56 protein-coding genes (2 of these 56 only partly in view) are annotated in these 55,459 nt (G+C 66.6%); 41 read left to right on the top strand and 15 right to left on the bottom strand.

The annotated features are described in order from the left end of the window. Window positions 1–538, top strand: the end of a protein-coding gene (locus H3H37_RS17335) for an ABC transporter permease (protein ID WP_182164754.1). It extends 599 nt beyond the left edge of the window; 538 of the gene's 1,137 nt are visible here — the last part of the coding sequence; its start codon lies off the left edge, out of view; the stop codon is at window positions 536–538. Between the two features lie 4 nt (window positions 539–542). After that, entirely contained in the window at window positions 543–1,676 is a 1,134-nt protein-coding gene (locus H3H37_RS17330; RefSeq protein ID WP_182164752.1) for an ABC transporter permease, read from the top strand. Window positions 1,677–1,683: 7 nt separating this feature from the next. Here the strand turns inward: H3H37_RS17330 and H3H37_RS17325 are convergent, their stop codons facing one another. Genes H3H37_RS17325 through H3H37_RS17310 form a run of 4 tightly spaced genes read right to left on the bottom strand, consistent with a single transcriptional unit; the run spans window position 1,684 to window position 4,168 of the window. Continuing rightward, a complete protein-coding gene (locus tag H3H37_RS17325) occupies window positions 1,684–2,121 on the bottom strand; it encodes a universal stress protein (protein WP_182164750.1) in 438 nt (145 codons plus the stop codon). Between the two features lie 45 nt (window positions 2,122–2,166). Next, window positions 2,167–2,667 carry a TPM domain-containing protein gene (locus H3H37_RS17320; RefSeq protein ID WP_182164748.1) on the bottom strand — a complete coding sequence of 167 codons (501 nt, stop codon included), beginning with the start codon at window positions 2,665–2,667 and terminating at the stop codon, window positions 2,167–2,169. A 2-nt stretch (window positions 2,668–2,669) separates the two neighbouring features. Next, window positions 2,670–3,545, bottom strand: a complete 876-nt coding sequence (locus tag H3H37_RS17315; protein ID WP_182164746.1) for a TPM domain-containing protein — start codon at window positions 3,543–3,545, stop codon at window positions 2,670–2,672. Next, on the bottom strand, window positions 3,542–4,168 hold the full coding sequence (locus tag H3H37_RS17310; protein ID WP_182164744.1) for a LemA family protein: 627 nt from the start codon (window positions 4,166–4,168) through the stop codon (window positions 3,542–3,544). The genes H3H37_RS17315 and H3H37_RS17310 overlap by 4 nt, the downstream gene beginning before the upstream one ends. Before the next feature lie 271 nt (window positions 4,169–4,439). Here H3H37_RS17310 and H3H37_RS17305 point away from each other — a divergent pair, with 271 nt between their 5' ends. From H3H37_RS17305 to H3H37_RS17295, 3 genes are read left to right on the top strand one after another with little or no spacing between them, the layout of a single operon-like run. Next, window positions 4,440–4,865, top strand: a complete 426-nt coding sequence (locus H3H37_RS17305) for a hypothetical protein (protein ID WP_182164742.1) — start codon at window positions 4,440–4,442, stop codon at window positions 4,863–4,865. A 43-nt stretch (window positions 4,866–4,908) separates the two neighbouring features. Further along, window positions 4,909–5,529: a SagB/ThcOx family dehydrogenase gene (locus H3H37_RS17300; RefSeq protein WP_182164740.1), complete on the top strand. Its 621-nt coding sequence runs from the start codon at window positions 4,909–4,911 to the stop codon at window positions 5,527–5,529. Window positions 5,530–5,574: 45 nt separating this feature from the next. After that, window positions 5,575–7,152, top strand: coding sequence for a bifunctional aminoglycoside phosphotransferase/ATP-binding protein (locus tag H3H37_RS17295; RefSeq protein ID WP_182164738.1), 1,578 nt, complete (start codon window positions 5,575–5,577; stop codon window positions 7,150–7,152). A gap of 96 nt (window positions 7,153–7,248) precedes the next feature. Here the strand turns inward: H3H37_RS17295 and H3H37_RS17290 are convergent, their stop codons facing one another. Beyond that, complete coding sequence (locus H3H37_RS17290; RefSeq protein ID WP_182164736.1) at window positions 7,249–8,070, bottom strand: helix-turn-helix domain-containing protein; 822 nt, start codon at window positions 8,068–8,070, stop codon at window positions 7,249–7,251. Between the two features lie 2 nt (window positions 8,071–8,072). Next, window positions 8,073–8,864: a helix-turn-helix domain-containing protein gene (locus tag H3H37_RS17285; RefSeq protein ID WP_182164734.1), complete on the bottom strand. Its 792-nt coding sequence runs from the start codon at window positions 8,862–8,864 to the stop codon at window positions 8,073–8,075. Window positions 8,865–9,242: 378 nt separating this feature from the next. Between H3H37_RS17285 and H3H37_RS17280 the strand changes: the two genes are divergently transcribed. The 5 genes from H3H37_RS17280 (at window position 9,243) to H3H37_RS17260 (ending at window position 11,897) form a co-directional block, all read left to right on the top strand. Then, window positions 9,243–9,623, top strand: coding sequence for a translational machinery protein (locus H3H37_RS17280; protein WP_182164733.1), 381 nt, complete (start codon window positions 9,243–9,245; stop codon window positions 9,621–9,623). A gap of 79 nt (window positions 9,624–9,702) precedes the next feature. Continuing rightward, complete coding sequence (locus tag H3H37_RS17275) at window positions 9,703–10,344, top strand: Clp protease ClpP (RefSeq protein ID WP_182164731.1); 642 nt, start codon at window positions 9,703–9,705, stop codon at window positions 10,342–10,344. A 454-nt stretch (window positions 10,345–10,798) separates the two neighbouring features. Beyond that, window positions 10,799–10,990 carry a YgaP family membrane protein gene (locus H3H37_RS17270; protein ID WP_375540011.1) on the top strand — a complete coding sequence of 64 codons (192 nt, stop codon included), beginning with the start codon at window positions 10,799–10,801 and terminating at the stop codon, window positions 10,988–10,990. A gap of 26 nt (window positions 10,991–11,016) precedes the next feature. Beyond that, a complete protein-coding gene (locus tag H3H37_RS17265) occupies window positions 11,017–11,439 on the top strand; it encodes a bacteriohemerythrin (protein ID WP_182164729.1) in 423 nt (140 codons plus the stop codon). Window positions 11,440–11,459: 20 nt separating this feature from the next. Next, window positions 11,460–11,897: a universal stress protein gene (locus H3H37_RS17260; RefSeq protein WP_182164727.1), complete on the top strand. Its 438-nt coding sequence runs from the start codon at window positions 11,460–11,462 to the stop codon at window positions 11,895–11,897. A gap of 52 nt (window positions 11,898–11,949) precedes the next feature. Here H3H37_RS17260 and H3H37_RS17255 read toward each other — a convergent pair whose 3' ends face one another. Then, complete coding sequence (locus H3H37_RS17255; protein WP_182164725.1) at window positions 11,950–12,342, bottom strand: TraR/DksA family transcriptional regulator; 393 nt, start codon at window positions 12,340–12,342, stop codon at window positions 11,950–11,952. Between the two features lie 296 nt (window positions 12,343–12,638). Between H3H37_RS17255 and H3H37_RS17250 the strand changes: the two genes are divergently transcribed. From H3H37_RS17250 to H3H37_RS17190, 13 genes are all read left to right on the top strand, one after another. Continuing rightward, on the top strand, window positions 12,639–14,153 hold the full coding sequence (locus H3H37_RS17250) for a sensor histidine kinase (protein ID WP_182164723.1): 1,515 nt from the start codon (window positions 12,639–12,641) through the stop codon (window positions 14,151–14,153). After that, a complete protein-coding gene (locus H3H37_RS17245) occupies window positions 14,150–14,563 on the top strand; it encodes a response regulator (protein WP_182164721.1) in 414 nt (137 codons plus the stop codon). The genes H3H37_RS17250 and H3H37_RS17245 overlap by 4 nt, the downstream gene beginning before the upstream one ends. Window positions 14,564–14,578: 15 nt before the next feature. Continuing rightward, window positions 14,579–16,063 (top strand): hybrid sensor histidine kinase/response regulator, encoded by a 1,485-nt coding sequence (locus tag H3H37_RS17240; protein ID WP_182164719.1) that lies wholly within the window; start codon window positions 14,579–14,581, stop codon window positions 16,061–16,063. Continuing rightward, window positions 16,053–16,694: a response regulator transcription factor gene (locus H3H37_RS17235; RefSeq protein WP_182164717.1), complete on the top strand. Its 642-nt coding sequence runs from the start codon at window positions 16,053–16,055 to the stop codon at window positions 16,692–16,694. Before H3H37_RS17240 ends, H3H37_RS17235 begins: the two co-directional genes overlap by 11 nt. Before the next feature lie 198 nt (window positions 16,695–16,892). Then, window positions 16,893–17,720, top strand: a complete 828-nt coding sequence (gene fnr / locus H3H37_RS17230) for a fumarate/nitrate reduction transcriptional regulator Fnr (protein WP_182164715.1) — start codon at window positions 16,893–16,895, stop codon at window positions 17,718–17,720. A gap of 155 nt (window positions 17,721–17,875) precedes the next feature. Continuing rightward, window positions 17,876–18,325, top strand: coding sequence for an Hsp20/alpha crystallin family protein (locus H3H37_RS17225; protein ID WP_182164713.1), 450 nt, complete (start codon window positions 17,876–17,878; stop codon window positions 18,323–18,325). Between the two features lie 143 nt (window positions 18,326–18,468). After that, window positions 18,469–18,906, top strand: a complete 438-nt coding sequence (locus H3H37_RS17220; protein WP_182164711.1) for a universal stress protein — start codon at window positions 18,469–18,471, stop codon at window positions 18,904–18,906. A 34-nt stretch (window positions 18,907–18,940) separates the two neighbouring features. Beyond that, window positions 18,941–19,924 (top strand): zinc-dependent alcohol dehydrogenase family protein, encoded by a 984-nt coding sequence (locus H3H37_RS17215; RefSeq protein WP_182164829.1) that lies wholly within the window; start codon window positions 18,941–18,943, stop codon window positions 19,922–19,924. Then, complete coding sequence (locus H3H37_RS17210) at window positions 19,921–20,523, top strand: hypothetical protein (RefSeq protein ID WP_182164709.1); 603 nt, start codon at window positions 19,921–19,923, stop codon at window positions 20,521–20,523. Before H3H37_RS17215 ends, H3H37_RS17210 begins: the two co-directional genes overlap by 4 nt. Next, entirely contained in the window at window positions 20,520–22,220 is a 1,701-nt protein-coding gene (locus H3H37_RS17205) for an efflux transporter outer membrane subunit (protein WP_182164707.1), read from the top strand. Before H3H37_RS17210 ends, H3H37_RS17205 begins: the two co-directional genes overlap by 4 nt. Beyond that, entirely contained in the window at window positions 22,217–23,599 is a 1,383-nt protein-coding gene (locus H3H37_RS17200) for an efflux RND transporter periplasmic adaptor subunit (RefSeq protein ID WP_182164706.1), read from the top strand. Before H3H37_RS17205 ends, H3H37_RS17200 begins: the two co-directional genes overlap by 4 nt. Continuing rightward, window positions 23,596–24,351 (top strand): ABC transporter ATP-binding protein, encoded by a 756-nt coding sequence (locus H3H37_RS17195; protein WP_182164704.1) that lies wholly within the window; start codon window positions 23,596–23,598, stop codon window positions 24,349–24,351. The genes H3H37_RS17200 and H3H37_RS17195 overlap by 4 nt, the downstream gene beginning before the upstream one ends. Next, complete coding sequence (locus H3H37_RS17190; RefSeq protein WP_182164702.1) at window positions 24,351–25,559, top strand: ABC transporter permease; 1,209 nt, start codon at window positions 24,351–24,353, stop codon at window positions 25,557–25,559. Before H3H37_RS17195 ends, H3H37_RS17190 begins: the two co-directional genes overlap by 1 nt. A 24-nt stretch (window positions 25,560–25,583) precedes the next feature. On the opposite strand, the gene H3H37_RS17185 is transcribed toward H3H37_RS17190, so the two are convergent. After that, entirely contained in the window at window positions 25,584–26,825 is a 1,242-nt protein-coding gene (locus H3H37_RS17185) for an MgtC/SapB family protein (protein WP_182164700.1), read from the bottom strand. Window positions 26,826–27,090: 265 nt separating this feature from the next. On the opposite strand from H3H37_RS17185, the gene H3H37_RS17180 reads away from it, so the two are divergent. From H3H37_RS17180 to H3H37_RS17170, 3 genes are read left to right on the top strand one after another with little or no spacing between them, the layout of a single operon-like run. Next, window positions 27,091–28,452, top strand: a complete 1,362-nt coding sequence (locus tag H3H37_RS17180) for an MBL fold metallo-hydrolase RNA specificity domain-containing protein (RefSeq protein WP_182164698.1) — start codon at window positions 27,091–27,093, stop codon at window positions 28,450–28,452. Next, window positions 28,449–29,960 (top strand): thymidine phosphorylase family protein, encoded by a 1,512-nt coding sequence (locus tag H3H37_RS17175; protein WP_182164696.1) that lies wholly within the window; start codon window positions 28,449–28,451, stop codon window positions 29,958–29,960. Before H3H37_RS17180 ends, H3H37_RS17175 begins: the two co-directional genes overlap by 4 nt. Beyond that, window positions 29,957–30,853, top strand: a complete 897-nt coding sequence (locus H3H37_RS17170; protein ID WP_182164694.1) for a ribose-phosphate diphosphokinase — start codon at window positions 29,957–29,959, stop codon at window positions 30,851–30,853. Before H3H37_RS17175 ends, H3H37_RS17170 begins: the two co-directional genes overlap by 4 nt. Before the next feature lie 85 nt (window positions 30,854–30,938). On the opposite strand, the gene H3H37_RS17165 is transcribed toward H3H37_RS17170, so the two are convergent. The 3 genes from H3H37_RS17165 to mgtA form a co-directional block, all read right to left on the bottom strand. After that, window positions 30,939–31,778 carry a universal stress protein gene (locus H3H37_RS17165; RefSeq protein WP_182164692.1) on the bottom strand — a complete coding sequence of 280 codons (840 nt, stop codon included), beginning with the start codon at window positions 31,776–31,778 and terminating at the stop codon, window positions 30,939–30,941. Between the two features lie 39 nt (window positions 31,779–31,817). Next, entirely contained in the window at window positions 31,818–32,336 is a 519-nt protein-coding gene (locus tag H3H37_RS17160; protein ID WP_182164690.1) for a hypothetical protein, read from the bottom strand. A gap of 129 nt (window positions 32,337–32,465) precedes the next feature. Further along, a complete protein-coding gene (gene mgtA / locus H3H37_RS17155; RefSeq protein ID WP_182164827.1) occupies window positions 32,466–35,069 on the bottom strand; it encodes a magnesium-translocating P-type ATPase in 2,604 nt (867 codons plus the stop codon). 282 nt (window positions 35,070–35,351) lie between these two features. Between mgtA and H3H37_RS17150 the strand changes: the two genes are divergently transcribed. The 7 genes from H3H37_RS17150 (at window position 35,352) to H3H37_RS17120 (ending at window position 43,503) form a co-directional block, all read left to right on the top strand. After that, the gene (locus tag H3H37_RS17150) at window positions 35,352–38,189 is read left to right on the top strand and encodes a patatin-like phospholipase family protein (RefSeq protein ID WP_182164688.1); all 2,838 of its coding nucleotides are present in this window, start codon (window positions 35,352–35,354) and stop codon (window positions 38,187–38,189) included. A gap of 120 nt (window positions 38,190–38,309) precedes the next feature. Beyond that, on the top strand, window positions 38,310–38,810 hold the full coding sequence (locus H3H37_RS17145; RefSeq protein WP_182164686.1) for a hypothetical protein: 501 nt from the start codon (window positions 38,310–38,312) through the stop codon (window positions 38,808–38,810). Between the two features lie 94 nt (window positions 38,811–38,904). Beyond that, complete coding sequence (locus H3H37_RS17140; protein WP_182164684.1) at window positions 38,905–40,044, top strand: cytochrome c oxidase subunit II; 1,140 nt, start codon at window positions 38,905–38,907, stop codon at window positions 40,042–40,044. Window positions 40,045–40,071: 27 nt separating this feature from the next. After that, window positions 40,072–41,838 carry a cytochrome c oxidase subunit I gene (locus tag H3H37_RS17135; RefSeq protein ID WP_182164682.1) on the top strand — a complete coding sequence of 589 codons (1,767 nt, stop codon included), beginning with the start codon at window positions 40,072–40,074 and terminating at the stop codon, window positions 41,836–41,838. Beyond that, window positions 41,835–42,470, top strand: coding sequence for a cytochrome c oxidase subunit 3 (locus H3H37_RS17130; protein WP_229218891.1), 636 nt, complete (start codon window positions 41,835–41,837; stop codon window positions 42,468–42,470). The genes H3H37_RS17135 and H3H37_RS17130 overlap by 4 nt, the downstream gene beginning before the upstream one ends. Before the next feature lie 54 nt (window positions 42,471–42,524). Then, window positions 42,525–43,181, top strand: a complete 657-nt coding sequence (locus H3H37_RS17125; protein ID WP_182164824.1) for a heme-copper oxidase subunit III family protein — start codon at window positions 42,525–42,527, stop codon at window positions 43,179–43,181. A gap of 7 nt (window positions 43,182–43,188) precedes the next feature. Beyond that, window positions 43,189–43,503 carry a cytochrome C oxidase subunit IV family protein gene (locus H3H37_RS17120; RefSeq protein WP_182164680.1) on the top strand — a complete coding sequence of 105 codons (315 nt, stop codon included), beginning with the start codon at window positions 43,189–43,191 and terminating at the stop codon, window positions 43,501–43,503. Here H3H37_RS17120 and H3H37_RS17115 read toward each other — a convergent pair. Further along, window positions 43,500–45,641, bottom strand: a complete 2,142-nt coding sequence (locus tag H3H37_RS17115) for an ATP-dependent helicase (protein ID WP_311197527.1) — start codon at window positions 45,639–45,641, stop codon at window positions 43,500–43,502. The genes H3H37_RS17120 and H3H37_RS17115 overlap by 4 nt on opposite strands. 250 nt (window positions 45,642–45,891) lie before the next feature. Here H3H37_RS17115 and H3H37_RS17110 point away from each other — a divergent pair, with 250 nt between their 5' ends. Continuing rightward, on the top strand, window positions 45,892–46,398 hold the full coding sequence (locus tag H3H37_RS17110; protein ID WP_182164678.1) for an FxDxF family PEP-CTERM protein: 507 nt from the start codon (window positions 45,892–45,894) through the stop codon (window positions 46,396–46,398). 46 nt (window positions 46,399–46,444) lie between these two features. Here the strand turns inward: H3H37_RS17110 and H3H37_RS17105 are convergent, their stop codons facing one another. Beyond that, window positions 46,445–47,530 carry a LacI family DNA-binding transcriptional regulator gene (locus tag H3H37_RS17105; RefSeq protein WP_182164676.1) on the bottom strand — a complete coding sequence of 362 codons (1,086 nt, stop codon included), beginning with the start codon at window positions 47,528–47,530 and terminating at the stop codon, window positions 46,445–46,447. Window positions 47,531–47,679: 149 nt separating this feature from the next. Beyond that, window positions 47,680–47,829, bottom strand: coding sequence for a hypothetical protein (locus tag H3H37_RS17100; RefSeq protein ID WP_182164674.1), 150 nt, complete (start codon window positions 47,827–47,829; stop codon window positions 47,680–47,682). Window positions 47,830–48,044: 215 nt separating this feature from the next. Here H3H37_RS17100 and H3H37_RS17095 point away from each other — a divergent pair, with 215 nt between their 5' ends. From H3H37_RS17095 to H3H37_RS17065, 7 genes are all read left to right on the top strand, one after another. After that, a complete protein-coding gene (locus H3H37_RS17095; protein WP_182164672.1) occupies window positions 48,045–49,295 on the top strand; it encodes an Hsp70 family protein in 1,251 nt (416 codons plus the stop codon). Window positions 49,296–49,319: 24 nt separating this feature from the next. Next, complete coding sequence (locus tag H3H37_RS17090) at window positions 49,320–49,949, top strand: 3'-5' exonuclease (protein ID WP_182164670.1); 630 nt, start codon at window positions 49,320–49,322, stop codon at window positions 49,947–49,949. 120 nt (window positions 49,950–50,069) lie between these two features. Continuing rightward, a complete protein-coding gene (locus H3H37_RS17085) occupies window positions 50,070–50,387 on the top strand; it encodes a hypothetical protein (RefSeq protein WP_220456482.1) in 318 nt (105 codons plus the stop codon). A gap of 75 nt (window positions 50,388–50,462) precedes the next feature. Next, window positions 50,463–51,962, top strand: a complete 1,500-nt coding sequence (locus tag H3H37_RS17080) for a putative porin (protein WP_182164666.1) — start codon at window positions 50,463–50,465, stop codon at window positions 51,960–51,962. 9 nt (window positions 51,963–51,971) lie between these two features. After that, window positions 51,972–52,889, top strand: a complete 918-nt coding sequence (locus H3H37_RS17075) for a metal ABC transporter substrate-binding protein (protein ID WP_182164664.1) — start codon at window positions 51,972–51,974, stop codon at window positions 52,887–52,889. Then, window positions 52,886–53,668, top strand: coding sequence for a metal ABC transporter permease (locus H3H37_RS17070; RefSeq protein WP_182164662.1), 783 nt, complete (start codon window positions 52,886–52,888; stop codon window positions 53,666–53,668). The genes H3H37_RS17075 and H3H37_RS17070 overlap by 4 nt, the downstream gene beginning before the upstream one ends. 255 nt (window positions 53,669–53,923) lie before the next feature. Next, window positions 53,924–55,294: a tetratricopeptide repeat protein gene (locus tag H3H37_RS17065; RefSeq protein WP_182164660.1), complete on the top strand. Its 1,371-nt coding sequence runs from the start codon at window positions 53,924–53,926 to the stop codon at window positions 55,292–55,294. A gap of 60 nt (window positions 55,295–55,354) precedes the next feature. On the opposite strand, the gene H3H37_RS17060 is transcribed toward H3H37_RS17065, so the two are convergent. Continuing rightward, window positions 55,355–55,459, bottom strand: the end of a protein-coding gene (locus H3H37_RS17060) for a GGDEF domain-containing protein (protein ID WP_229218895.1). 1,656 nt of this gene lie beyond the right edge of the window; 105 of the gene's 1,761 nt are visible here — the last part of the coding sequence; its start codon lies off the right edge, out of view; it ends in the stop codon at window positions 55,355–55,357.

Genomic DNA, 55,459 nt, shown 5'->3' with positions numbered 1-55,459 from the left:
GACCTCGCTCACCATCGCCCGCGAGTGGGAACGGGGCACGATGGAACTGCTGGTGTCCACCCCGGTCAAGCCGATGGAACTCATGATCGGCAAGCTGGCGCCGTATTTCGTGCTGGGCATGCTGGACGCCGCCATCTGCCTGGCGCTGGCGGTGGGCTGGTTCGAGGTGCCGTTCCGGGGCACCATCGTCACCCTGATGCTGACCACGGCGCTGTTCCTGACGGTGGTGCTGTGCATCGGTTATTGCGTGTCCGTCGCGCTGCGCAGCCAGGTGGGGGCCAGCCAGGTGGCGCTGGTGCTGACCATGCTGCCCACCACGCTGCTGTCGGGCTTTTCCTTCCCCATCGACCAGATGCCGGCCGTGGTGCGCGACGTCACCTACCTGGTCAGCGCGCGCTACTACGTCACCATCCTCAAGGCCGTGTTCCTCAAGGGTTCCACGCTGGCCGAACTGGCCGTGCCGGTGGCCTGCCTGGCGGTCTACGCCATCGCGCTGGTGGTGCTGGCCGCGCGCGCCTTCCGCAAGACTTTGGATTGAGCCCATGCTGAGACGGATCGCCCAACTGCTGATCAAGGAGTTCCTGCAACTGAAGCGGGACAAGTCGGCCCGTTTCCGCTTGCTGATTCCCCCCATGATACAGATGCTGTTGTTCGGCTACGCGGCCACGTTCGAAGTGTTCAACGTGTCCACCGCCATGCTGGACCAGGACCACACGCCGGAAAGCCGCGCGCTGGTGGCCGCCTTCGTCCACAGCAGCCGCTTCGAACTGACCACCGTGGCCACCACGCGGGCCGAAGCCGAGCAGGCCGTGGCCAGCAGTTCGGCCCAGGTGGCCATCGTGCTGCCACCCGGCTTCGCGGAGCTGCTGCGCAAGGGCCAGAGCGCGCCGCTGCAAGTGCTGCTCGATGGGACCAACTCCAACACGGCGCTGATCGCGCTGGGCTATGTGAACGACATCGCCACCACGTTCGGACAAAGCATGGCGCTGGAGCTGGCCCAGCGCACCGGCCACGCGCTGGCGCGGCCGCTGGTGCACGTGGATGTGGCCCAGCGCTATTGGTACAACCCCAACCTGAACAGCCGCTGGTTCTTCGTGCCCGGCGTGATCGGCACGCTGACCCTGATCACCATCGTCAACCTGACGGCGTTCGCCATCGTGCGCGAGCGCGAGGTGGGCACGTTGGAGCAGCTACTGGTGACGCCGATCCGTCCCGCCGAATTCATTCTCGGGAAGACGCTGCCGTTCTTCCTGATCGGCCTGGTGGAGGTGGCGCTGGTGGCGGGTGTGGGCATGTTCTGGTTCCACATCCCGTTCGTCGGCAATCCGCTGCTGCTGTTCGCCGCCACCTGTCTGTTCCTGATCAGCATCCTGTCGATCGGGCTGTTCATCTCCACCATCTGCACCACGCAGCAGCAGGCGTTCGCGTCCAATTTCTTTGTGCTCAACCCGATGTTCATCTTGTCGGGCTTCAGCTTCCCGATCGCCAGCATGCCCCATTTCCTGCAGTGGCTCACGCTGCTCGACCCGCTGCGCTACTACCTGGTGATCATCCGCGGCACCTTCCTCAAGGGCGTGGGGCTGGACGTGCTGTGGCCCCAGATGGCGGCGCTGGCCGCCATCGGCGTAGTGCTGCTGACCATCTCCGTGCTGCGTTTCCGCAAGGCGCTCGACTGAGCAGGGACTAGCGGTAGACCAGCACCGGCACCGGGCTGTGGGTGGTCACGAGGCGGGTCTGGCTGCCCAGCAGCAGCTGGCCCACGCCGCGCCGGCCGTGGGTGGCCATGCAGATCAGGTCGCAGTGGTACAGTTCGGCGGCCTTGAGGATCTCCTCGTAGGGACTGAACGAATCGACCACGTGGACGGTGCAGGGCACGCCCGCTTCGGCCGCGTCGTCGGCCACGCGCTGGGCCGCCTGCTGCGCTTCTGCCAGCATCTGCTTGCCGTAGGCTTCCACGTCCAGCACCGCACCGAATTCCGCATACGGCGAATAAGGATAGGACTGCCAGACGGCCAGCACCTCCACTTTGGCGCCGCAATCGCGGGCGAATTCGATGGCGGCGTGGGCGGCGCGCTCCGACAATTCGGAACCGTCGGTGGGAACAAGGATGGTGGTGAACATGATGGTCTTCGCTTTGCTTGTGGTTGAAAAAGGAGATGGCCGCCGTTACAGCACGACCACCTTGTCGGGTAATTCGTTGGGCCGCCCGGGAACGGGCGGGTAGTGGCGGGCCAGCATGCGCGTGACCATGCGCAGCGCGCTCACGGCGCCGCGCTGGTAGCTGCCGTGGCCGAACGCGCGCTGCATGCGGCGGCACACGCGGTCCCAGTGCGGGGCGCCGGCCAGCGCGTGCACGCCGCGGTCGGCCACGATCTCCACGGCGTGGTCGGCCAGCAGCAGGTAAATCAGGACGCCATTACGCTCGCTGGTGTCCCACATGCGCAGTGAGGCAAACAAGTCGATCGCGCGGTCGCGGGCAGTCGTGCCTTGCCATAGCGCGGGCAGGGGCAGGGCGGCTTCCACGGCGAAGCGCACTTCCCCGCCATGCAGCCGCTCGCTGGCGCGGATTTCCCGCTCGATGGCGTGCAGCGTGGCCGCCGAAAAGGCGCGCCGCAAGGTCCAGCGGGGCGTGCACAGATGGCGCAGCATGCGCTTCAGGGTGGCCATCGCTACCACCTGCCGGAGGCGCCGCCGCCGCCAAAGCCGCCGCCACCGCCGCCGAAGCCGCCACCACCGCCACCACCACCACCACCGAAACCGCCGCCACCGCCAAAGCCGCCGAACGGCCCGCCGTAGCGCCGGCCGGGCAGGCCGCGCATGCCGCCCAGCAGGGTCGAGATCAAGGCCGCCAGGCCGACCAGCAGCGCGGCCGGCAGCGTGGCCAGCACAGCCCAGGCCAGCCAGCCGCTGACGCCGGCGGCCACCAGCGCGCCGGGGAAGCGGCCCAGCAGTGCACGCAGCGTGGCGCCGATGGCCAGCGCGGCCACCAGCAGGGCTGGCAGGGACAGCGAGGCGTCAGCCAGCTCGCCGTCGCGCGCGGGCGGCGGCGCGGGCAGCGGTTCGCCATCCACCACGGCCATCATGGCGTTGGTGCCGGCCACCAGCCCGCCATAGAAGTCACCCTGGCGGAAGTAGGGGGTGATGATGTCGCTCACGATGCGCTTGCTCACGGCATCGTTAAGCGCCCCTTCCAGCCCGTAGCCGACTTCGATGCGCAGCGCCCGGTCGTCCTTGGCCACCAGCAGCAGCGCCCCATCATCGACCTTCTTGCGTCCGAGCTTGGCCTGTTCGGCGGCCTTGAGCGCGTATTGTTCGATGCTGTCGGGCGCGGTGCTGTTGACCATCAGGACCGCGATCTGGCTGCCTTTGCGCGTTTCGAAGTCGCGCAAGGTCGCCTCCAGCGTGGCCGTCTGCTGGGCGCTGAGCGTGCCGGTGAGGTCGGTCACGCGGGCCGTCAGCGCAGGCGCGGCCAGCGCACTGGCGCTACCGAGTGCCAGCCCGGCCAGCCAGGCCAACCAGCACAGCAGGCGCGCCATCCACCTCATTTTGAGGCCTCGGGCGTGGCGGGCGCGCTGGAAGGCTGGTCGAACTGCACGCGCGGCGGGACGGCGATGGCGTTCGGGTTCTCCACCGAAAAGCTGGGTTTGACGTCGAACGAAAACATGCGGGCCGTGAGATTGGACGGGAAGGTGCGCACCGTCGTGTTGTATTGCTGGACCGCCGCGATGTAGCGGTTGCGCGCGACCGTGATGCGGTTCTCCGTGCCCTCAAGTTGCGCTTGCAGGTCGCGGAAATTGGCGTCCGCCTTCAATTGCGGGTAGTTCTCGGAGACGGCCAGCAGGCGCGTCAGTGCGCCGTGCAGGTCGTTCTGGGCGCGCTGGAAATTGGCCAGCGCGGCCGGATCGCTCAGTGTTGCCGGGCTCACCTGCAGCGCGCCGACCTGCGCGCGGGCCTGGGTGACGGCCGTCAGCACGTCCTTCTCGTGGCTGGCGTAGCCGCGCACCGTGTTGACCAGGTTGGGGATCAGGTCGGCCCGACGCTGGTACTGGTTCAGCACTTCGGACCACGATGCCTTGATCTGCTCATCCTCTGTTTGCAGCGTGTTGTAGCCGCAGCCGCCCAGCAAGGACAGCAGCGACAGCATTCCCAGCAATTTCAATAGCTTCATACCCGGCTTCATACCCTGCCTCCCGTGGATGGATGGGCTGGCGCCCTTAGCTTGCACTATGGTCGTTTGGGCAATCAAAATCTTTGATTTGTATCAAAACCGTAGCACAAGCTTGTGCTGCTGGTCGCCGCCTTCGTGCTGCCGGCCCCGGCCGTTATTTGATCGGGAGTATTGACTTCGATCAAACAACGGACGTGATAAAAAATAACATGCGCGCTACTGTGGGCGGGTCGGCGCGAATGCGCGCGGACTCACCATGAAGGAGCGTACCATGCTAGTCAACATGCGCAGCTTGACCCTGTCGTTGCTGGTGGCCTTGTCGGCCACCGTTGGCGCCGTGCCGGCCATGGCGGCGGATGGGGAGAACGTGCCGTTCCTGAACGGCGGCGTGGGCGAGGACCAGCAGCAGGAAATGTTGGCCGTCCGCAAGGACTACAATCTGCTGCTCACGTTCGCCTCGCGCGGCAGCGGCGAATTCGTGGCCGACGTGCACCTGACCGTCACCGACCATGCGGGCAAGACCATCCTGCAATTGAAGGGCGCCGGCCCCCTGGTGTACGCGCGCGTGGCGCCCGGCAATTACAAGGTGGAAGCAATGGCGCGCGGCGTCACGCAAACCCAGGCTGCGACGGTCGGCAAGCAAGGCCCGCGCGACCTGTATTTCTACTGGGCGCCGGAAGCGCCGGCCGCGCAATGACCAGTAAGCGCAGTCAGCACCGCACCACGCCACGGAGGATGCCATGAATAAGCCCCATGAAACCCAGGCCCCGCTGCAGTTGATCGCCCCGTCGTCACTGGAGCTCGATGCCGACATCACGCCGCTGAGCATGTCGCTGATGGAAGTGCTGCGCCAGCGCAAGTCCAGCCGCGAATTCAGCACGCGCCCGCTGTCGATCTACAAACTGTCGCGGCTGCTCTGGTGCGCGTTCGGCATTAACCGCGAGGAGGGCAGCCACCGTACGGCGCCGTCGGCCAAGGATGCGCAGGAAATCGACATCTACGTGGCCCTGGCCAGCGGCCTGTATCGTTTTGATCCGCACCAGCTGGTGCTGGCGCCCGTGCTGGCCGACGATATCCGGGCCGACACCGGCTGGCAGGATTTTGTCGGCGGCGCGCCCGTCAACCTGATCTACGTGGCCAACCTGGAGCGCATGAGCGCCGCCTCGCGCGTGGAACAGAAGTTCTATGCCGCGCTGGACACCGGCTTCATCAGCCAGAACGTCTACCTGTTCTGCGCCGCCGAAGGGCTGGCCACGGTGACGCGCGGCTGGGTGGACCGGCCCGCGCTGGCCAAACGCATGGGGCTGGGCCCTGGGCAGCGCATCGTGCTGGCCCAGACGGTCGGCTATCCGCGCGAATGAGGCTGGCGCCGTGCCGGCCGCCGTCGGAAAACATGAGGAAGTGCAATGAATGACCGTTCCGACCTGGCCCAGCAAGCTTCGCTGGTGCAGCGGCTGGCCAGCGTCCTGGGGGCGCAGGGACAGCCATGCCAGTTGTTCGAGACCCACATCTCATGGGTGCTCGTCACGCCAGACTATGCGTACAAGATCAAGAAGGCCGTCAAGTTCGACGTGCTCGATTACAGCACGCTGTATGCGCGCCACCGGCTGTGCGAGGAGGAACTGCGGCTGAACCGGCGCCTGGCGCCTGGCATCTACCTGGACCTCGTGCCGATTACGGGCAGTTTCGCGCAGCCGGTGATCGGTGGCGACGGCGCGCGCATCGAATATGCGGTGCGCATGCATGCATTCCCCCAAGAGGCGCTGTGGACCTGGCGGCTGGAGCACGGCCAGTTGGGCGCGGCCGAGGTCGAGTCGCTGGCCGACAAGCTGGCTGCGAGCCACGCCGGCGCGGCAGTGGCGCCGGCCGGCACGCCCTGGGGCGGCGCCCGCTTCGTCGACAGGGCCGCGCGCCAGGATCTGGCGACCGTGGAAACGCTGGCGGGCACGGGTGAAATGCGTACCCAGGCCCATTTGCTGACGGTGTGGCAATCGACCCAGGACCGGGTGCTGGACCTGATCGCGCAGCGCAAGGCCCAGGGCTTTGTGCGTGAATGCCATGGCGACCTGCATTGCGGCAACATCCTCACCCTGGACGGCAAGGTCGAGGTGTTCGACTGCATCGAATTCAACGATGACCTGCGCTGGACCGACGTGATCGACGACCTGGCCTTCGCCGTCATGGACTTGCGCTTCCACGGCCAGTCCGGGCTGGCGGCCGTTCTGCTGGAGCGGTATCTGGAAGCGAGCGGTGACTACTCGGGCCTGGCCGTGCTGGGCTACTACCTGACCATGCGGGCCGTGGTGCGGGCCAAAGTCTGCCTGTTGCGGGCGCGCGCGCTGTCGGGCGCGGCGGCGGACGAACAGGCGGCGCTGGCACGCCGCTACCTCGACTTCGCAGCCGCTTCCGTCCAGCCGGGCAAGCCGCCGCTGGTGATCGCCCACGGCTATTCCGGCAGCGGCAAGACGTATTTCTCGGGCCGGCTGGCGCGGGCGCTGGGGGGTATCCGCATCCGCTCCGACGTCGAGCGCAAGCGCTTGCACGGGTTGCCGCCCAGCGCCCGCATGGCGGCGCCGGCCGGGGCCGGCATCTATTCGGAAGACAGTACCCGCGCCACCTACGCGCGGCTGCTGGAACTGGCGCGCTACGGCCTGCGGGCCGGCTTGCCGGTGGTGGTGGACGCATCCTTCCTGCAGCGCTGGCAGCGCGAGCCGTTCGAGCGCATTGCCCGCGAACGCGGCGCCGAGTTCCGCATACTGCACCTGCGGGCCGCCGCGCGCACCCTGCGTGCACGGCTGGCGCAGCGCGTGCGCGACGGGCGCGACGCCTCCGACGCGGGGCCGGAACTATTGGCGCGCCAGGCCGCCATCAGTGAAAAGCTCGGTACCCGGGAACGGCCGCTGACGTGCCTGATCAATACGGAATCGGCCGAGGCCGACAACGCGGTGGCGGCGCTGGCGGCGTCGTTGCGCGCGGCCGGTTAAGCGACGCGCCCCGCGCCGGCATGGCCAGCGGCGGGGGGCGGGTAGCAGGTGGCCGGGTTATGCCGACTGCGCCGGCGGCGGCGCCGGGGCGGCCGCTCAGGCCAGTTGCAGCACGGGGCTGGCGGGCACCCGCGCGACGACGGCCGGTGCCGGGTGGGGCGTGCCGGTGGCGATGCGGGTCAGCATGGCCTGGTCGAGGATGATGATGTTGCGGCGCACGGCCTTGATGCAGCCCTGGCCCTTGAAGTTGCAGATCAGGCGGCTGATGGTGGCGGCCGTCAAGCCCAGGAAGTCACCGATCTCCTGGCGCGACATGGGCAACTGGAACAGGTTGGGCGCGCTGCCCCGGGCCGCGTAGCAGCGCGACATGCGCAGCAGGAAGTTGGCGAACTTCTGGTCGGCGTGGCCATTGCGCAGCAGCAGCGTCGTATCCTGCTGGCGCGCCAGTTCCTTGCTCAGCAGGTTGTGGAACAGTTGCGACAGCGGCTCCATGCGCTGGGCCGCGTCGGCCAGCCGGTGGTAGGAGAACTCGCACACTTCGGCGTTGGTCAGGGCCACGGCGCTGCCGCGGTGCACGTGCAGGCCGATGGCGTCCAGGCCGAGGAATTCGCCGCTCATGTGGAAGCCCGTGACGCGCTGTTCGCCTTCCGGGGTCAGGTGGTAGGTCTTGAACTGGCCGCTGCGGATCGCGTACAGGTGGTCGCTCAGCGGTTCGTTCATCTGGTACAGGTGCTCACCGCGCACCAGTTGCACGCGGCGTTCGACCAGCTGGTCGATGGCGGCGCAATAAGTGTCGTTCATGCCGGTGGGCAGGCAGTGCGTGCGCGCGGGGCAGTTGCCGCAATTGGCGGGCTGGGCGGCGTTGCGCGCCAGGGGCGAGCCGGAGGTGAAGCGGTTCATGATGGCATGCCTTTCCATGATTAGAGCTCCCCTCTGGGCAGGGGCAAGGTCTGCGGCATCGCGTCGAGCGTCGCGCCGGGCGCGCCGCCGGCGTTGGCGGCCAGCTGCTTGAGGGCGATCGCATCGACCAGCGTGACGTCGCGTCCGGTAACGTTGATCAGGTTCTGGTCCTTGAACTGGAACATCAGCCGGCTCACGCTTTCGGGCGTCAGGCCCAGGAAGTCGGCGATGTCGCGGCGCGACATGGCCAGCCGGAAACGGGCCGGCGAGAAGCCGCGCACGCCGTAGCGCCACGACAGGTTGAGCAGGAAGGCCGCCAGCCGCTGCTCGGCGCGGGTATTGCGCAGCAGCAGGGCCACGTTCTGCTCGTCCGTGATTTCCTTGCTCAGGATGCTGTGGAAGAAGGGCAGCAGCGGCTTCATGCTGCCGCACGAGATTTCGCACACCTCGCTGTCTTCCAGCGCCACGGCGGTGCAGTTATGCTGTTGCAGGCCGATGGCGTCCAGCGCCAGGAATTCGGCGCTCATCTGGAAGCCCGTGATACGGGGCTGGCCGGCCGCGTCGGCCCGGTAGTTCTTGAAGCTGCCGTAGCGGATGGCGTAAAAGCGGTTGCCGACCAGGTCGCCGGCCTTGTAGAGATTGCTGTCGCGGGCCACCTTGATGCGGCGGCCGACCAGCTTGTCGACGTTGCGGTGGTCGGTGGCGCCGGCTGGCAGACACAGCTGGCGGGCGCGGCACGACGAGCATTCAACGGGAGCGGAAAAGCGGGCGGCATCACGGGTGCCATGGCCAGCGGAAAGATAGTTTAACAAGTTCGCCTCGCGTCAAAAGTGGCTGGGCCGGTGGGGCGCACAGCGGGGTTGTTCAGGGCGCCGCGGGGATGGGCGGCGGGTGCGGCAAATCTGCCAGCTGATTCCGGCCTGGTGGCCGGGCAAATTTGCGCTGTCGACAGGTTCATGGTCGTAGCGGAGCGCTGCATCATGCTTGGTTAGCAGCATCAATATCAATATACGCGAAGCAATGTGCAAATTTGCTTGATCTGGATCAAAGAACCTGAACTTAGCCGTGGTAGGCGACGTATGGTTACCACCATCTTTGTCGTTAGGGAAAGATTTGATCTAGGTCAATGATTTTTGGCTTTCTGGCGCTCATAGTGGTTTGCATCAACACCTCACCCCAGGAGAAACCGTATGTCGTTCCAACACGCAGTGGCATGGATAGATCATGCTGAAGCCCACGTCATCCACTTCAATCCCGAAACGTCGACCACGGCCGTGATCCGTTCGCACGCCGGCAATCCCCACCTGCATACCAAGGCCGCCGGCGGCACGGGCCGCGCGGCCGAGAACGCCCAGTATTTCGACGCGGTGGCCGACGATTTGAAACAGGTGGCGGAAATCCTGCTGGTCGGCCCCGGCACCGAGAAGCTGGAACTGATGAAGCACCTGCTCAAGCATCAACCAGCCATCGCCGAGCGCGTGATGAGCGTGGAGACGGTGGACCATCCGACGGACGGCCAACTGCTCAAGCATGCGCGCAAGTATTTCCTACGCGCTGACAAGATGCTCTGAACCCCCTCGCCGGCGCGGCGCCGTTGGCGGCCGCGCCATCCCACCCATGCTCAACGGAAGCCATTCCACGGGAGTCGACATGAGCAGCCACACACCGAGCGCGCAGGACCCGGAACAGGACGACCTCGAACCGTTCGTGTTCCAGGGCTTGACCCGCTACGAGCGCCAGACCCAGATCCGGCAGATATCGTATTACCTGTCGGGTGCGATCCAGCAATCGTGCTATTACACGGAGTTGTTCCACACGCTGCGCACGGCCAGCGACGTGGACCTCATCTATTTGCACCTGAATACCTCGGGCGGCGACTTCGACACGGGCTTGCAGATCATTAACAACATGCAAGCCTCGAACGCCCACGTGATCACCGTGCTGGAGGCGCGCGCCTATTCGATGGGCGCCTTCATCTTCCTGGCCGGCGACGAATTGCTGGTGCATGACAACTGCCAGCTGCTGTTCCACATCTACTCGGGTGTGTTCACCGGCAAGGGCAATGAACAGCAGGCCGAATCGCTGGCCCTGAGCAACTGGTTCGAGAAATTCATGACGCGCACCTGCCAGCCTTTCCTGTCGGCCACGGAGATCAAGAACATCCTCAAGGGTTCCGACCTGTGGATGGACTCGGACGAGATCCAGCGCCGGCTGGCCCGCCTGCAGCGCGAACGGAACAAGGCCAGCCTGCCGCGCAAGCTCAAGGCGGCCGCCGATGCTGCAAAGGGCTGAGGGCTGCGCTGCGACCTGTGTCAAATCAATCGGGCGCGCAAAATTGGCGGGCGCGCCGGGCACCATCCAGTAAGCTGGAACGAAGCCGCAAACCATGTAGGGGAAGCACGACAGGAAACAATCGGCAAATCCATGACACGTCCTGGCCGGAAAGGCCGATAACGATGTGAGCCGCTGGCGCCAATACTGAAATCGCGGGACATCGGGGCCCGCCCATCAGTCAGCGAGGTCATCATGGAAACGCAACAACAGCCAGCGCCGGCGCCAGGCGCACCGGAACCGCAACCAGCGGCCGCCCCATGGCCGCAGCCGGTGACGACTAGCGCAGCACGCGTGCGGGAACTGCTGGGCTGGCGGCTGATACCCGCCAACATGGGGGCATGGGATGGGCGCTAGCCGCACGCGCCGCCCGTGGCCTTGAACTTTGACGAGTTTTATCGAGAAACGGGAGGATATGATGCAAGCGAACGTAGGAAACATCGACCGTGTGATCCGCATCCTGGCGGGCCTGTTGTTGATTGGCGGCGCACTGACCGGCGCCATCGGGGCTTGGGGCTGGATAGGTGTGGTGCCCTTGTTGACGGGTATCTTCCGGTTCTGCCCGGCTTACCTGCCGTTCCACTGGAACACCTGCGAGAAGAAGTGAGCGGGGCCGCCATGACAGGAATGAGCATGGAAGAACCGGTCTGGACGCCGGACATGGCGCTCGGCGTGCCACTGATGGATGATGCGCACCAGGCACTGGTCCAGCAGATCAGCGCCCTGCAGCAGATGCCCGACGAGGGCGACTTCGACGCCGGCCTGGCGCGCCTGACCGAGGCGCTGGAGGCCGATTTCCGCGCCGAGGAAGAGTTGATGGAAGCGATCAGCTATCCGGCCATCCGCAGCCACCGCGAGCAGCACGCGCGCGTGCTGGCCACCTTGCACAGCCTGGCGGACGGCGACCACGCGTCGCGGCGCCGGGCCGTCGAGTTGTTGTTGCCCTGGTTCCACGTCCATCTGGAAACGGCTGACACGGCGCTGGCGGCGGCCTTGCAGGTGGCCGATGTGCGCTTCGACACGGGCCCGGCGCCGGCCGCCGGTAAGCCGGCCTGAACCTGGCCGGGGAGGGCGCCATGTTCAAGCACATCCTGCTGGCTACCGACGGCTCGCCCGCCTCGCGCGCGATGGTGGGCAAATGCATGCGGCTGGCCTCCGAAACCGGGGCCTGCGTGACCGGTATCCACGTGTTGCCGCCGATGCACAACATCGGCATGCAGACGGCCATGCTGCGCGACAACCGCGCGGAGGAGCAGGAACACAATGTGGAAATGGCGCGCCGCTACCTGCACGAGGTGCTGGAGGCGGCGCGTGGCTACGGCGTCACGTGCGACACCCTGTACGTGGTGCATGAACAGCCTTATGAAGCCATCATCGAGCACGCCAAATTGTATGGATGCGACCTGATCTGCGTCGGCTCCCATGGCCGCAAGGGCGCGCGCAGCTTCCTGCTCGGTGGGGAAACCCAGAAAATCCTGACCTTCAGCCCGGTTCCGGTGCTGGTCTACCGCTAAAGCGGCTTATCTCAACCAGCCCATCTAACGCAGCTTATCTCACCCGGCTGATTTAACCCAGCTTGCGCATGCGGTGCGGCTGGCGTTCCAGTTCTTCCTGGCAAGCAAGGCACATCAGGGCGCCCGGCTGCGCCCGCAGCCGGTCGAGCGCGATCGGCACGCCGCAGGCGGCGCAATGGCCGTAGGTGTCGGCGGCGATGCGGCCGATGGCCAGGTCGATGGCGCGCAGTTCGGCCAGTTCATGGCTCAACTGGGCCACATCATAGTCGGCCAGCTGGCTGGACGTGGCGGCGTCGTCGAGCGACGCGAAATAGTTGAACAGGGCCATTTCCACTTCGTCGTCCGCCTGGTGCAGGCGCTGGCGCAACGCGGCGATCAGCTCCTGGCGGCGCTGGCGCAGGCGTTCGCCCAGATCCGCCAGATCGGTGGCCAGCAGCTCGCTCATGGCGCGCTCCGGTGAGCAGTGGCGGCGAATGTGGATGGCATGGTGCTTCCTTCGAGGTGGGTGCGGCTTTACAATGGCGCTCAGGGAGACCGTCACCCGAAACGGGGACCGGTTCTATATGCTCAATTTAACTGTGAACTTGCAGCGCGTCACTGACCCGAGTTGATCTAGGTCAAAATTGCGTGGAATCGAACGCTGCGCAAAAGTGGCCAGCGGGATTTAACTTCCGGTGGCTAGGAATGTTGCGGTCATGGTATTGTTGCAAGTTGATGTAGTCTGCCACCAGGAACAAGTCGTTGAAAAACCTCGTCATAGAAGGACAGAGTCTGGAATGGCTGCTCGTTGCGGCCACCGACCCCATGCTGATCGTCGACCGCGAAGGCCGCATTGTACTGGCCAACCCGGCGCTGGAGCGCTTGTTCGGGCATAGCCAGGAAAGCTTGCTGGGCCAGTCGCTGGAAATGCTGGTGCCGCAGCGCTACCGGGCCCACCATGGCGCCTTGCGGGCCGATTTCTTCAGCGAACCGCGTCCGCGCGCCATGGGTGCCGGCGCCGAATTGCTGGGCCTGCACGCCGACGGCCGCGAATTTCCCGTCGAGGTCAGCCTGTCGCCGCTGCGCACGGCCCAGGACTTGCCGCTGGTGCTGGCCACCATCCACGACATCAGCAGCCGCCGCGCGGCCGAAATGGCGCTGCAGGAGAGCGAGGCGCGCATGCGCGCCATCTTCGAGACGGCCGTGGACGCCATCATCACCATCGATGAGCGCGGCCGGCTGGAGCGCCTGAACCCGGCCGCCGAGCGCCTGTTCGGCTACACCGAGGCGGAAGTGGCGGGCCAGAACGTGTCCATCCTGATGCCGGAGCCGCACCGCAGCCAGCACGACCATTATCTGGCCCACTACCTGGGCACGGGCGAGAAGAAGATCATCGGCAAGGGCCGCGAAGTGGAGGGCATGCGCAAGGATGGCTCGCTGTTCCCCATGGACCTGGCCGTGGCCGAGATGCGCCTGGGCGAGCGCCGCATGTTCACCGGCATGGTGCGCGACATCAGCGACCGTAAGCTGAACGAGGAAAAGAACCGCCTGCTGCTGCAGGAGCTGAGCAGCGCCAACGAGGAGCTGACCAACTTCGCCTATGTCGTCTCGCACGACTTGAAGGCCCCGCTGCGCGGCATCGGCTCGCTGGCCGACTGGCTGGCCACCGACTACGCCGAGCAGTTCAACGACGAGGGCCGCGAGCACATGCGCCTGCTGATCAACCGTGTGCACCGCATGAGCAGCCTGATCGACGGCATCCTCCAGTATTCGCGCGTGGGCCGGGTCAAGGAAGCGCTGCTGCCGGTCGATCTGAACCGCTTGCTGGCCGACGTGGTCGACCTGCTGGCGCCGCCGCCCCACATCCGGGTCACGGTGGCGCCCGACATGCCGACCATCGTGACGGAGCCGACCCGCATCCAGCAGGTGTTCCACAACCTCATTTCCAACGCCATCAATTATATGAACAAGGAGCAGGGCGAGGTCGAGGTCGGCGTGAGCGACGCCGGCCGCTACTGGCGCTTCCACGTGCGCGACAACGGCCCCGGCATCGAGGCCCGCCATTTCGAACGCATCTTCCAGCTATTCCAGACGCTGGCCTCGCGCGACCGCGTCGAGAGCACGGGCGTGGGCCTGGCGCTGGTCAAGAAGATCGTCGAGATGTACCACGGCCAGGTCGGGCTGGAATCGACCGTCGGCGCCGGCACCACCTTCTGGTTCACGCTGCCCAAGACGGGCCAGCGCAACGCATACACAACAGGAGCCGTAATTAAATGAAAATCAACAACAAGCCAATCTTGCTGGTGGAAGACGACCACGTGGACGTGATGACGATCCTGCGTGCGCTCAAGGAGATTCACGTCGTCAACCCCGTGGTCAGCATGGAGAATGGCGAGGCGGCGCTCGATTACCTGCGCAACCCGGGCAACGAGCGCCCCTGCATCATCCTGCTGGACTTGAACATGCCCATCATGAATGGCATCGAATTCCTGCAGATGATCAAGCACGACGCCGACCTCAAGCGCATCCCCGTGATCGTGCTCACCACCTCCGAGGAGCAACAGGACAAGGTGCACAGCTTCGACCTGGGCGTGGCCGGCTACATGGCCAAGCCGGTTGACTACCGCCGTTTCGTGGAAATGATGCGCTCGATCGACCTGTACTGGACCATCAGTGAAATGCCTTGACGGCGCGGGGCGGCCATGAACAAACCACGGGTTAAGGTGCTGATCGTCGAGGATGACGTGGTCGACCGCATGGCGTGCCGGCGCGCGTTCGCGGCCGACCCCGACAGCAATTTCGAGCTGATCGAGGCCGACAGCGGCCAGCAGGGCTTGCTGCAGGCGCGCGGCGCCGCGCCCGATTGCATCCTGCTCGATTACCACTTGCCGGACGTGACGGGCCTCGAATTCCTGGCCCGCCTCAGCGTGGACGGCGGCGGCGCCGCCATCCCCGTCATGATGCTGACCGGCGCCGACAGCGCCACCGTGGCGGCCGAAGCTATGCGCCGCGGTGCGCGCGATTACCTGGTCAAGGATGTGGACGGGCGCTACCTGGACATGCTGCCCACGGCCATCCACCGCATGCTGCGCGAGCAGCGCCTGCTGGTCGACAAGCGCCAGGTGGAGGCCAAGTTCCGCACCCTGGTCGAGCAGATCCAGGCCATCACCTACATCGCGGCGCTGGACGCGCCGCAGACGCTGCTCTACATCAGTCCCCAGATCCAGATGCTGGGCTACACGGCGGCCGAGTGGCTGTCTGATCCCAAGCTGCACGCGTCGCGCATGCATCCTGCCGAGCGCGGCTGGGTGCAGGCGGCCATCGAGGAGAGCCGCATGGCCGGCGCCGCCATGCGGCTCGAATACCGGCTAATGGCACGCAACGGCGACGAATTGTGGTTCCGCGACCAGGCCGAGGTGGTGCGCGACGAAGCCGGCGAACCGCTGTTCATGCAGGGCATCCTGGTCGACATCACGCAGAACAAGCTGGCCGAGCAGGCGCTGCAGCAGTCGCAGGATGAGCTGCGGCGGCTGGCGGCGCACCAGGAAAACATCAAGGAGCACGAGCGCAAGCGCATCGCCCAGGAAATCCACGACGAGCTGGGTGGCCTGCTGACCGGCATCAAGGCCTATATCTCGGTTGCGATGGAACGGGCGGCGGCGGCCGGCAGCCCGGCCGAACCGCTGCTGGCCGACGCCTCGGCGCTGGCCCAGGACGCGATCCAGACCGTGCGCCGCGTGATCACGGACTTGCGCCCCAGCGTGCTTGACCAGCTGGGCGTGTGGGCCGCGCTCGAATGGTACGCGGGCCAGATCGAGCAACGCTCGGGCCTGCACTGCATCAGCCATGTGACGCCGGCCGCCGCCGCGCTGGAACTGGGGCCTGAGCGCAGCACCATGCTGTTCCGCATCGTGCAGGAAGCGCTGACCAACGTGGTGCGCCACGCCGAAGCGAGCACGGTGCAACTGGACGTCGACTTGCGCGATAATATCCTCCAGCTCAGCATTATCGACGACGGCAAGGGTATCGACACCGAGCGCCTGCTGAACCGCGAGTCCTGGGGCATCCTGGGCATGCATGAGCGTAGCCGGCATTTCGCCGGCGAGTTGAAAATTACCGGCACGCCGGGGCAGGGCACGAGCCTGCTGCTGCGCCTGCCGTTGGAGAGTGGCAATAATGAGCAGTAAGCAAATCCGGGTGTTGCTGGTGGACGATCACGCGATCGCCCGCAACGGCGTGCGCCTGATGCTGGGCACGGCCGACGACATCGTCGTAACGGGTGAGGCCGGCAACGCGCAGGAAGCCTTGCAATTAGTGCAACAGCAGGAATTCGACGTGGCCTTGTGCGACATCACCATGCCCGGCAAGAACGGGCTGGACTTGCTCAAGCAGTTGCGCGCCGACCGGCCGCGCCTCGCCGTGCTGATGCTGAGCACGTATTCGGAGGAGATCTACGCCGTGCGCGCGCTGAAACTTGGCGCCTCCGGCTATCTGACCAAGGACGCACCGACGACGGTGCTGGTGACAGCCGTGCGCAAGGCGGCCGCCGGCGGCAAGCACGTGAGTCCGGCGTTGCTGGAAAAGCTGGCCACGCTGATTGGCGGCGGGGGTGGCATGGCCAACCACGAATCGCTGTCGAACCGCGAACTGGAAGTGTTCAAGCTGATCGCGGCCGGCGAATCGCTGGTGCGCATCGGCGAAATGCTGCACCTGAGCCCCAACACGGTGACCACCTACCGCACCCGCATCCTCGACAAGATGGGCTGCACCAGCAACGCCGAGCTGACCCGCTACGCGCTCGAAAACGGCATTATCTGACGCGGTGCATCAAACCCCGGGCCGCTGGCGGCCCGGTGTCACGGATCCCCTACACGATTTCATCCGCAAATCCCCTACACGACACGGTGGCCTTGCCCGATAACGGAAAATGCCCCTGTCGGTGATACTTGTCGTATGAATAAATCACGACCCGTCCAGAGCCCAAGGACGGGCGACATACGAACAGGGAGCTTAGCCATGACATCCACCATCTTCTCGATCGCCCCTTCGAGCGCGCAAACGGCCCCGAGCCAGAACAAGTGCGCCGTCTGCAGTTTCAAGAAGCTGTGCCTGCCCGTGGGCCTGGATGACAACGCCGTTTCGCGCCTGGACAAGATCATCGGCCGCCGCCGCCGCATCGCGCGCGACGAGCACCTGTACCGCATGGACCAGCCGTTCAACAGCCTGTACGCGGTGCGCTTCGGCCACTTCAAGACGGCCCAGGTCAACCTGCGCGGCGAGCAGCAGATCACCGGCTTCCAGATGGCCGGCGACCTGCTGGGCATGGACGCCATCGGCGCCGGCCGCCACGCTTGCAGCGCCGTGGCGCTGGAGGACGCGGAAGTGTGCGAAATCCCGTTCGCCCGCCTGCAGGAACTGTTTGGCGAGATGCCGCAGCTGCTGCAGCACTTCCACCGCATCATGAGCCAGGAGATCACGCGCGAGCAGAACGTGATGCTGCTGCTGGGGAATATGCGCGCCGAACAGCGTTTCGCCGTGTTCCTGCTCAATTTGTCGGCACGCTACCAGGCGCGCGGCTATTCCCCGTCCAGCTTCCAGCTGCGCATGTCGCGCGAGGATATGGGCGACTACCTGAGCCTGACGATCGAGAGCGTGAGCCGGCTGCTGTCGCGCTTCCGCAAGCAGGGCTGGATCAACATCGACAACCGCGACCTGACCATCCTCGACCGCGCCGCGCTGGAAGCGCTGTCCACGGGCGCGGCGCTGGAAGTGGCCGAGCAAAAAGCGGCCCGCGCCGAGCAAGCGCTGCGCGGCAAGGCCCGCATGACCCTGTGCGCCGCCTGACAGGGGCCGGTGTTATCGTATTGTTTAAGTTCTTGATGTCGATCACAAGCCCCGGCTGACACGGCCAGCAGGCCCAATTACAGTGGGGTGACAGGGACGCGGTTGCCGGCGCGTCCCGGCATTTCGAACCGGCATACATTGCATGGGAGTTGAAAATGGCTAATCAACTGCGACACTTCGACCCGTTCGGCGACCTGGCCCGCATGGAACCGCTGCGCAGTGTGGAAGACTTCTTCCGCGACTTCGGTTTCAAGCACGCGATGCGCGACCTGCAGAAGGAAGCGCTGATCAAGCTCGACGTGACCGAGACGGACCAGGCTTACAACGTCAAGGCGGAAATGCCGGGCATGAAGAAGGAAGACATCAAGGTCGATGTCGATGGCAACCGCGTGTCGATCTCGGCTGAAACCAAGCGCGAAACCGAGGAGAAGAAAGGCGAAACCGTGGTGCGCAGCGAGCGCTACTATGGCCAGCAATACCGCAGCTTCTCGCTCGAACATGACATCGACGACAGCAAGGTGGAAGCCAAATACCTGGACGGCGTGCTGGAACTGACGCTGCCCAAGCGCGCCAACGGCAGCGCCAAGAAGATCGTCGTGAACTGACATCATTGCCGGGACCGCCTCCTGTCAGCAGCGCGCCACGCGCGTCGCCGGGGTAGGGCGGCCCGGCTCTCACCGAGTTGTGCATGCGGCGCCGTGACTGGCGCTACCGAAGATACCGAAGTTACCCTAACCGAGACTACATCATGTTCAAGCACATCCTGTTACCCACCGACGGTTCCTCCATCGCCTCCGCCATGATCAAGAAGACGCTGGCATTCGCCAAGGAGACGGGCGCCAAGGTCACCGGCATCCACGTCATGGCCGATTACCAGATCTTCACCTACCAGCCCGAAATGCTGGCCGACACCCGCGAGCAATATGCACGCGACAGTGCGGCCCATGCGCGCGTGTTCCTGGCCGAGATCGAGAACGCCGCCAAGGAGCTGGGCGTGCCCTGCGAGACCAAACTGGTCACGGATGAACAGCCTTATGAAGCGATCTGCAAGGCGGCCACGGACAACGGCTGCGACGTGATCTGCATGTCGTCGCACGGCCGGCGCGGCGTGAAGGGACTGCTGCTGGGCAGCGAAACCCAAAAAGTGCTCACTCACGCGACGGTGCCGGTACTTGTCTTCCGTTGATGTCATGAACGGGCTGGGGACAGCGCCGGCGACCATGCTGGCCATGCTGCTGGACCAGCCCGGCGCGCCGCTGCGGGCGGCTGAGGTGCCCATCCCCCAGCCCGGCCCGTGGCAAGTTTTGCTGCGGGTCAGCGCGTGCGGCGTGTGCCGCACCGACCTGCATATCCTCGATGGTGAACTGCCTCCCCATCGCCATCCCCTGATCCCTGGCCATGAAGTGGTGGGCCGCGTCGTCGCCTGCGGCGCCGGGGTGCAGGGCTACGCGCCCGATGAACGGGTCGGCGTGGCCTGGCTGGGTGCCAGTTGCGGCAGTTGCCCGTACTGCGCGCGCCACACGGAGAACCTGTGCGGCGAAGCCCGCTTCACCGGATACGACCTCGATGGCGGCTACGCCCAGTACATGGTGGCCGACGCCCGCTACATCTTCCGCCTGCCCAGCCGCTACGACGACGTGGCAGTGGCCCCGCTGCTGTGCGCGGGCCTGATCGGCTACCGGGCCTACGCGCTGGCCGGCGATGCCCAGCGCATCGGCCTGTACGGCTTTGGCGCCGCGGCCCACCTGCTGGCGCAACTGGCCAGCCAGCAGGGCTGGGAAGTCTATGCCTTCACCCGGCCCGGCGATGAGCGCAGCCAGCGCTTCGCGCGCAGCCTGGGCGCCGTGTGGGCCGGTTCCTCGGACCAGCCGCCGCCGGTGGAACTGGACGCGGCGCTGCTGTTCGCGCCCGATGGCGCGCTGGTGCCGCTGGCGCTGCGCGCCGTGCGCCGGGGCGGCACCGTGGTCTGCGCCGGCATCCACATGAGCGACATCCCATCATTCCCCTACAGCCTGCTGTGGGGCGAGCGCACCATCCGTTCGGTGGCCAACCTGACCCGGGCCGACGGCGAACAATTCTTCGCACTGGCCCAGCAGTACCAACTGAACGCCAGTACCACCGTGTACCCCCTGCGCGACGCCAACGCGGCGCTGGCGGCCTTGCGCAGCGGCGCTTTCGACGGCGCGGCCGTCCTCGTGCCATGAACCCGCGCATACAGGAGCTGCTCGAACGCATCCGGCAGATCGAGGAGGAACTGGAGCTGGAGGTGCAGCGCCGCCGCCAGGAACTGCAGGCCGATTTCTCCAAGCGGCGCGTGATGTTCGCGCGCGAGGTGGTGGAGCAGCAGCGCCGCTTCAAGACCGGCTTGCTGACTTATGTGCTGCACGCCCAATGGCGTCATGTGCTGTCGGCCCCTTTTATCTACGCCGTGTTCGTGCCGCTGGCGTTGCTGGACTTGTTCGTCTCCCTGTACCAGCTGGTGTGCTTTCCCCTGTACCGCATTCCGCGAGTGCGGCGCAGCGACTACTTCGTGTATGACCGCTCGCACCTGGCGTACCTGAACGCGCTGGAACGCTTCAACTGCCGCTACTGCGCTTATGCCACCGGCCTGATAGGCTATTGCCGCGAAGTGATAGGGCGCACGGAAAAATACTGGTGCCCCATCAAGCATGCGCGCCGGGTGCTGCACGCGCACGAGTATTATCATGGTTTTGTCGACTTCGGCAATGCCGCCAGCTACCGGGCGGAGCTGGCCAAATTGCGGGCGGAACTGGAACGCCTGCAAGACGAGGAATCTTCATGACCAACACTGTTTCGAGCACGCGAGACGTAACGCTGGCGCCGCGGGCGGTGCTGGCGGCGGGCATCCTGTGCACCGGGGTGGCGCTGCTCACGCTGAGCGGCTGCACGGCCTTCAAGCAGGTGCCGCCGCCGCCCGCGCCGGCCCCCTTCGTGCCGCCCGCCGGCTGGTCCGGCGCGGCCGGCATGCCGGGCATGGCGGCTGCGTCGGATGCCACGACGGCCCGCGTCAAGCTGGTGGACTGGTGGCAGCACTTTCATGACCCCGTGCTGGACCGCCTGATCGGCCAGGCGCTCGACGCCAATACCTCCGTTGCGGTGGCGCGCGCCACGCTGCTGCAGGCGCGCGCCACGCGCGACACCGCGGCGGCCGGACTGGGCACCACGGTGTCGGTGTCGGCGTCGGCCCAGCGCAGCAAGACCGATGGCGCCAACGCCGCCAATAACTACGCAGCCGGCTTTGACGCCAGCTGGGAGCCGGATGTATTTGGCCGCAATGGCTACGCGCTCGCGGCCGGTGAGGCCACGGTACGGGCTAGCGAAGTGAGCCTGGCGGACGTGCGGGTGACGGTGGCGGCCGAAGTGGCGCGCAACTACATCGACCTGCGCGGCGCCCAGGCCCGGCTGGCGATCGCGCGCGACAACGTGGCCAGCCAGGAAGCGACCATGCAGATCACGGACTGGCGCGTGCAGGCTGGTTTGCTCACGTCGCTGGAGCAGCAGCAGGCGCTGTCGTCCACGGAACTGGCCAAGGCCCAGTTGCCGTTGATGGAAATCAGCGTGGCCCAGCTTACACATAGTTTGGCCGTACTGTGCGGCCAGGCGCCCGCCACGCTGGATGCCATACTGGCTGCGTCGGCCCCTATCCCGGAGGGCGAAGCCGATCTGGCACTGAGCCTGCCGGCCGACACCTTGCGCCAGCGGCCCGACGTGCGCGCCGCCGAATTCCAAGTGCGCGCCGCCATGGCTCGGGTGGGACAGGCCGACGCGGCCCGTTACCCTTCGTTCCGGCTGGAAGGCTCGATCGGCCTGCACGGCCTGGGCATAGGCGGCACCGGCTCGACCATCCTGCGCGCCTTGCTCGGAAGCGTGTCGGGCAACGCCTTCGATGGCGGCGCCAGCGTGGCCCAGCTCAAGTTGGAACAGGGCGCACTGGCCCAGAGCCACGCGGCCTACCGCGCCACCGTGCTGGCGGCCTTGCAGGATGTGGAAGACGCCTTGAGCGCGTTGGCCGGCGACCGGCGCAGGCTGGAGCACTTGCGCAGCGCGGCAAGCGCGGCCAACAACGCGGCGCTGCTGGCGCGCCAGCGCTACGCCAGCGGGCTGGTGGACTTCCAGACCGTGCTGGAAACGCAGCGCACACTGTATTCCGCGCAGGACAGCGTGGCGGCCACCAGCGTCAGCCTGAGCGACGACCTGGTACGCCTGTATAAGGCGCTTGGCGGCGGCTGGCAGCCGGATGGCGCGGTGGCGGGATCTGTGGTGCTTTTGGCTCCGGCAGCCCCGGTGGCCGCCTCAGCTTCTGTGGCACCCGTAGCCCCGGCAGCTCCCGCAGCTATGGTGGCACCTGCCACCTCCGCTGCCCCCGCCGCACCCGTAGGCCCCGCAATACTTGCGCCGTCCGCCACGCCCAAAGCTGGCGCGGCACGGCCCGGCGCCAACGCACCGGCATCCTCTCCCAACGGACAAAACGCATCATGAACCTCGCCGAAACCCCCTTGCGGTCCGCCGCTGGCACGGCCGATCCCGCCGCCGCGCCATCCCCCACCGATGCCGCCGCCGAACGCAGCGCTTCCGCCGCGCCCGCCGCGCCGGCCGTGGCCGACCCGTTCGGGGACGCGGAGGGCGGCAAGCGCTGGCGCCAGGTGCTGGTGTGGACCCTGGCCGGCCTGCTGCTGTTGGCCGCCTCCGGCGGCGTCTACACTTGGCGCAGCCACCGCGCCGCCGCCCAGACGGGTGCTTATGTGACCACACCCGTCAAGCGCGGCAACCTGGTGCTGAACGTGACGGCGAACGGCACGCTGCAGCCGACGCGCGCCGTTAATATCGGCAGCGAGCTGTCGGGCACCGTGTCGCGGGTGCTGGTCGATATCAACGATCAGGTGCGCAAGGGGCAAGTGCTGGTCGAACTGGACACGGCCAAGCTGAACGACCAGATCGTGCGGTCGCGCGCTGCGCTGGCGGCGGCTCGGGCCGCCGTGGCGGTGGCGCAGGCGACCCAGTCCGAGGCCAGGACGGCGCTGGCGCGGCTGGAGGAAGTGGCCCGCCTGTCGGACGGCAAAGTGCCGTCGCGCGCTGAAATGGACACGGGCCGCGCCACGCTGGCGCGCGCCGACGCCAATGTGCTCAACGCCAAGGCGGCCGTGGACAGCGCCCAGGCAGCCCTGTCGACCGACATGACCAACCTGGCGCGCGCTTCGATCCGGGCGCCCATCGATGGCGTGGTGCTGAGCCGCAGCGTCGATCCCGGCAACGCCGTGGCGGCGTCGCTGCAGGCCGTCACCTTGTTCCAGCTGGCCGAGGACTTGCATCACCTGCGGCTGCTGGTCAACGTCGACGAGGCCGACGTGGGCGCCGTGCGGCTGGGGCAGACGGCCATGTTCACCGTCAGCGCCTACGCCAACCGCCCGTACCCGGCCACCATCACGCGCGTGGCCTACGGCTCCACCATCACCGACAATGTGGTGACATATGTCGCCTACCTCGACGTCGACAACGCCGACCTCACGCTGCGCCCGGGCATGACTGCCACGGCCACCATCCGCGCGGCCCAGCGCGATCATGTGCTGCTGATCCCCAATAGCGCGTTGCGTTTCGCGCCGCGTGATGGGGGCAAGGCCGGCTCGGGCGGCATCGTGGCGTCGTTGATGCCGCGCCTGCCCGCGCGCGCACCGCGACAGGCCGGTGTGGCCAACGGCGGCGGCCAGACGCAGCGCCAGGTGTGGGTGCTGCGCGGCGACACGCCGCAGGCGATCACGGTGCAGCTGGGGATCAGCGATGGCCGCAACACGGAAGTGAGTGGCGACGCCATCCAGGAAGGCATGCAGGTCATCACCGACCAGCGCGCCGCAGCCCAATGAACGCGCCGCACGACATGGAGGGCGGGGGGGCGGAAGCGCCCCTGATCCGGCTGCGCGACGTGTGCAAGCGTTATGGCAGCGGCGCCACGGCATTGATGGCGCTCGACCACGTGAACCTCGACATCGCGCAAGGCGAATTCGTTGCCATCATGGGCCCCAGCGGCTCGGGCAAGTCCACCGCCATGAATATCCTGGGCGCGCTCGATACGCCCACCAGCGGCCACTATCTGTTCCGCGACGTCGACGTGGGCGCCACCACGCGCGACCAACGCGCGCGGCTGCGACGCAGCTCCCTCGGTTTCGTGTTTCAGGGGTTTAACCTGCTGGCCCGCACCTCGGCGCAGGAGAATGTCGAACTGCCGCTGCTGTACCGGGGCGAGAGCGCCAGCGTGCGCCATGCGCTGGCCGCGCGCGCATTGGCCGCCGTCGGCCTGGCCGGATGGGAGGACCATACGCCGGCCGAACTGTCGGGCGGCCAGCAGCAGCGGGTGGCCATCGCGCGCGCTATCGTCACCCAGCCGTCGTTGCTGCTCGCCGATGAGCCGACGGGTAACCTGGATAGCCAGCGCAGCCGCGAAATCATGGAATTGCTGGCGGCCTTGAACCGCGAGCAGGGCATCACCGTCGTCATGGTCACCCACGAGCCGGACATGGCGTTGTACGCGCACCGCATCGTGCGCTTCCGCGACGGCAAAATAGACAGCGACAGCGTGAACACCGAGCAGGTGGGCGTGGTGACGGAGGCTGGCTGATGCTGCTCAATACCGTACTGCTGGCGCTACGTTCGATTCGCCGGAACCTGCTGCGCTCCTTCCTCACCATGCTGGGCATCGTGATCGGCGTGGGCGCCGTGATCACCATGGTCACGCTGGGCAATGGCGCGACCCAGGCCGTGCATGACCAGATCGCCAGTTTGGGCAGCAACCTGCTGATGGTGCGGCCCGGCCAGCGCATGGGGCCCGGTGGCGGCGGGGCGGGTGCGCCCGCGTTCAAGGAGGCAGACGCGGAAGCCATCGCGGCCCAGATCGGCGGCATCCGCGCCGTGGCGGCCGAGTCGCGCAGCGGCCAGACCATCATCGCCAATGGCCGCAACTGGTCCAGCAGCGTGATCGGCGGCAGCGCCGACTGGCTGACGGCCGCCAACTGGACGCTGGCCGCCGGCCGGCCATTCGACGATGGCGAGCAGCGCGGCGGCGCCGCCGTGTGCGCGGTGGGCGCGACGGTGGCGCGCGAGCTGCTGGGCCAGCGCGATCCGTTGGGCGAACGGCTGCGCATCAAGCAGTTCTCGTGCGTGATCGTGGCCGTGCTGGCGTCCAAGGGCCAGGGCGCGATGGGCAACGACCAGGATGATCTGGTGCTGGTACCGCTGCACACCTTGCAGCGCCGCGTGACGGGCAACCAGCGCGTGGGCACGCTGTTGATCTCGATGGAGGAGGGCAGCGACAGCATGGCACTGCAGGCGCGCCTGAGCCAGTTGCTGCGCGAGCGGCGCAAACTGAGCGTGACGGAGGAGGATAACTTCAACATCCTCGACACGCGCCAACTGGCCGACACCATGTCCGGCGCCACGCGCGTGATGACGACGCTGCTGGGCGCGGTGGCGGCCGTGAGCCTGCTGGTGGGCGGCATCGGCATCATGAACATTATGCTGGTCAGCGTGACCGAGCGCACGCGCGAGATCGGCCTGCGGCTGGCCATCGGCGCGCTGGAGCGCGAAGTGCTGCTGCAATTCCTGATCGAGGCCATGGTGCTGGCTGCGCTGGGCGGTCTGACTGGCGTGGTGCTGGCGGCTGGCGCCACCGTGCTGGCGGCGCGGGCAATGCAACTACCTTACCTGTTCAACCCCGGCATCAATTTGCTGTCGTTCGTGTTTTCGGCCGGCATTGGCGTCGTGTTTGGCTACGTGCCGGCACGCCGTGCGGCCCGGCTCGACCCGATCGAGGCGCTGCGCCACGAGTAGCGGGCTGGCCGCTTTGGTTTGACCTCAGTACTGCGACAGCATGTAGGGCAGCCACATGGCCAGCAGCATCAGCAGCAGTCCTGGCGCCACCGCCACGAAGAAGCGCTTGCCGCCGCTGGCTGCCGCAATCAGCTTGCTCACGCTGTTGGCCGACACGGCCAGCAGGAAGGTCGGCACCAGTTGCGGCGCTTGCACGGTGCCGCTCGCGGCCAAGGACAGGATGGAACTGGCCGCCGCGTGCACGTCGGCCAGCGCGGCCAGCATGGCGCCCGCCTGGGCTGCCGTGGCGCCGAGATAGGCGTTGGCATATGAGACGATGCCGGTCGCGCCGCTCAGCAGCGCGGCGAAGATCAGCGCCTGGCGGATACTGAACGCGCGGCCGATGCGCTGGCCGCGCCGTGTGGCGCCATCGGACGCGCTGCGCAGGCGCCACGCTGAGATGAGCAGCGTGGCCAGCAGCGCGCTGCCCAGGCTGGGCGCCAGGTGGCCCACATGGTCGGGCGCGATGGTCAGCGTCACCACCAGCAGCAGGATGTAGGTGGCGACATTGGACAGCGTGGCCGCGCTGGCGGTCACGCCCAGCAGGGCCGGTTCGTGGCGGTAGCGCTGTCCCATGGTGGCGATGGTGGCCGTGCTGGAGACGAAGCCCGAGGCCAGCCCAGTGAGCGCCAGTCCCATGCGCGGACCGGCCATGCGCAGCGCGATGTGGGCCGCGCCCTGCATCGTCATGATGACCAGCACCAGCCCCCACATGCGGCGCGGATTGGCGCCCAGCAGCCAGGCGTTTTCCTTATCGGGCAGCAGTGGCCAGACGATGAGGGCGGCGCCGGCCAGGATCAGGGCGTCGCGCAGTTCGCCGCTCTTGAGCGTGACGCGCACGAAATGGTGCAGCGGCCCGCGCAGGTTGAGCAGCGAAGCGACGACGACGGCCGCGCCGGCCGAGATGGCGGGGTTGCCGATGGCGTTCACGCCAAGCAGGAAGGCCAGGAACAGCGCCAGCTCCGTGGTCACGCCGGGGTCGTCGGAGCGGTCCCGCCAGTGCGAGATCACGCTCAGGGCCAGCACCAGCAGTGCCGCCACCAGCACCATGCTGGCCGACAGGGTTTGCGCCAGCCCGCCCATGAACGACACCAGCGCGAAACTGCGCACGCCAACGAAGGCCCGGGTCGGCCCGCTGCCCTTGCTGCGCTCGCGCTCGACCCCGATCAGCAGCCCGCAGCCGAAGGCGACGCCGAGTCCGGTCAAGGTGGTGGCTTCAAAGATCATGGACGGATAATGCCTGCCATTGTTGGCTGTTGCAATGGAGTCGGCACACGGGAACCGGCGGATGGGCACGCTTGAACAGGCCGTCTGGCCGGCTGTCTGTTCCGGTGATATGGCGCCGGGGTGAAATAAGTTGTCTTTAGTTGCAGCTTGATTGAGAATTATCAACAACTTGATCCAGCGCAAGGTTTTGGCATCTAAATCCGCTCATATTGCTCTGCATGGCCGGCAGCGCCGGCCAACCTCAGCAACAAGAAAGAAGGCGAAGATGAAACTGACATTCCTCGGAGCGACCGGCACCGTGACCGGCTCCAAATACCTGCTGCAATCGGGTGCCAAGCGCATCCTGGTTGATTGCGGCCTGTTCCAGGGCTACAAGCAGCTGCGGCTGCGCAACTGGGAAGAATTCCCCGTGCCCCCGGACGAAATCGACGCCGTCGTCCTGACCCACGCCCACCTGGACCACAGCGGCTACCTGCCGCTGCTGGTCAAGAACGGCTTCCGCGGCAAGATCTACTGCAGCGAGGCCACCCGCGACCTGTGCAAGATCCTGCTGCCCGACAGCGGCCACCTGCTCGAAGAAGAAGCCATGCACGCCAACCGCCATGGCTACACCGGCCACGCGCCCGCGCTGCCCCTGTATTCCGAGGCCGACGCTGTGCGCGCGCTCGATTACTTCCACCCGGTGCCGTTCGACCAGTCTTTCGATGTGGTGCCGGGCCTGACCGCGCAACTGACCATGGCCGGCCACATCCTGGGCGCGGCCATCGTCACGGTCCGCTCGGCCAGCTGCCGCCTCACGTTCTCCGGCGACCTCGGACGCCAGCACGACCCCATCATGGTCGCCCCCCGCGTGATCGAGGAGACGGACTACCTGGTGCTGGAATCGACCTATGGCGACCGTATCCACGATCCCGCCGACCCGGCCATTCTGCTGGGCCAGACCATACGCGAAACGTCCAGCCGTGGCGGCGTGACCATCATCCCCTCGTTCGCCGTGGGCCGCGCGCAATCGCTGCTGTATGAGATTTACAAGCTGAAGCAGAAGGGCGAGATTCCGGACGTGCTGCCCGTGTACCTGAACAGCCCCATGGCCACCGATGCCACCGCGCTGTACATGCGCTACCGCCACCAGCACCGTCTTAACAAGCACGACACGGAAGCCATGTGCCACGCGGCCAAGATCGTCAACAGCGTGGAGGAATCGATCGCGCTGAACCAGTGCCAGGTGCCGATGGTGATCATCGCCGCCAGCGGCATGGCCACGGGCGGGCGCGTGCTGCACCACCTGAAGGCGTTCGCCGGCGACTCGCGCAACACCATCCTGTTTGCCGGCTTCCAGGCCGGCGGCACGCGCGGCGCAGCCATGCTGGAAGGGGTCCCGGCGATCAAGATCCACGGCGAGTATGTGCCGCTCAACGCCCAGGTGCGCCAGATCGACAACCTGTCGGCCCACGCGGACGGCAATGAGCTGATGGCGTGGCTGCGCCACTTCCGCAAGGCGCCCAAGCGCACCTTCATCACCCACGGCGAACCGCCGGCGGCCGACGCGCTGCGCCGCCGCATCAAGGAGGAGCTGCACTGGGATTGCCGGGTGCCCGAGTACCGCGACCAGGTGGACCTGTCATGAGCCGCGCCCACGAAGCATTGCAGTTGCACCGGCTCGGCATCGACACCTACCAGGAGCCGGTGGTCTACCTGCGCAGCGATTGCCCGATCTGCCGGTCGGAAGGGTTCGAGGCCCAATCGCGGCTGGAGGTGTGGCGCGGCGACCGCCACATCGTGGCCACGCTCAACGTGGTCCATGGGAACCTGATCCAGCGCTGCCAACTGGGCCTGTCCGAGGCTGCCTGGCGCGCGCTGGGCGGCGCCGATGGTGATCCGGTGCGCGTCAAGCATGCGCCGCCGCTGATGTCGTTCTCCGCCGTGCGGGCCAAGATCTACGGCCGCCCCATCGGCGCCGAGGCGGCCGCCAGCATCGTGCAGGACATCGTCGAGGGGCATTACTCCGACATCGAAATGGCAGCCCTGATCACGGCCTGCTCCGGCAACCGCATGGACGTGGCCGAGACCATCGCGCTGACCCGTTCCATGATCGGCGTCGGCCAGCGCCTGCACTGGGACAGCGAGATCGTGGTGGACAAGCATTGCGTCGGCGGCTTGCCCGGCAACCGTACGACGCTGATCGTCGTGCCCATCGTGGCCGCCTGCGGCCTGACCATTCCCAAGACCTCCTCGCGCGCCATCACCTCGCCGGCCGGCACGGCCGACACCATGGAAACGCTGGCGCCGGTGGGACTGGACCTGCCGAAGATGCGTTCGGTGGTGCAGAAAGAGGGCGGTTGCATCGCCTGGGGCGGGGCCGTCTCGCTCAGCCCCGCCGACGACTTGCTGATCCGCGTCGAACGCCCGCTGGGGCTCGATAGCGACGGCCTGCTGGTGGCCTCCGTGCTGTCGAAGAAGATCGCGGCCGGCTCCACCCACGTGGTGATCGACATTCCCGTGGGCCGCACGGCCAAGGTACGCTCGGCCGCCGCCGCCGAATCGCTGGCCAAGCGGCTGGTGGACGTGGGCCAGGCGCTGGGCATCGCCGTCAGCACGGTGCTGACGGACGGTTCGCAACCGGTTGGACGCGGCATCGGCCCGGCGCTGGAAGCGTGGGACGTGCTGGCCGTGCTGCGCAACGAGGCCGGCGCGCCGGACGACTTGCGCCAGCGCGCCTTGCTGCTGGCCTCGCGCCTGCTGGAACTGGGCGGCAAGGCGGCGCCGGGACAAGGCATGGCGCTGGCCGAGGCGACCCTGGCCAGCGGCGCGGCCTACAACAAGCTGCAAGCCATCTGCGCCGCCCAGGGCGGCATGCGCGAACCGCCGCGCGCGGCCCACACGCACGATCTGGTGGCGCTGCACCAGGGCCAGGTGGTGGCCATCGATAACCGCAGCCTGGCGCGGCTGGCCAAGCTGGCCGGCGCGCCGGTTGCGCCGGCGGCCGGGGTGATGATGCATGCGGCGCTGGGCAGCCGGGTGGCCGTCGGCCAGCCGCTGTTGACGCTGCACGCGGAGTCGCCCGGCGAGCTGGCCTACGCGCTGGCTTACGCGGAGTCGCAGGAAAGCCTGTTCACCATCGAGGAGGTGCAATGAAGCCGATGTTGTTGGCGTTGCCGGGCGCGCAGGCATTCGCGGCGCGGCTGGCGGCCTGCCTGCCTTACGAGACAGGGGAGCTGGAGATCCACCGTTTTCCCGATGGCGAATCGTGCCCCCGTTTCCCGCCCGCCGTGGCGGGCCGTGACGTGCTGCTGGTCGCGGCGCTGGACCGGCCGGACGACAAGTTCATGGCGCTCTACCTGGCCGCCGGGGTGGCGCGCGAACTGGGCGCGCGCAGCGTCGGCCTGGTGGCGCCTTATCTGCCATACATGCGGCAGGATGCCGTGTTCGCGCCGGGCCAGGGGGTGACGGCGCGCCACTTCGCGCGCCTGGTGTCGGGCTGCTGCGATTACATGGTGACCGTGGACCCGCACCTGCACCGCTTCCACAGCCTGGACCAGATCTACACTATCGCGACGGAAGTGGTGCCGGCCGCGCCGGCCATCGCGGCCTGGATCGCTGCCAACGTGGCGCAACCGGTGGTGGTGGGGCCGGACGAGGAGAGCGGCCAGTGGGTGGCGCAGGTGGCGGCGCTGGCCGGCTGTCCATCCACGGTGCTGAGCAAGGTGCGCAGCGGCGACAAGGCGGTGGAAGTGTCGGCGCCAGCGGCCCAGCTGCTGGCGGGCCGCACGCCGGTGCTGGTGGACGATATCGTGTCCACCGCGCGCACCATGATCGCGGCCAGCGGCCAGTTGCAGCGGGCCGGCGGCATGGCGCCCGTGTATGTGGGCGTGCACGCGCTGTTCGCGGACGACGCCTATGCCGCATTGCAGGCGGCGGGCCCGGGCCGTATCGTCACTTGCAACACGGTGGCCCACGCCAGCAACGCCATCGATGTGGCGCCTGGCCTGGCCGCCGCCGCCGCGCGATTGCTGGCGGCGCGCGGCTGACCATAGCACGTCGTACCCGCGAAGGCGGGTACCCATAGAGCGCTTGGGCAGCGTTATCGCTTGCGTGCTGCAGGGGGAATGGTTTTCAGTGCGCCATCAGCACCGGCAGCGTCATCTCGGCCAGGATGGTCTTGGTGACGCCGCCCAGCACCACTTCGCGCACGCGCGAGTGGCCATAGCCGCCCATCACCAGCAAGTCCACATCGATGTCGGCCGCCAGCGACAGCAGGGCGTTGCCGATATCGAGGTCGGTGGCCTGTTGCAGCACTTCGACCTTGATGCCGTGGCGGGCCAGGTACAGTGCCATGTCCGCGCCCGGCTGCGCGCCGTGGGTGTTGTACTCGGCGTAGGGATTGAACACGGCCAGCGTGACCTTGTTGGCCCGGCGCAGCAGCGGAATGGCGCAGGTGATGGCGCGCGTCGCTTCGGCGCTGCCGTCCCAGGCCAGCAGCACATGCTCGCCCAGTTTGTCGAACTTGCCCGCATACGGCACCACCAGCACCGGACGGGCGCTGTGCAGCATCACGTACTGGGGCAGGTCGCCGTTGATGTTGGGCGAGGGTTCGTCCGGGTCGGTCTGGCCCACGATCACCAGGTCGGCGTAGCGCGCCTGCAGCGTCAAGCCGCTCTCCGACTCGTCGTCGATGCGGCGGTGTTCGAACGACTTCACGCCGAGCCGCGTCACTTCTGCTTCGAAGTCGGCCAGCGCGGCGTCGGCGCGCTCGTTCAGGAAGCTAAGGTCGGCCGGCGCCACGGCCGCTTCAGGCGCCATCGACGCGCACTGGTAGATAAATTGCGACAGGCCCGTCATGGCCGCCCCCACCAGGTGGGCGTCATCGCGGTTGGCCAGTTGCGCGGCCAGCGCCACCCGGCCCGCCAGATGTTTGGATTTTTCGACGTGTACCAGGATCGTCTTGTACGACATGTGTTTCCCCTTGTGGTGATCGTTGTGCGGACGCGGCGCTTACTTGGCCGGCGGCGTCTGGTCCATGCGGTCCATCATCATCTGCATCATATTCTGCATCATGTCCATGCGCTGCTCCATGTCGCGTCCCGGACCCTGGCGCCCGCCCATCATGCCGGGACCGCCCTTGGGACCGTTGCGCGGGCCGCCCTGCGGACCGCCTTGGGGCCCACCCTGTGGTCCCCCTTGAGGCCCACAGCCTTGCGGACCGCCCTGGGGGCCACCCATCATGCCACCCATCATGCCGCAGCCGCCCATGTGGTTCATCATGGTCATGCTGTCCTGCATCAGCTTCATGTGCTCGTTCATCAGGGCGCGCCGTTGCTCCGGCGTGGCTTTCACCATCTTCTCGTGCATGTCGCGCATGGCCTTGATCTGGGCATCCACGTCGGGTGCGGGCTTGGCCGCCGGGGCCGCCGGGGCCGGTTTGGCGGGCGGCGCGGACGCGGGGGCGGCGGCACTGGCGCCGCCGGCCAGCATCAGGGACAGGGCGAGCGGAAGAACGTGAATTTTTTTCATGATGACTCCTGGTGGGTAAGCGTGCTGCCCGTTGGCGCACACGGCAATATTGATGGTAGTGATACGGCTCTAAAAAATGATTGATCCAAATCAAATTGCCAACAATTCAAACGCGACAGCGGCACCCAGCTAACGCATGCCGAAACGACGGCTGAGCCAGCTCTTGATGGCCTGGGTCAGCCCCAGGTAGCCGGTCAGGATCAGGGGCAGCAGCATCCAGTAGCGGCCCGGCATGGCCACGAAGCCCAGCGCCGGCCCCAGCGGCGAGGATGGCAGCCACAGGCCCAGCAGGCAGATGCCGGAGGTGGTCATCAGCAGCGGCAGGCTGGGGCGGCTTTGCACGAATGGAATGCGGGCCGTGCGCAGCACGTGCACCACCAGCGTTTGCGATAGCAGCGATTCCAGGAACCAGCCGGTCTGGAACAGGGCCGGGTTGCCGGCCGCGCCGCAGGCGAACCACAGCGCGGCGAAGGTGAGGTAGTCGAACAGCGAACTGAGCGGGCCGAGGCTGAGCATGGCGCGGCCGATGTTGGCGATGTCCCAGCGGCGCGGCCGCTTCAGGTATTCGGCGTCCACATGGTCGCTGGCCAGCGTCGTTTGCGACACGTCGTACAGCAGGTTGTTGAACAGGATCTGCACCGGCGCCATCGGCAGGAACGGCAGCAGCACGCTGGCGCCCAGCACGCTGAGCATGTTGCCGAAGTTGGAGCTGGCGCTCATGCGGATATATTTGCTGATGTTGCCGAACACCTTGCGGCCTTCCACCACGCCGTCCTTGAGCGCCAGCAGGTTCTTTTGCAGCAGGATGATGTCGGCCGACTCCTTGGCGATATCGACCGCGCTGTCGACGGAAATGCCGACGTCGGCCGTCTTCAGCGCCGCGCCGTCGTTGATGCCGTCGCCGAGGTAGCCGATCACATGGCCCTTCGCCTGGAGGGCGCGGATTACGCGTGCCTTCTGCTGCGGATTCAGCTTGACGAACAGCGACGCGTGCTCGGCCCGCGCGGCCAGCGCGGCATCGTCGAGCGCGTCGATGTCGGCGCCGCGCAGCACGTCCTGGACCGGCAGGCCCACGTGGCGGCAGACGTTGCGCGTCACCGCTTCGTTGTCGCCGGTGAGCACCTTGACGGCCACGCCGTAATGCTTGAGCGCGCGGATGGCGTCGGCCGCGCTGTCCTTGGGCGGGTCGAGGAAGGCGATGTAGCCGACCAGCGTCAGAGCGGCCTCGGCGCGGTTGTCGAAGGTGTGCTCGTCGGGCGCCAGTTCGCGGCAGGCCACGGCGATCACGCGGAAACCGTCCTCATTCAATTGCTGCACCACGCGGTCCAGCGTGGCGCCGTGATGTTCCTGTAGTGAGATCACCGCGCCCTGGCGCTCTGCCTGGGTGCACACGCTCATCACTTCCTCGACAGCACCTTTGCAGATCAGGACCCGGCTGCCGTCGGCGCGCTGCACGATGACAGACATGCGGCGCCGCTCGAAGTCGAAGGGCAGCTCGTCGACCTTGCGGAAGGCGGTGTCGGCTTGCAGGTGTTCATGCACGTCCACGTACTTGAGCACGGCCACGTCGAGCAGGTTTTTCAGGCCGGTCTGGTAGAAACTGTTGAGGTAGGCGTATTCGGTCACACGGGAAGAATCGACGCCGTCGATGTCGACGTGCTTTTCCAGGATCACGCGGTCCTGGGTCAGGGTGCCGGTTTTGTCGGTGCACAGCACATCCATCGCGCCCACGTTCTGGATCGCGTTCAGGCGCTTGACGATCACCTGTTTGTCCGACATGGCTAGCGCGCCCTTGGCCAGGTTGATGGTGACGATCATCGGCAGCATCTCCGGCGCGAGGCCCACGGCCACGGCCACCGCGAACAGCAGCGCCTGCAACCAGTCGCCCTTGCTGTAGCCGTTGATCAGGAACACCAGCGGCACCATCACCAGCATCACCCGTATCATCAGCCACACGAATTTGTTGACGCCCAGGTCGAAGCTGGTCAGTTCGCGGGCGCCGGCCAGCTCATCGGCGATCTGGCCAAAGCAGGTGCGCGCGCCGGTGGCCACCACCAGCGCCGTGGCGCTGCCGCTGAGCACATTGCAGCCCATAAAGGCGACGTTGGCCAATTCCAGCGGCGGCACGGTGGCCGGCACGGCCTGCGCCAGCTTTTCCACCGGCATGGATTCGCCCGTCAGTGCCGCCTGGCTCACGAACAGGTCGCGGCAGGCCAGGATGCGCACGTCGGCCGGCACGATGGCGCCCACCGACAATTGCACCACGTCGCCGGGGACGATCTGCTCCAGCGGCACATCGACGGCCTGGCTGGTGCCGCCTTCGCCACCGTTGTTCTTTTCGGGGCGCAAGACGCTGACGGTGGTGCGCACCATGGCGCGCAGCTTTTCCGCCGCCTGGTTGGAGCGGTGCTCCTGCACGAACGCCAGCAGCGACGATAGCACCACCATGACGGCGATCAGGCCACCACCCCAGGCTTCGCCGGTGGCGAAATTGATGGCCGCCAGGCCCAGCAGCAACAGCGAGAGCGGGCTGGCCAGCAGTTTCAAGAAGCGCACCACGATGCCGCGCCGCGTGGCGTGCGCCACCACGTTGGGGCCGTGTTGCAGCAAGCGCTCCTGGGCTTGCTGGGCCGTCAGGCCGCCGGGCTGGCTTTGCAGGCGGGCTAGCGCGGCGTCCGGGGTGTCGGCGGCGACGGCCAGCAGCACGGCGCTGGCGGCGGCGTCAGCGGCCATGGCGGCTTTGTGGGCGGGCGCCGGTGGAGGAGGCGCGGCGGCGGACACGGCAGGGGACGCGGCGATGGACACGGTGGCGGATTCTCCTTGGTGGCGATGGTGGCCGGGCCATGCGGGCACATGCCTGCACGATAACGCAGAATAACAATGTCAACGTGGAAGTTGTTTGATCTGTGTCAAATATAGCAAGCCCAAGCCATTGCTATTACTGCCGCGCCAAGACGGCGTGACAGCCGGCGTGGTATCGCTATCGCTTATTGCCAGCCGGGGAGGGCGGGTTAGATGGCGGACGAGGCACAGGACGACGGACTGGCGAGCCAGCAGCCACTGGATTTTGATGCGGTCAAGGCGCAAGAACACGCGCTGCTGGGCCTGGGAGCGGAGACGGCGGCCGATGCGCGTGCCACCCGGGGCGCGGGGTTGGCCTTGTCCGGCGGCGGCATCCGCAGCGCCACCTTCGGACTGGGTGTGTTGCAGGCGCTGGCAGCGCGGGGCTTGCTGAGCCAGTTCGATTACCTTTCCACCGTGTCCGGTGGCGGCTACATCGGCGCCTGGCTCAGCGCCTGGATACACCGGGCCGGGCTGGAGCAAGTGCAGGCCAGGCTGGGCGGCGTGGGCAGCGGCGGCGGCGCTGCGCCGCACACGCCGGAGCCCGAACAGGTGAGCTGGCTGCGCCGCTACAGCAATTACCTGACGCCCCGGGTCGGGCTGTTCTCGGTCGACTCGCTGACCCTGATCACCATCTGGACCCGCAACGTGACGCTGAGCCTGATTATCGTGCTGGCTTTCTTCGCCGTGTTGTTGTTGCTACCCCGGCTGGCGCTGCTATATGTGACCGGCGTGATCGATACGCCGCCCGTGGCACTCGGCTATCTGGCCGGCCTGATGGGCGCCGGCGTGTTTCCCGCCGTGCTAGTGGCCAATATGGTCGAACTGGAACGGCCGCCCGGCGTCGCCCGGTTCCGGCTCGGCACCACCCCGGTCGTGTGGTGGACGGTGCTGCTGCCGGGCGTGCTGGCCGCGCTCAGCGGCAGTTTCTGGCTGTTTGGACCGGACCAGTCCGACCGCGCCGCCACCCGCGCCGTGGCCCTGTGGTCGGCTGCCTTGCTGTTGCTGGTGGGCCTGGGCTGGTTGCTGTGCAAGTTGTACCACGCGCTGCACTATGCGCCCGTGGCCGCGCGCGCGCGGGGCGTGCGCGCGGCGCTGCTGGAATCGGCTGTGTTCCTGCCGTCGGGCGCGGCCGGCATCGGCGCCGGGATGGGTGTATTGGCCATGGTGCATGACCGCGCGGGCTGGGAGACGGGGCCGGCCCATGCGGCGGCCGTGCTGACGTTCGGGCCGGCGCTGTTCTTGCTCGTGTTTGGCGCGGGCGGCTCCATCTTCGTCGGACTGGTGGGCCGCAATTACTTCGAACGCTCGCGCGAGTGGTGGAGCCGGATGAACGCGTGGTTCCTCATCATCGGCACCGCCTGGCTGACGCTCAACGGCTGCGCGTTCTACCTGCCGGCGCTCACCCAGTGGGCCTACGGTTATGCGGGGCCGTGGCTGCGGGGCGTTGTGGGGGCGGGGTGGGTCGCCAGCATCATCGGCCTGCTGCTCGCGCCGCGCCAGGGCAACGGCGATCCGCGCCGCTATCCCCGGCTGCTGACGATCGCCAAGCTGGCGGCCGCCCTGTTCCTGCTGGGATTCGTGGCCGTCGCGGCCAGCCTCACCGATCTGCTGCTGATCAGCGCGGGCCGCTTGACGCGCGCCGCCGTGCCCCTGCCGTCCGGCGTGGCCGAGCTGGATTGGCGTGTGCTGGGGCCGCGCGGGGAGTTGAGCCAGCATATCGACATGGCCGGCACCATGCCGGGACTGGGCGCCTACGTGACGGCGCGACTCGATGATTTGCACGGCCTGTTGCAGGCGCAGGCCGGCCCCTTGCCGTTCCTGTGGCTGGCATTTGGCTGCGCGGCCGCCGTGTTGCTGGTGTTCGGCTTGCGGGTCGATGTCAACAAGTTCTCGCTGCACAATATGTACAAGACGCGCCTGATCCGCTGCTATCTGGGCGCCAGCAATCCGCATCGGCGGGCCCAGCCGTTCACGGGCTTCGACGACGGCGACGATATCGCCCTGTCCAGCCTGGCCAGCGGCGGCGCCGTGCAGCGGCCGCTGCACATCATCAACACGACGCTCAACCTGTCGCAGGGCAAGAATCTGGCGTGGCAGGAACGCAAGGCCGCGTCGTTCACACTGACGGCGCTGTATTCGGGCTTCGCGCTGGGCCACACGCAGGGGGTGTCGTCCGAGCAGAACGCCAAGGCGCGGCTGGTGCGGCCGGACCAGGCGCTGGCCGGCGGCGACGATGTGCTGGCCGGCTACCGGCCCACGCGCCAGTATGCGGCCAGCAATGGCGAGACGCGCGAATTTACGCTGGGCATGGCAGCGGCGACGTCGGGTGCTGCCGCCAGCCCCAACATGGGCGCGGCCACCAGTCCGGCGCTGGCGTTCCTGATGACGCTGCTTAACGTGCGCATCGGCCGCTGGAGTCCGAATCCGGCGCGCCAGCAGTGGATGCGCGCCAGTCCCCGCTTTGGCTTGCTGTGCCTGTTGCAGGAACTGTTTGGCTATTCCAACGATGAGTCCTCGTTCGTCTACCTGTCCGACGGCGGGCATTTCGACAACACGGGCATCTACGAGCTGGTGCGGCGCCGCTGCCGCCTGATCGTACTGGTGGACGCCAGCGAGGATGGCCGGCGCGGCTTCGACGACCTGGGGCGCGCCATCCGCCAGTGCCGGATCGACTTCGGGGTGGAGATCCGCATCGACCTGGCCGCCTTGCGGGCGGATGCGCCGGGCTTGCCCGCCTGCGGGCATGCGCGCGGCGAAATCCTGTACGGTTCGGGCGCGGCCGCAGGCGAGCTGCTCTACATTAAGCCGACCTTGTGCGCGGCGCGCCGCGAGCCGGTTGACGTGTTGAACTACAGCAGCAACCATCCCAGCTTTCCCCACCAGTCGCCAGCCGACCAGTTCTTCGACGAGAGCCAGTTCGAAAGCTACCGGCAGCTCGGTCTGCACATCGCCGGCGCCTGCCTGGACCAGCATGCGCACCTGCTGGCCAATGCGGGTGGCGGGCGCTGACGTTGCCGCACGATACGAGGCCGCGTATTTTGCATGGCTGGCATTTTGATCTAGACTGAGTCATAGACATCCAGGTGGAGAGTCTGGCGGCGCGGTGCTTGTCGCCGGGAGGAGATGGCCATGGAACTGCATATGCATTCACACCGCTGGGAAGCGCGCTTGCCGGACTGGGCGGCGGCCACGGCGGCGGGCTTTGGCGCCGGCGGTATCTTGATGCTGCTGGAAATCATCATGGCTGCCGCCACGGGGCGTGATCCGTGGTTGATGTCGCACATGATCGCGGCCATGGTGCTGGGCTGGGACGCGCTGCAAACGAGCGGTTACAGCCTGGGCATCGTCACGTGGGCGCTGGTGGTTCACTATGTGCTGGGCATGGCGTTCGGCGTCATGTTGGCAGCGCTGATCGCGCCATTCCACTTTGATTCCAGCACGGGCATGGCGTTGCTGGCGGGTGCGGTGTTCGGCCTGCTGCTGTATGTGCTCGACTTCTACGGCATGTCCGGCGCGTTCACGTGGTTCCGCGAGCTGCGGGGCTGGTCCACCGCCATCGGCCACATCGTGTTCGGGATGTCGGCGGCCTACATTTATTTGAAACTGGAGCGGCCTGACCAGGCTCGCTAGCATGACGGCGCAGCGCCGCCGGGTGGCGGCGTGCCGGGGCGTATTCATCGGGCCGCCGCGAGGGCGTGCTGGGATGCTGTGCTGGGATGCTGATATGGCGCTCCCCTGGGTGTTGATCTTGATCGTGGCGGGCGCCGTGGGGTTCCACCTGGCGAGCCCCTGGTGGCAGACCCCCGTCGCCTCCAACTGGCAGCAGATGGACGACGCGTTGATGCTCACGCTGTTCATCACGGCGGCCGCGTTCGTCCTCATCAACCTGTTTCTGGCTTATGTCGTCTGGCGCTTCCGTCACCGCGACGGCGTGCGCGCGGCCAGCGAACATGGCAACAAGGCGCTGGAAGCGTGGCTGGTCGGCCTGACGACGGTGGGCATCGTCGCGTTGCTCGCGCCGGGCCTGTCCGTGTACGCGAAGCTGATCCATCCGCCGGCCGACGCCATGGTGTTCGAGGTGCTGGGACAGCAATGGCAATGGCATTACCGGCTGCCGGGCAAGGACGGCAAGCTCGGCCTGACCGACGTGCGCTACATGAGCGCCGCCAATCCCTTCGGCATCAACCCGGACGATCCGGATGGCCAGGATGATGTGCTGGTGCAGGGCCAGGAAATCCACATTCCCATCAACCGGCCCGTGAAGGTGATGCTGCGGTCGCAGGATGTGCTGCACGACTTCTTCGTGCCCCAGTTCCGCACGCGCATGAATATGGTGCCGGGCATGGTGACGTCGTTCTGGTTCACGCCGACCAAGGCGGGCAAATTCGAAGTGATGTGCGCGCAGTTGTGCGGCATCGGCCACTTCAACATGCGCAGCTACGTGGTGGTGGACAGCGCCGAGGCTTACGCCACATGGCTCGCCGTGCAGCCCGTCTTCGCTGCCCGGGCCGCGGCGTCGGTGACGGGCGGAGGCGGGACGGCCACCCCTGCCGCCGCCGCTGTCGATCCGGTTCACCAGGGACGCCTGCTGGCGCAGTCGCGCGGCTGTGTGGCTTGCCACAGCGCCGACGGCAGCGCCGGCGTGGGACCGAGCTGGAAAGGCCTGTACGGTCGGATGGAGACGATGACCGATAGCGCGACGGTGAAGGTGGACGAAGCCTATCTGAAACAATCGATCACGGACCCGAAGGCGCGCGTGGTGCGCGGTTTTGCGCCCGTCATGCCGCAGCAGCAGTTCAGCGACGCGGACCTTGACGCGTTGCTGGCCTATATCAAGTCACTGGGCGGGCCGGCGGCGCACTAGCGGCCGGTGAGAAGCAGGGAGGACAGCATGGCATACGGCAGCGAACACGGGCCCCACAGTTTCTGGACCCGCTATGTGTGGAGCCAGGACCACAAGGTGATCGCCATCCAGTACACCGCCACGGCCATCGTCGTCGGCCTGGTGGGGATGATGTTGTCGGACCTGATGCGGCTGCAGCTCGGCTTTCCGGGCCGTTTCGCCTTCATCGACGCGCCGCGCTATTACCAGTTCGTCACCATGCACGGCATGATCATGGTGATCTACCTGTTGACGGCGCTGTTCCTGGGCGGTTTCGGCAACTACCTGATCCCGTTGATGCTGGGCGCCCGCGACATGGTGTTTCCGTTCCTGAACATGCTCAGCTACTGGGTCTACCTGCTGGCCGTGCTGATCCTGCTGGGTAGCTTCTTCGTGCCCGGCGGTCCCACGGGCGCGGGCTGGACGCTGTATCCGCCGCAGGCCATCCTGCCCGGCACGCCGGGCGTGGAGTGGGGCATCGTCGTGATGCTGATCTCGTTGCTGGTGTTCATCGTGGCCGCCACCATGGGCGGGCTCAACTACGTGACCACCGTGCTGCAGGCGCGCACGCAAGGCATGACGCTGATGCGCATGCCGCTGACCGTGTGGGGCATATTCGTCGCCACCATCCTGGCGCTGCTGGCATTTCCGGCCCTGTTCGTGTCGGGGGTGATGATGTTGCTCGATAAGACATTGGGCACCAGTTTCTTCATGCCCGCCATCGTCTCCATGGGCCAGCACCTGGCGCACCAGGGCGGCAGCCCCTTGCTGTTCCAGCACCTGTTCTGGTTCTTCGGCCACCCCGAGGTGTACATCGTGGCGCTGCCCGCGTTCGGCATCATTTCCGACCTGATCAGCGTACACGCGCGCAAATGCATCTTCGGCTACCGCATGATGGTGTGGGCCATCGTCGCCATCGGCGGGCTGAGCTTCGTCGTGTGGGCCCACCACATGTACGTGAGCGGCATGCATCCGTATTTCGGCTTCTTCTTCGCCACCACCACGCTGATCATTGCCATTCCCACCGCGCTCAAGGTCTACAACTGGACGCTGACGCTGTGGCGGGGCGACATCCACCTGACCGTGCCGATGCTGTTCGCCATCGGCTTCATCAGCACCTTCCTGATCGGCGGGCTGACGGGCCTGTTCCTGGGCAACGTGAGCGTCGACATTCCCTTGTCGAACACCTATTTCGTCGTTGCCCACTTCCACATGGTAATGGGCGTGTCGCCGGTGCTGGCCGTGTTCGGTGGCATCTACCACTGGTATCCGAAGGTGAGCGGACGCATGTTCAACGAGGCGTTGGCGCGGCTGCACTTCTGGGGGACGTTCATCGGCGCCTACCTGATCTTCTTCCCCATGCACTACCTGGGCATCCTCGGCATGCCGCGCCGCTACTACGCGTACGAGAATTACGCGTTCGTCCCGCCGTCGGCCCAGTCGCTGAACGCCTTCATCACCGTGGTGGCGCTGTTGGTGGGTGCGCTGCAATTGCTGTTCGTGTTCAATCTGCTGTGGAGTGCGCGCCACGGCAAGGTGGCCGATGGCAATCCGTGGCGCGCGGCCAGCCTGGAATGGCAGACGCCGGACACGCCGCCCCGTCACGGCAACTGGGGACCCGCGGTACCCATCGTCTACCGTGGCGCCTATGATTACGGCCACCAGGACGGCGCGAGCGACTATATCGCCCAGAACTGCGGCCCCGAGGCGGCGGACGCGCCGGAAGATATCGCCGCTCCTGCACCCGTGCGGCCGGATGGGGAGGTGCCGACATGACGACCATGCTCCCTCCGTTGCCCGATGCGGCGGCATGGCCGGGACCGGACCAGCAAGCCGTGCGGCGCGTCGGCCTGTGGGTACTGATCGGCGTGGTTTCCATGCTGTTCTTCCTGTTCGGCGCCGCCTTTGTGATGCGGATGGCCGCGTCGGACTGGCTGCCGTTGCCTGTCGTGCCGTGGCAGCTATGGTGCAGCACCACGCTGCTGTTCGTTGCCGGCGTGGCATGGCAACGGGCGTCGTGGGCAGCATCGCTGGGCTTGAAACGGGCGGCTGAACTGGCCGTCGCGGTGGCCGCAGGCACCTCCGTGTTGTTCCTGGGCGCTCAGTTGTGGGCGTGGCGCGTTTTGACCGGGCTCGACGTCACAGTGGCGGGCAACCCGGCCAACAGTTTCTTCTACCTCATCACGGGATTGCACGGCTTGCACGTGATGGGCGGGCTGATCGCGGCCGCGCTGGCCGCGCGGCCCTTGATCGTGGATGGCAGCGCCGGCCGGACCGTGCAGGCCAGCGGCGCCATCGCATTGTGCGCGCGCTACTGGCATTTCCTGCTGGTGCTGTGGCTGGCCATGTTCGCCATGCTGTTCCTGGTGACGCCCGCCGTGGTGCAAGCAATCTGCGGCAGTCCTTAGGCCGGGACGGCGCCGTTAGCGAGGTGAATTGTGAACGAGCATACGCAAGCAGACATGGCCGCCGGCTCAGGCTGGCGCGGCATGGTGGCCGACTGGTCCGGCGACAAGGCGGCGTTCCACGTGCCCTGGGGTAAGGCGATGATGTGGATCTTTCTGCTCAGCGACACCTTCATCTTTGGCAGCTTCCTGACCGGCTACATGTCGGTGCGCATCGCCGCCACGGCCGCCTGGCCCAACCCCAGCCAGGTGTTCGCGTTGACCATCGGCCACACCACCTTCCCGCTGCTGCTGATCGCCATCATGACGTTCATTCTCATCAGCAGCAGCGGCACGATGGCCATGGCCGTCAACTACGCCTACCGGCGCGACCGGGCGCGCTGCGCGGCCCTGATGCTGCTGACGGCCGCGTTCGGCGCGACCTTCGTCGGCATGCAGGCCTTCGAATGGACGGAACTGATCATGAAAGGCGTGCGGCCGTGGGGCAATCCCATGGGCGCGGCGCAGTTCGGCGCGTGCTTCTTCATGATCACGGGCTTCCACGGCCTGCACGTGTCGGCCGGCGTCGCCTACCTGTGCACGATCGCGCGCCGCGTCTGGCGCGGCCGCTATGAACGCAGCGGCAACTACGATGTGGTGGAAATCGCCGGCCTGTACTGGCACTTCGTCGATCTGGTGTGGGTATTCATTTTCGCCTTGTTTTACCTGTGGTAGGAGCATCATGGAGACACCCGATAGCCAGCAGCATCCGATCGGCCTGTACCTGAAGGTATGGCTGCTGCTGTTCGTGCTCAGCACGTTTTCTTACCTGGTCGATGTGTTCCACTTCACCGGTTATGTGCGGTGGACGTTGATCCTGGCGCTGATGATGGCCAAGGCGGGCCTGATCGTGGCCGTGTTTATGCACCTGCGTTGGGAACGGCTGGCGCTGATCGGCGCCATCCTGCTGCCGCCACTGTGCTTGCTGGTGCTGAGCGGCATGATGATGGTCGAGTCCGACTACACCTTTGTGACGCGGCTGGCCAATTTCCGCTAGCGCTTGAGCCAGCGCGCGAACGGTTGCAAGTCGCGTCCCGGCGGCACGAACCAGGCGCGCCGCGTCAAGTCGTATTCGGCGCCGAGCGCCTTGACCTGTTCCTTCTCATGGAAGGTGGCGGTCAGGTAATGGCGCGTGGGTACGGCGGCCGGCGGCGCTTCGTTGCGCAGCAGGGCCGCGTCGGCGGCGGCCGCACTGCCGGCCAGTTTCATCTGCGCGATGAAGGGGCTGCGCCGATCCGCGTCCTCGGGTGAAAGCAGGGTCAGGCGCGCTTTGGCGCGCGTGGCCGCCACGTAAAACAGGTTTTCCTCCTCGCGCCGCTCGCACAAGGGCTGGGGGAACTCGCCCGTCTCCAGGAACGGCAGGATGACGTGGGCAAATTCCTTGCCCTTGGCATTGGCCACGCACTCGATCAGCACGAAGTCGCGTTCGCGTTTGCGGCTGGCGAACGCTTCGCCGGCGTTAAGCGCGCGCCAGAACGCAACCAGCGTCTGGCCCGAGCGGGCGGCCGCGTCCACAAAACCGGCCACCGAGCGTGCCACCACGCTGGCGTCATACGGGCGCACGAAGATGCGTTTGGCCGCCGTTTCCAGCGCCATGCGTTCGCACACGGCGCGCAGCACCTCGGCCGCGTCGGCATCGGGCCCCACGCTGTTCAGGTAGGCGACCGTGTCCGTGACCAGGCGCTGGGCCGAGCCCTGCTGCTCGCGGTCGATGTAGGCGCTGAAGAAATCGCCGAGGACCTGCGGGTCCTTGCCGATGGTGTACTTGGCCTGTTCCATTTTCTGCGGAGACAGGTCGAGTTCGGCAAAGATGGCCAGCGCCTCCACGATCGCGGTGCGCACTTCATAGGATTTGACGGCGGCCAGGTCCTTGAGTGCGATGGCGATCATGCCGCGCAAGAACAGGATCTCGTCGCGTTGCAGATAGCCGGCCATTTCCGGTGTGCGGTAGCCGATACTGGCCTGCATCAGCGCGTTTTCGATGGCGATCGATTGGTGGCGGTCGCGGATCAGCACGGCGCAGCCATCGAGCGGCAAGCCATCGCGCTTCCATTGGGTGATGGCGGCCACCACCTTGTCGGCGCAGCCGGCGGCGCCTTCCACATAGTGGGCCTGGCGGATTTCCGTGTGCAAGGGCAGGCGCGATTCGACCGGCTTGTGCTTGAATTCGGCCATGGCGTATGCCAGGTGCGGGCCATGCCGGTAGCTGTAGGTGAGCGGATAGCGCACCAGTTGCGGATAGGCTTCCTTGAAGCGGCGGTTCAGGAAGCTGTCGCTGGCGCCCAGCTTGGCGTGGATCACCTGATCCTTGTCGCCCGCGCCGACGAAGAAGCATTGCGGCTGGGCGATCAGGGCGTTGAGGATGCGGAACGCGGCTTCGTTCAGGTCGTGGAGCTCATCGCAGACCACCACCCGGTAGGCCGGCAGGTCTTCCCCCACGCCGTCCGCGCCCAGCGCGCACGCCAGGTCGTAGGTGGCGTCGAACGGGCCGCGAAATTGCGCGCCCTCGCCACTGCCCAGGCGCAGCCGCTCGTATTCCGTGGTGAGCAGGTAGTCCGTGACGGGCACGTTGAGCAGGTCGGCCGCTTCCTCCACCCCCATGAATTCCACGTCCGCTTCCAGCGCCATGGTCGTCTTCAGGCTGAGCTGGACGTCGAGGAACTGGCTGAGCGCGATATTGTGCGTGCGCAAATCGAGGCCCTCCACGTGGCCGGCATACCGTTCACCCACGCGCTCAACCGCTTGCAGTGCATATTTCCGCAATTGCCGCAGCTGGGGGCAGGGCTTGACGTCATCAATGTCGCTGCGCGCCAGCAACTGGGTGGCGAAATCCTCGAAGGTCATGACGGCGATGCGCGATGCCGTCGCATGCGGGATGCCCACCTCGCGCAGACGCTGGCGCATCACGTCGCGCGCCTCGGGTGTGAAAGTCAGCGCCAGGATCTGTTCGGGGGCCAGCTTGCGCGCCAGGGCCTCGCCGATGCGGAGGGCCAGCGTGGTGGTCTTGGCCGCGCCGGCGTTGGCGTCGACCAGCACGATTTTGTTCTGGGCCAGCTGGATCGCCGTCTGTTGCGGCGTTGGGGAGATGCCCTGTGGCGTGAAGCGGGGAGCGTTGGTGTCGTTCATCGTGCGCATTATAACGGTCGCCGGCTGCATGCCTGGGGTGTGCCGCAGCGCCGGGCTGACATTGATGCAAGATTATTAATGCGGCATGATAAATAGTAATGCAATGTTATCGTAAGAATATGTTATACTTTCACCAAGTAGCGATTTGTCATGTTTTCTCGCCTGTTGAGAGGGCATATCGCGCAGCCACACCGTTCATCTTGACGCACGATCTATGAAAACTCCGACTTTTGCCCTTCGCGCCGCGGCGGGCTTGCTCTTGGCGGGACTGTTTACCGCCACGGCCGCATCGGCTGCGGCCACCACGCTGGACCTGAGCAGCGGCTACGCCACCTTCGGCCACAACTATGCCACCTCGACCGCTGGCTTCACGGATGAATACTTGTTTAATGTCGATGCGGGCACGCAAGCCTGGCTGGCTGGCACTTACACTGAAGGCAACAGCAACATTGGCGGTCACGTGCAAACCAATCTGGCGGTCCAGAACATTAGCTGGTTCAAGATCAACGACGACCAGTCGCGCACCAGCCTCGCCGGCAGCTTTGGCAGCGGCGGTTTCGGCTTGTACGCGCCGTTGATGGCCGGCCATTATGGTTTCGACGTTCTGGGTCGTACGCTGCTGGACAACCGTGGCGGCAACTACTCGGGCACGTTGAGCGTGGACGTGTCGCCGGTGCCGGAACCGGACGCGTTCGCGATGGCGGCCGTCGGGCTGGGCCTGATCTGTTTCCGGCGCCGTCCCACGGTCAATCCTAAGCTGGGCTGACCGCAGCGGCGCCCCATGGCCTGCCAGCCTGGGCCAGCGCGCATTGTCAGGCCGCCAGCATGTCCGGCGGCAACGGGGCGAGGCGGGCGGTGGCGCCTTCAATGAACTGCGCGCTGAACAGGCGCGGGTGAGCATCCGTGGGGCGGCCATCGATCTGGGCCACCAGCAGGTCGGCGGCAGCAGCCGCCATTTGCTCCATCGGCTGGCGCAGCGTGGTGAGGTTGTAGCTGAGCCAGTTCGACGGTTCCACCGCATCAAAACCAGCCACTGAAAGCTGGCCGGGCACGGCGAGGCCCAGTTCGTGGCGCGCACAATCGAGGCAACCGATGGCCATCACGTCGCTGGCGCAAATCACGGCGTCCGGCACCCGGCCCAGCAGGCGGATCGCGTCGCGCAAGCCGGTGCCCCCGCTGGCGTAGTCGTATTGGCCCGTCACCACGAGCGGGGCGGGCAAGCCCAGTTCTGTCAGCCGCTGCCATGCGCCGCGCCTGCGTTCCTGGGAAATAATGGAGTCGGTCGGTCCCTCGATCAGGGCGAATTGCCGGTGACCGGCGGCCGCCAGGCGCGACACCAGGGCGCGCGCCGCCTCCACCTGGTCACAGGTCACCGTGTGGGCCACCTGGCCCGGTGTGCGCCGGTTCAGCAGCACCAGCGGCACGCCGCGGCGACGGAACTCCACCACCTGGTCATCGCTGAGGCTGGCTACGGAAATGGCGCCGTCCACCTGGTATTGCCATACGTCGGCCAGCGTGCGGCCCACGTCCGATTCCTGGACCAGCGAAAACAGCAGCACCCGCTTGCCGTGCCGGGCGATCTGCTGGCTCAGGGCCGACAGGACTTCCGGATAGTGCAGATTGGAGGTGTTGCTGATCAGTACGGCGACCATGTTGCTGCGCCGCGTGATCAGGCTGCGGGCGGCGGCGTTGGGGATGTAGTCGAGACTGGCGGCCGCCTTCATCACACGCGCATAGGTGGCCTTGGAGACGCTGGCGCCCGGCTTGAAGCAACGCGACACGGCCGACTGCGAGACGCCGGCCAGCAGCGCCACGTCATAGGACGTGACGCGGCGTGCCGCCGGGCCGGCGGCGCCGGGTGCGTGATCGATGCCGAAGGGCGATGTGGTTTTTGCCATAATCTCATGAGGGCCGGCCGGACATGTGCTTGGCATGCCAAGGCCTGGTCCCGCAGCCGCGGACGGCCAAAAAATTTCTCTTAAGCATAACTTAACCTATTACTTCATGGCAATGGCCTGAGTGCATCTTTATATCAACTTGCGCCCCCTTAATCGGGCTGGTTGCCAGCGCTGCCGTCGGCGCAGCCTCCGCCGCAGCCAGCCAGGCTCAGGGGCAGAGTCAAGATCAGGCCCAATGTCAGGACGCTCATGCCGGCCTTGGCCAGGCTGGCCGCCGATGCGCCGCGTGCGAAGTCCATGCTCGCCTCCGTCTGTCGCTACAGTTGGGCGCGCGTGGGCGCCGGAACAGGCAGGGTAGTCCCGCTGCTGCGGGTGGGATTTGATCCGCGGCAATATCCGGCGTGGCGCGATGGCTGGCACGCCATGAGCGGGCACGACTATTTCCGCCTTAAAACCGGATCGGCGCCGCCATTTCTGCTAAAATGACGCCCCTTTATATTCGGGAAGGGTCGACATGGCCATTGCTTGCGGTGTCGATTTTGGCACGTCAAATTCCACTGTGGGTTGGGTGCGGCCCGGCCACCCCGTCATGCTGGGGTTGGAGGATGGCAAGGAGACCTTGCCGTCCATCGTTTTTTTCAACGCGGAAGACGACGACGTCAGCTTTGGCCGCGCCGCGCTGAGCCAGTATCTGGCCGGCTACGAGGGCCGGTTGATGCGCTCGCTCAAGAGCCTGCTCGGCACCAGCCTGATCGACGGCCAGACGGAAGTGGGCGGCCGCGCTTTGCCATTCCGCATGTTGCTGGCCCAGTTCATCGGCGAACTCAAACGCCGCGCCGAACTGGCGGCGGGGCGGGAATTCACCTCGGCCGTGTTCGGCCGGCCCGTGTTTTTCATCGACGACAGCGCCGCCAACGACCAGCTGGCCCAGGACACCTTGGCCGAGGTGGCGCGCTCGGTCGGCTTCAAGGAGATCGCCTTCCAGTTCGAGCCGATCGCCGCCGCCTTCGATTATGAATCCCAGATTAGCCGCGAAGAGTTGGTGCTGATCGCCGACATCGGCGGCGGCACGTCCGACTTCTCGCTGGTGCGGCTGTCGCCCGAGCGGGCCAGGCAGGCCGAGCGGCGGGACGACATCCTGGCCAACGGCGGCGTCCACATCGGCGGCACGGACTTCGATAAATACCTGAGCCTGTCTTCAGTGATGCCCCTGCTGGGCTATGGCAGCCGGCTGCGCAACAACAGCGAAGTGCCGTCCAGCTACTACTTCAACCTGGCCACCTGGCATACGATCAACCAGGCATACACCAAGAAAATGTGGGTGCAACTGGCCGATATCTGCCGCGACGCGGCCGAACCGGATAAGCTGGGCCGCCTCCAGAAGCTGATCGACCACCGGGCCGGTCACTGGCTGGCGATGCGGGTGGAGGAGGGCAAGATCGCGCTGTCGGACGCGGCCAGCGTGGCGCTGGAGCTGGACCGTTTGTCGCCCGCCACCACCGTCCAACTGGAGCGCCAGCAATTCGACGACGCCATCGGCCACCTGGTCACCTCGGTTGAGCAAACCGTGCTCAAGCTGCTGGCCGACGCGGGTGTGGCGCCCGACGCCGTGGACACGGTGTTCTTCACCGGCGGCTCCAGCGGCGTGCGCCTGCTGCGGGAGCGCATCACGGCGCTGCTGCCCGCGGCCCGCAAGGTCGAGGGCGACCGTTTCGGCAGCATCGGCGCCGGGCTGGCGCTGGATGCCGTGCGCAAGTTCGGCTGATTTTTCTGACTAAGGGAACACGCGATGCAAGTGTTTGACAAACCGATCGTCATGATCGACTTCGAGACGACGGGCCTGTCGCCCGACATGGGCGACCGCATCACGGAGGTGGCGGCCTTGCGCATCGCCGGCGGGCAGGTGGTGGAGCGCTACGTTTCGCTGATTAACTGCAATGTGCGCATTCCCGCCTTCATCACGGGCCTGACCGGCATCACCCAGGCCATGGTCGACAGCGCGCCGCCGGTGGCGCGCGTGGTGCCGGAGTTGCTGGATTTCATAGGCAGCGACACCTTGTCGGCCCATAACGCCAGCTTCGACGAGAAATTCCTGCGGGCGGAAAGCGCGCGGCTGGGCCTGGCGCCGGCCCACACGGGCCTGGTGTGCTCGCTCAAGCTGTCGCGCCGGGTGTTCCCGCAACTGGCCAGCTACAAGCTCGGCAATCTGTCCGAACAACTGGGTATCCGCTTCCGGAGCGCGGCCCACCGGGCCGAGTCCGACGCGGAAGTGGCGGCCGAGGTGCTGCTGCACATCGGCCGCCACCTGGACCGCCACTATGGCCTGGGGCCCGTCGATCCGGCGTTGCTGGTGTCGGTGAACAAACTGGCGGCCGCCAAAGTGCCTGCCTTCTTGCAAAAGCAAGCGCCCGCGCCTTGAGGGGCATCGGCCATTCGATACAAAAAAACGCGCAAACCTTGTGCCGATCGCATTACAATACGCCCATCGTTTTCCGTTAGTTGCTAATTTGTGAACGTCCGCCGCACCTTTGCTTATGTGATGCTGTCGCTTCTGCTGGTACTGTCCCAGCAGATGGGGATCTCGCATGCGCTGTCGCACTGGTCCGGCAATGGCAACGGCCGCGTGTCGGCCAGCGCGGGCGAGCGGCAGGGCCGCGTCGCGAAATCGCTGGCACTGGACCAGAGCTGCGAGCAATGTCTGGCGTTCGCCCAGATCGGCTCGGCGCTCGACACGGCCATCCATTCCTTCCCGGCTACGCGCGCTGGCGCCGTGGCCGTCGTCGTCGGCACGGAAACGTCGTTCTGCCGGCGCACCGTCTGCGTCTTCCATTCCCGCGCCCCGCCAGTCCTGGCCTGATTGAAAACCACCGTCGTTCCGTCGCCCTGCCTGGCAGGCGGCGGCGCGCATCATTTCATTCAAAAAAGGACCAACATGCTGAAACGCAGCATTATGGCGCTCGCCGTGAGCGCCGCCGTGGCCGCGCCTGGCGCGCACGCGGCCGACAAGTCGGAAAAGAAAGAACTGGCGGCGATCCGTGCCCAGATCGCCCAGATGCAAAAGGATTACGAGGCCCGCCTGCAATCGCTGGAGCAGCGCTTGCAGCAAGCCCAGGCCGCCACGGCCGCCGCCCAGGCCCAGCTGGCGACCTTGGCCCCCGCGCCCGCCGCCCAGCAGCCCGCGTCAGCCGCGGCCCAGCAGGACGCGGCGCCCGCACCGGCGCCGGCAGTTGCGACGGCAAGCACGATGGGGGCGGCCGCTTCCGCCGCGCCCGCCGCGCCGATCGGCGGCGCCGCGCCGCCGGCCAACCTGTTCAATCCCAACATTTCCATGATCCTCGGCGGCACCCTGCAGAACCTGTCGCAGGACCCCACGCAATACCGCTTGCAGGGCTTCATTCCCAGCGGCGGCGAAGCGGGACCGGGCAAGCGCGGCTTCAGTCTCGGCGAGTCGGAGCTGACCATGGCCGCCAATATCGATCCGCAGTTCGCGGGCCAGCTGACCTTCTCGCTGGCCGGCGACAACACGCTGAGCGTGGAGGAAGCGTTCATCCAGACCCGCGACATGCCCAATGGAATCAACCTGAAGGCGGGCCGCTTCCTGTCGTCCATTGGCTACCTGAACAGCCAGCACGCCCACACCTGGGACTTCGTGGATGCGCCGCTGGCCTACCAGGCTTTCCTCGGCGGCCAATACAAGCCGGACGGGGTGCAGGCCAAGTGGCTGGCGCCGCTCGACCAGTTCCTGGAAATCGGCATGGAAGCCGGCGACGGCGCCGCCTATCCGGGCAACGACCGCAACAAGAACGGCGTGGGCGCGTGGAGCGTGTTTGCCCACGTCGGGGACGACATCGGCGATTCGGCCAGCTACCGCGCCGGCCTGTCCTATCTGCACACGGGCGCGCAGCAGCGCGGCTACGAGGATGGCGGCCTGAACTACGCGTTCAGCGGCAAGTCGGCCACCTGGATCGCCGACGCCATCTACAAGTGGGCGCCCAATGGCAACTCCACCCGGACCAACTTCAAGCTGCTCGGCGAATACTTCCGGCGCAAGGAAGATGGCAGCCTGGACTATGCCGCCGGGACGGCCGACGCGGCCAACGGCGCCTACCGTAGCGAGCAGTCGGGCTGGTACGTACAGGGCGTCTACCAGTTCATGCCGTACTGGCGCGTCGGCGCCCGTTACGACCGCCTGTCGTCTGGCACGCCACGCATCGGCCTGGTCGACAGCGGCGCGCTGGCGCTGGCCAGTTTCCCCATCCTGGAAGGTTACAACCCCACGCGCAGCAGCGTGATGGTGGACTACAGCCCGTCGGAATTCTCGCGGCTGCGGTTGCAACTGGCACGGGACCAGTCGCGCCCCGGCGTCACCGATAACCAGATTTTCCTGCAATACATTATGAGTCTGGGCACGCACGCTGCCCACGCTTTCTAAGGAGCTGCCATGCTGAAACAACGTCACATCCTGCTGCGGGCCGCCATCGCGTGCGCGAGCGCCATGTTCTGCCTGCCATCCCATGCCACCGTCAACGTGCTCGCCTGCGAGCCGGAGTGGGAGGCCCTGACCACTGAACTGGGCGGCGACAAGGTCAAGGTGTCGAGCGCCACCAACGCGCTACAGGACCCGCACCGTATCGAAGCGCGGCCCAGCCTGATTGCACGCACCCGCAATGCCAACCTGCTCGTGTGCACGGGCCTGGAACTGGAAGTGGGCTGGCTGCCGGTGCTGATCCAGCAGTCCGGCAACGGCAAGATCGCGGCTGGCCAGCCCGGCAATTTCGAAGCCGGCGCCTATGTGCCGCGCCTTGATGTGCCAGGCAAGGTGGACCGCAGCGAAGGCGATGTGCACGCGGCCGGCAATCCGCACATCCAGCAGAACCCGCACAATATCGCGCTGGTGGCCGTGGCGCTGGCCAAGCGGCTGGCGGAACTGGACCCGGCCAACGCCGCCTACTACCAGTCCCGCCAGAAGGACTTCGCGGCGCGCTGGGACGCGGCTATGCTGAAGTGGGAGAAGCAGGCTGCGCCGTTGAAAGGCGTGGCCGTGGTCGAGCACCACAAGAACATGGAATACCTGATGAACTGGTTGGGCCTGCGCCAGGTGGGTACGCTCGAACCAAAGCCGGGCGTGGAGCCGAGCGCGGCCCACTTGTCGGGCTTGCTGGGCCAGTTGCAGCACCAGCCTGCCCGCATGGTGTTGCGTGCCGCGTACCAGGATGGCCGCGCCTCCCAATGGCTGTCCGAGCATGCGAAGATTCCCGCCGTCGTGCTGCCGTTCACGGTGGGCGGCGACGACCGCGCCAAGGACCTGTTCGGCCTGTTCGACGACACGGTGCAACGCCTGATGGATGCCAATAAATGACGGCCGTATCGTTTGACCTGTTGATCATCCTGCCGGCGCTGCTGGCAGGCTTGCTGGTGCTGGTCACCCACATTCCGCTGGGCGCCCAGGTGCTCAAGCGTGGCATCGTCTTCATCGACCTGGCCATCGCCCAGATCGCCGCGCTTGGCGTCATCATCGCCGGCGTGGCCGACTTCGATCCGCAAGGCTGGGCCGTGCAGGTGGCCGCCGCGCTGGCGGCCGTGCTGGGCGCCGTGCTGCTGACCTGGACCGAGAAGCGCTGGCCGGAAGTGCAGGAAGCGCAGATCGGCGTGATGTTCATCCTGGCCGCCACGGCTGGACTGCTGCTGGTGGCGCACAACCCCCATGGCGGCGAGCATTTGCAGGACTTGCTGGCCGGCCAGATTCTGTGGGTGCGGTACGACCAGTTGCTGGTGCCTGCCATCGGCACTGTCGTCATCAGCGCGCTGCTGTTGCTGTTCCGGGATAGGCTCAGCCGCCTGGGTTTCTACCTGATCTTCGCGCTGGCCGTGACGGCCTCGGTGCAGCTGGTGGGCGTCTACCTCGTGTTCACCAGCCTGATCGTGCCCGGCCTGGCCGTGCGTCACTACGCGGGCAGGAAGCGGCTGGTGCTGGCCTACCTGATCGGCGCCGCCGGCTACGCGAGCGGGCTGGTGCTGTCGACCCTGTTCGATTTGCCATCGGGCGCACTGATTGTCTGGTGCCTGGCGATACTGGCCATGCTGGTCTACGCGGCAGGCCCCAAACGCCAGGGTACACTCTCCAGCCGCCACGGCTAAGCGCAAGCTGGCGCATCCTCGCGCCGGGCCAGCCGCCTTCCTCGGGCTACGGCTGGCCCGGTTCGCCTGCCAAATGTTTCCATCAGAACAGCAAATGATAACAATTTGCCATGTCATTTGCGCTGCCTCAAAACCGCACGCCCACGTCAATTTATAATTTAGACAACATTGTTACGCATTGCCGGTGCGCGTACGCTATCGTTTAGGCGGGCGCATCCCGGCGACGGCGCCAGATGGGGCAGCTGGAGGTGTCGCATGAAAAACCTGAACTCAGCCAAGGACAGCTACGATAGCTACGTCTGGTTTCGCGACGCGGCCGAACAGGGCAATCCCTACGGACAATTCAACCTGGCGCTGCTGTACAAGACGGGCCATGGCGTCGCGCGCGATGATGCCCGCGCGTTCCACTGGATGCGCGCGGCCGCCGAGCAGGGACTGGTGTTCGCGCAAAATCATCTGGGGGCCATGTATTACAACGGCCGCGGCGTGGTGGCCAGCGACCTGGAAGCGGCGCGCTGGTTCCGGCGCGCGGCCAACCAGGGCGACGCGTCGGCCCAGCAGAACCTGGGCATGATGTACAAGCGCGGGCGAGGCGTGCCCCGTAGCGACGAGATGGCGCTGGCCTGGTTCTATCGCGCCTCGGAACAAGGTGTGGCCAGTGCCCAGACCCTGCTCGGTGAAGCCTACGCCCAGGGATTGGGCACGCGGCGCAACTACGCGCTGGCGCTGGCCTGGTTCCGCAAGGCGGCGCTGCAAGGCGATGCGACGGCCCAGCTTAACCTTGGACTGATGTACAAGCGCGGCCAGGGCGTGACACCCAGTGATGCGCAGGCGCTGGCCTGGTTCCGCCAAGCCGCATCCCAGGGCGATGCGGTGGCCCAACGCCAGGTCGGGGTGGCCTATGCCCAGGGAAGGGGCGTGGCGCAGGATGCGACGCGCGCCTACGCGTGGCTGGCGCGGGCGGCGGAACAGGATGACACGGACGCACAGTTTAACCTCGGCATCATGCTGGCCACCGGCCGGGGAGTGGACCAGGACGAGGCGCGCGCTTGCCGCTGGTATCAGCGGGCCGCCGATGCCGGCCATGCGCTGGCCCAGTACAACCTCGGCGGTATGTACGCGCATGGGCGCGGCGTCGAGCGCGACCAGGCGCAGGCGCTGGCCTGGTATCAGCGCGCGGCTGAGCAGGGCACGGCCAACGCGCAGTTCAATGTCGGTGTCATGTACGCCAACGGGAACGGCGTGCCCAAGGATGAGGAAAAGGCGGTGGTCTGGTATCGCACGGCGGCCGACCAGGGCGACGCCAGCGCCCAGAACAATCTCGGCGTCATGTATGCCAATGGCCATGGCGTGGCGCAGGACGACGTGCAGGCTGTGTTGTGGTATCGCAAGGCGGCTGACCAGGGCCATCCGCTGGCCCAGTACAACCTGGGTGGCATGTACAACGGGGGGCGCGGCGTGCCGCGCGACGTGGTGCGCGCGCACATGTGGGTGTCGCTGTCGGCCGAGCATGGCGACGAGACGGCTGACAACCAGCGCAAGCTGATCGCGCGCACCATGGCGCCGGCCGAACTGGCGTCGTCCCACGAACTGCGGCGCCGCTGGCGGGCCGAGCACCGCGGCTGAGCAAGCAAGAGGCGGGGCGGCCTGCCCCATGGCCAAGCCACAGGGCATGGCGCCACCGCGCTAGCGGGCTGGCTGCTGCCGGCGGTCCAGGAACAGGCTGTTGCCGTGGATTTTCTTGGCCTGCTTCTTCGCCTCGGCAGCCGCCGTGGCGATCTGGTGGTGCGA

This window comes from Rugamonas brunnea (genome assembly GCF_014042345.1).
Taxonomy (GTDB): domain Bacteria; phylum Pseudomonadota; class Gammaproteobacteria; order Burkholderiales; family Burkholderiaceae_D; genus Rugamonas; species Rugamonas brunnea.
The sequence above is the reverse complement of the archived record's forward strand: the minus strand, read 5'-3'. Positions and strand labels throughout refer to the sequence as shown.

Bases quoted from the DNA above. Each gene is read 5' to 3' on its own strand.
- H3H37_RS17330 (WP_182164752.1), top strand. From the start codon at position 543: ATGCTGAGACGGATCGCCCAACTGCTGATCAAGGAGTTCCTGCAACTG.
- H3H37_RS17325 (WP_182164750.1), bottom strand. From the start codon at position 2,121: ATGTTCACCACCATCCTTGTTCCCACCGACGGTTCCGAATTGTCGGAG.
- H3H37_RS17320 (WP_182164748.1), bottom strand. From the start codon at position 2,667: ATGGCCACCCTGAAGCGCATGCTGCGCCATCTGTGCACGCCCCGCTGG.
- H3H37_RS17315 (WP_182164746.1), bottom strand. From the start codon at position 3,545: ATGAGGTGGATGGCGCGCCTGCTGTGCTGGTTGGCCTGGCTGGCCGGG.
- H3H37_RS17310 (WP_182164744.1), bottom strand. From the start codon at position 4,168: ATGAAGCTATTGAAATTGCTGGGAATGCTGTCGCTGCTGTCCTTGCTG.
- H3H37_RS17305 (WP_182164742.1), top strand. From the start codon at position 4,440: ATGCTAGTCAACATGCGCAGCTTGACCCTGTCGTTGCTGGTGGCCTTG.
- H3H37_RS17300 (WP_182164740.1), top strand. From the start codon at position 4,909: ATGAATAAGCCCCATGAAACCCAGGCCCCGCTGCAGTTGATCGCCCCG.
- H3H37_RS17295 (WP_182164738.1), top strand. From the start codon at position 5,575: ATGAATGACCGTTCCGACCTGGCCCAGCAAGCTTCGCTGGTGCAGCGG.
- H3H37_RS17290 (WP_182164736.1), bottom strand. From the start codon at position 8,070: ATGGAAAGGCATGCCATCATGAACCGCTTCACCTCCGGCTCGCCCCTG.
- H3H37_RS17280 (WP_182164733.1), top strand. From the start codon at position 9,243: ATGTCGTTCCAACACGCAGTGGCATGGATAGATCATGCTGAAGCCCAC.
- H3H37_RS17275 (WP_182164731.1), top strand. From the start codon at position 9,703: ATGAGCAGCCACACACCGAGCGCGCAGGACCCGGAACAGGACGACCTC.
- H3H37_RS17270 (WP_375540011.1), top strand. From the start codon at position 10,799: ATGATGCAAGCGAACGTAGGAAACATCGACCGTGTGATCCGCATCCTG.
- H3H37_RS17265 (WP_182164729.1), top strand. From the start codon at position 11,017: ATGGAAGAACCGGTCTGGACGCCGGACATGGCGCTCGGCGTGCCACTG.
- H3H37_RS17260 (WP_182164727.1), top strand. From the start codon at position 11,460: ATGTTCAAGCACATCCTGCTGGCTACCGACGGCTCGCCCGCCTCGCGC.
- H3H37_RS17255 (WP_182164725.1), bottom strand. From the start codon at position 12,342: ATGAGCGAGCTGCTGGCCACCGATCTGGCGGATCTGGGCGAACGCCTG.
- H3H37_RS17245 (WP_182164721.1), top strand. From the start codon at position 14,150: ATGAAAATCAACAACAAGCCAATCTTGCTGGTGGAAGACGACCACGTG.
- H3H37_RS17240 (WP_182164719.1), top strand. From the start codon at position 14,579: ATGAACAAACCACGGGTTAAGGTGCTGATCGTCGAGGATGACGTGGTC.
- H3H37_RS17235 (WP_182164717.1), top strand. From the start codon at position 16,053: ATGAGCAGTAAGCAAATCCGGGTGTTGCTGGTGGACGATCACGCGATC.
- fnr (WP_182164715.1), top strand. From the start codon at position 16,893: ATGACATCCACCATCTTCTCGATCGCCCCTTCGAGCGCGCAAACGGCC.
- H3H37_RS17225 (WP_182164713.1), top strand. From the start codon at position 17,876: ATGGCTAATCAACTGCGACACTTCGACCCGTTCGGCGACCTGGCCCGC.
- H3H37_RS17220 (WP_182164711.1), top strand. From the start codon at position 18,469: ATGTTCAAGCACATCCTGTTACCCACCGACGGTTCCTCCATCGCCTCC.
- H3H37_RS17215 (WP_182164829.1), top strand. From the start codon at position 18,941: ATGCTGGCCATGCTGCTGGACCAGCCCGGCGCGCCGCTGCGGGCGGCT.
- H3H37_RS17210 (WP_182164709.1), top strand. From the start codon at position 19,921: ATGAACCCGCGCATACAGGAGCTGCTCGAACGCATCCGGCAGATCGAG.
- H3H37_RS17205 (WP_182164707.1), top strand. From the start codon at position 20,520: ATGACCAACACTGTTTCGAGCACGCGAGACGTAACGCTGGCGCCGCGG.
- H3H37_RS17200 (WP_182164706.1), top strand. From the start codon at position 22,217: ATGAACCTCGCCGAAACCCCCTTGCGGTCCGCCGCTGGCACGGCCGAT.
- H3H37_RS17195 (WP_182164704.1), top strand. From the start codon at position 23,596: ATGAACGCGCCGCACGACATGGAGGGCGGGGGGGCGGAAGCGCCCCTG.
- H3H37_RS17190 (WP_182164702.1), top strand. From the start codon at position 24,351: ATGCTGCTCAATACCGTACTGCTGGCGCTACGTTCGATTCGCCGGAAC.
- H3H37_RS17185 (WP_182164700.1), bottom strand. From the start codon at position 26,825: ATGATCTTTGAAGCCACCACCTTGACCGGACTCGGCGTCGCCTTCGGC.
- H3H37_RS17180 (WP_182164698.1), top strand. From the start codon at position 27,091: ATGAAACTGACATTCCTCGGAGCGACCGGCACCGTGACCGGCTCCAAA.
- H3H37_RS17175 (WP_182164696.1), top strand. From the start codon at position 28,449: ATGAGCCGCGCCCACGAAGCATTGCAGTTGCACCGGCTCGGCATCGAC.
- H3H37_RS17170 (WP_182164694.1), top strand. From the start codon at position 29,957: ATGAAGCCGATGTTGTTGGCGTTGCCGGGCGCGCAGGCATTCGCGGCG.
- H3H37_RS17165 (WP_182164692.1), bottom strand. From the start codon at position 31,778: ATGTCGTACAAGACGATCCTGGTACACGTCGAAAAATCCAAACATCTG.
- H3H37_RS17160 (WP_182164690.1), bottom strand. From the start codon at position 32,336: ATGAAAAAAATTCACGTTCTTCCGCTCGCCCTGTCCCTGATGCTGGCC.
- mgtA (WP_182164827.1), bottom strand. From the start codon at position 35,069: ATGGCCGCTGACGCCGCCGCCAGCGCCGTGCTGCTGGCCGTCGCCGCC.
- H3H37_RS17150 (WP_182164688.1), top strand. From the start codon at position 35,352: ATGGCGGACGAGGCACAGGACGACGGACTGGCGAGCCAGCAGCCACTG.
- H3H37_RS17145 (WP_182164686.1), top strand. From the start codon at position 38,310: ATGGAACTGCATATGCATTCACACCGCTGGGAAGCGCGCTTGCCGGAC.
- H3H37_RS17140 (WP_182164684.1), top strand. From the start codon at position 38,905: ATGGCGCTCCCCTGGGTGTTGATCTTGATCGTGGCGGGCGCCGTGGGG.
- H3H37_RS17135 (WP_182164682.1), top strand. From the start codon at position 40,072: ATGGCATACGGCAGCGAACACGGGCCCCACAGTTTCTGGACCCGCTAT.
- H3H37_RS17130 (WP_229218891.1), top strand. From the start codon at position 41,835: ATGACGACCATGCTCCCTCCGTTGCCCGATGCGGCGGCATGGCCGGGA.
- H3H37_RS17125 (WP_182164824.1), top strand. From the start codon at position 42,525: ATGGCCGCCGGCTCAGGCTGGCGCGGCATGGTGGCCGACTGGTCCGGC.
- H3H37_RS17120 (WP_182164680.1), top strand. From the start codon at position 43,189: ATGGAGACACCCGATAGCCAGCAGCATCCGATCGGCCTGTACCTGAAG.
- H3H37_RS17115 (WP_311197527.1), bottom strand. From the start codon at position 45,641: ATGCGCACGATGAACGACACCAACGCTCCCCGCTTCACGCCACAGGGC.
- H3H37_RS17105 (WP_182164676.1), bottom strand. From the start codon at position 47,530: ATGGCAAAAACCACATCGCCCTTCGGCATCGATCACGCACCCGGCGCC.
- H3H37_RS17100 (WP_182164674.1), bottom strand. From the start codon at position 47,829: ATGGACTTCGCACGCGGCGCATCGGCGGCCAGCCTGGCCAAGGCCGGC.
- H3H37_RS17095 (WP_182164672.1), top strand. From the start codon at position 48,045: ATGGCCATTGCTTGCGGTGTCGATTTTGGCACGTCAAATTCCACTGTG.
- H3H37_RS17090 (WP_182164670.1), top strand. From the start codon at position 49,320: ATGCAAGTGTTTGACAAACCGATCGTCATGATCGACTTCGAGACGACG.
- H3H37_RS17085 (WP_220456482.1), top strand. From the start codon at position 50,070: ATGCTGTCGCTTCTGCTGGTACTGTCCCAGCAGATGGGGATCTCGCAT.
- H3H37_RS17080 (WP_182164666.1), top strand. From the start codon at position 50,463: ATGCTGAAACGCAGCATTATGGCGCTCGCCGTGAGCGCCGCCGTGGCC.
- H3H37_RS17075 (WP_182164664.1), top strand. From the start codon at position 51,972: ATGCTGAAACAACGTCACATCCTGCTGCGGGCCGCCATCGCGTGCGCG.
- H3H37_RS17070 (WP_182164662.1), top strand. From the start codon at position 52,886: ATGACGGCCGTATCGTTTGACCTGTTGATCATCCTGCCGGCGCTGCTG.
- H3H37_RS17065 (WP_182164660.1), top strand. From the start codon at position 53,924: ATGAAAAACCTGAACTCAGCCAAGGACAGCTACGATAGCTACGTCTGG.